Source organism: Massilia sp. Masssp94, assembly GCF_059491305.1.
Map to the genome: position 1 here is coordinate 5,181,473 of NZ_CP168501.1, position 55,842 is coordinate 5,237,314.

Consider the following 55,842-nt stretch of genomic DNA (forward strand, 5'->3'; position numbering starts at 1 on the left):
TCGCTGTCCAGCAGGGCGCGCGACGACATGAAGCGGTCGCCGCGGCCTTTGTAGATGCGGTTGGCGATGGCGAGGAAGGCCTTGATCTTCGGGATGCCGCCGGCCATCGTGTGCGCGAAGAACACGTTGGCGCCGTCCGGGATCAGCTTGTCGATCTCGGCCATGACTTCCTGGGCCGACTGCGTGAAGCGCTGCACGCCGGCGGTGCGGCAGGCTTCGATCTTGGTCCAGTCCAGCTTGTCTTCTTGCCAGCTTTTGAGGGTAATACCGGACAGCATCTCGGTCGGATTCTGCTCGCCCGGGGGCGCGTCCATGTCGAAACCGGCCATCAGGGGCACATTGACGATGCGGCCGCCGAGCTTGGCTTCCGCTTCCGCGTGTTCTTCCGGCGTCAGGGCGCGCAGGGTGCCATCGTCGTTGCGGCGGCCGACGGTGATGCCGAGGATCGTCATGCCGGCGGCGCGCGCCTCGTCGATCAGGCCGTTCACATAGCCGCGGCCGAACAGTTCGCCGAACAGGACGAAGACGTCACCTTGGCGGAACAGATTCGCTTGCGGGATGTGCCTCAGGGCTTTGTATTCGGTCATATTAGTCGCTACTACTCTAAAGTAAGTTTATTTTATGGGGTCAGAGCACGATTCTTCTGTTAGGGCTCTGACCTCATCTAATTTTTATGGGGTCAGAGCACGGTTCTTTCGTTGGGGCTCTGACCTCATCTAATTAAACAGCGCATTATACTGCTACCCGCGTGCGGGAATTAATAGTATTCTGGCAAGGTATTTATCTTTCCCTTAACCTATTCCCGTACAGGTGATCCATGAAAGCCGTCCTGCCTTGCGCTGCCTTGTCATTTGTCCTGGCCGGGTGCGCCAGCACGAATGAACCTGCCGCCGCAGACATGCTCGCGCTCGGCGCCGCGTCCACCTCGACGACGGACGCGGCCGCACCGATCACCGGCAGCCGCATCCCGGCCAAACGCACCGAAAAGATGGTCAGCCAGATCGGCGGCAAGGACTATAAAGACAATAAGAGCTCGCTGATGGCGCCGTTGCAGAGCAACTGACGCCACCAGGCCGGGCTCAGCGAATGCGCATGCCCGGCTGCGCGCCGCTCACCGGCTCCAGCAGGTACAGGCCCGGATTCGCTTTTTCATCTTTCGCGGACGCGCACAGCACCATGCCTTCCGACACGCCGAATTTCATCTTGCGCGGCGCCAGGTTGGCCACGAGCACCGTCAGTTTGCCGATCAATTGCTCCGGCTGGTAGGCCGACTTGATACCCGAGAACACATTACGATAGCGGCCTTCGCCCACGTCCAGCGTGAGGCGGAGCAGCTTGCCCGCACCTTCGACGTGCTCACAATTGACGATCTTCGCCACGCGCAGGTCGATTTTCGTGAAGTCGTCGATCGAGATTTCCGGTGCCAGTTCTTCGATGTCGGAGGCTTCCGGGGCCGGGGGGGCGGCGGTCTCGACGGCAGCAGCGGGCGCAGCAGCGGCCGCAGCCGGCTTGTCGAACAGGTCCTCGACCATCTTGGCATCCACGCGCTGCATCAGGTGGCTGTAGGCGCCGATGGTGCGGCCCAGTAGCGGAGCGTAGACGCGCTCGCCCTGGGTGTCTTCCCACGAGTACGCGTCCTCGCCGAGGAATTCGCGCACGCGCGCGGCCACGTGCGGCAGCACCGGCGACAGCATGATCGTCAGCTGGCGGAACAGGATCAGCGCGGTCGTGCAGACGTCGTGCAGTTCGGCGGTCCTGGTCTCGTCCTTGGCCAGGATCCACGGCTTGTTCTCGTCGACGTAGCGGTTGGCGACGTCGGCCACTTCCATGATTTCGCGCAGCGCCTTGCCGAACTCGCGCGCTTCGAAGTTTGCCGCGATGGCGGCCTGGCGCTCGCCGTTGTCGCCGTTCAGGGCGCGAGCGATCCATTGTTTCGCGTCATCCGACAGCGCCGATGCCAGCTTGCCGTCGAAACGCTTGGCGATGAAGCCGGCGCAGCGGCTGGCGATGTTCACGTACTTGCCGATCAGGTCGCTGTTCACGCGCGCGACGAAGTCCTCGCCCGTGAAGTCCAGGTCTTCGACCCGGGCGTTCAGCTTGAACGCGAGGTAGTAGCGCAGCCATTCCGGATTCATGCCCAGCTGCAGATAGCGCAGCGGCGAAATGCCCGTGCCGCGCGATTTCGACATCTTTTCGTTGTTCACGGTCAGGTGGCCGTGGACATTGACCTTCAGCTTGTCGATGATCGGGTGGCCCGAGAAATTCAGCATCGCCGGCCAGAACAGCAGGTGGAACGACACGATGTCCTTGCCGATGAAGTGCACTTGCTCGGCGGACGGATCGTTCAGGAACGCTTCGTAATCGATGCCCTGTTTTTCGAAATAATTCTTCAGGCTGGCCAGATAGCCGACCGGCGCGTCCAGCCACACGTAGAAGAATTTACCTGGCGCATCCGGGATCGGGATGCCGAAATAGGGCGCGTCGCGCGAGATGTCCCAGTCGGCCAGCTTTTCGCCGTTCTCGCCCAGCCATTCGGAGACCTTGTTGACCATTTCCGGCTGCAGGCGGCCCGGCGTGTTCAGCCACTCCTTCAGGAATTGGAAGCAGCGCGGGTCGGACAGCTTGAAGAAGTACTGTTCGGACGGCTTCAGGATCGGCGTCGAACCCGTGAACACGGAGTACGGGTTGATCAGCTCGGTCGGCTGGTAGGCGGCGCCGCACACTTCGCAGTTGTCGCCGTACTGGTCCTTCGCGTGGCAGACCGGGCACTCGCCCTTGATGTTGCGGTCGGCCAGGAACATGCCCTTGGCCGTGTCGTAGAAGCGGTCGACGGTCTTCGTGGTGATCAGGCCGTTATCGCGCAGGCGGCGGTAGATGCCCTGCGACAGGTCGACGTTTTCCGGCGAGTCCGTGGAGTACCAGTTGTCGAACGCGATGTGGAAGCCGTCCAGGTATTGCGCGCGGCCGGCCGCGATCTTCGCGACGAATTCCTGCGGCGTGACGCCTTCCTTTTCGGCGGCGATCATGATCGGCGTGCCGTGCGTGTCGTCGGCGCCGACGAAGTGCACGACGCGCTGCGCACCGGCATCGCGCTGCATTCGCTGGAAGCGGACCCAGATGTCGGCCTGGATGTATTCCATCATGTGGCCGATGTGAAAGGCAGCGTTGGCGTAGGGCAGGGCGGTGGTGACGAACAGCTTGCGTGTCATGGTCGAAGGTCGAGGTTGTCGAGGAAAACAGGCATTTTACCAGCGGATGACCCCAAGCGCGCAGGGGGTACTTTGCGCATTTGCCGGCCTGACAACAGGGGGCGCCGCGTTTTGCGCTAAACTTGCGCATCACATCCGGAGAACCCAATGAGCATCACTGTAGATGACGTCAAGGCCGCCCTGGCCGCTGTCGTCGATCCCAACACCCATAAAGATTTCGTCACCTCCAAGGCAGTCAAGAACATCCAGGTCGACGGCGGCAACGTCGCCCTCGACATCGAGCTCGGCTATCCGGCGAAGAGCCAGGTCGCGGGCATCCGCGCGGCCGTCGTCGACGCGCTGCGCAAGCTTCCGGGCGTGGACAACGCCAGCGTCAACGTCACGAGCAAGATCCTGTCGCACGCCGTGCAGCGCGGCCTGAAGGTGATGCCGAACGTGAAGAACATCATCGCCGTCGCGTCCGGCAAGGGCGGCGTCGGCAAGTCGACGACGGCCGTCAACCTCGCGCTGGCGCTGGCCGCCGAGGGTGCGTCGGTGGGCCTGCTGGATGCCGACATCTACGGCCCGTCGCAGCCGATGATGCTGGGCGTGAACGGCCGCCCGCAGAGCCTGGACGGCAAGACGATGGAGCCGCTGGAAAACCACGGCGTGCAGGTGTCGTCGATCGGCTTCATGATCGATCCGGACGAGCCGATGGTGTGGCGCGGCCCGATGGTCACGCAGGCCCTGCAGCAGCTGCTGGAACAGACCAACTGGAAGAACCTCGACTACCTCGTCGTCGACATGCCGCCGGGTACGGGCGACATCCAGCTCACGCTGTCGCAGAAGGTCCCCGTGACGGGCGCCGTGATCGTCACGACGCCGCAGGACATCGCCCTGTTGGACGCGCGCAAGGGCCTCAAGATGTTCGAGAAGGTCGGCATCCCGATCGTCGGCGTGGTGGAAAACATGAGCACCCACGTCTGCTCGAACTGTGGCCACGTCGAGGCGATCTTCGGCGAAGGCGGCGGCCAGAAGATGTGCGAAGATTTCCACGTGGACTTCCTCGGCAAGCTGCCGCTGCAGCTGTCCATCCGCGAGCAGACGGATTCGGGTACGCCGACCGTCGTGGCGGAGCCGGACGGTGCCGTCGCCGCGATCTATAAAGAGATTGCGCGCAAGGTCGCGGTGAAGGTGGCGGAGCAGTCGAAGGATATGTCGGCGAAGTTTCCGACGATCGTCGTCAAGAACGATTGACGGCTCCGATACAACCGTCATTCCCGCGAAAGCGGGAATCCATACTGAGCCACTTCGATACGCTCAGCATGGGTTCCCGCGTGCGCGGGAACGACGATTCGACGTCAACATGAGAATCGAAGCAATCCGCACCCGCCTGCGCACGCTGGGCGCCCAGCCCCTGCACGCAGACCGCGTGCTGCGCGACTGGGTCCGCGTGATGGCCCATGACCGCGGCCGCCGCCGTCCCGACGACTTCCTGCCGAAGCCCGTCCGTGAAGCGCTGCCGCAGCTGGATGCCGAGCTGGACGCGCTCGCCCGCGTCCTCAGTACCCATCCCGCCGACGACGGCTCGGCGCGCCTGCTGGTCGGCCTCGCCGATGGCCAGACGGTGGAATCCGTGCTGCTGCCGCGCGACGGCGTGTGCGTGTCGAGCCAGGTCGGGTGCGCGGTCGGCTGCCAGTTCTGCATGACGGGTCAAAGTGGCCTGATCCGGCAGGTGACGAGCGGCGAGATCGTCGCCCAGGTCGTGCTGGCGCGCCGGATGCGGCCCGTCAAGAAAGTCGTGTTCATGGGCATGGGCGAGCCCGCGCACAACCTCGACAACGTGGTGGAAGCCATCGAGCTGCTCGGCATCGAAGGAAATATCGCGCACAAGAACCTCGTGTTCTCGACGGTGGGCGATCCGCGCGTGTTCGAGCGCCTGCCGCAAGGCCGCGTGAAACCGGCGCTGGCTCTGTCGCTGCACACGACGAAGACGGACCTGCGCGCACGCGTGCTGCCGCGCGCACCGCGCTTCACGGCGCGCGAGCTGGTCGAGGAGGGCGAGCGCTACGCGCGCCTGACCGGCTACCCGATCCAGTACCAGTGGACCTTGCTGGACGGCGTCAACGACGGGCCGGACGAACTCGAGGCGCTGGTCGACCTCTTGCGCGGCAAGTATGCCGTGCTGAACATGATCCCCTACAACACGAATCCGGGTTTGCCGTTCCGCCGGCCCGACTGGGACAAGGCGCGGACGATCGCAGCCTGGCTGTTCGAGCGGGGCATCCTGACCAAGCTGCGCGATTCGGCGGGGCAGGACGTCGATGGCGGCTGCGGCCAGTTGCGGGCGCGCGCCGCCGGCGAGCAGACCGTCACGTTGCGTCGGACGGCGGCCGCAGCGTAAATGTCGCGACCGGTTCGACCGCCGCGCTCGACATATACCAGTCGTTGATCACGAGCTCGAGGTTGCTTACCCGCATGGTCCCGAGCGGCACGTCGCGCAGCGCCGCCAGCACTGCGGCCAGTCGCGCCGGATCGGCGGGCGGGGCGATGAAGCGCAGCACCGTCGAGTGCGCGGTGACGAGCCGGTAGCGCTGGTCCAGTGTCCCGTCGAGCCCGCGTGCGCGCAGGGCGTCGCGCAGGCGCGCGCGCAGCCGTTCCAGTGTGCCGTCGCGCGGGAATCCCTTGAACAGCACGGCGCCGCGCGAGATCGTGATGCCTTCGAAGCCGATGTCGAACGCGCGCAGATCATCCGTTGCCGCGCGTGCGGCCGCGGCGTAATCCGCACGCCGGGCCAGGTGCGGTGCGTAATCTTCCGTGACCGTGAACAGCGACAGCACCGTCATGTGCAGGTCGGAAAGGGGTTGCCGATACTGGCGCGGGTCGGCGGCGAGCAAGGCGTCCTGCACGGCTTCGAAACGGGCCGCCAGCGCAGGACCGGGGCGCGCGATCAGCGTGAGGCCGCGGCGCGGATCGAGGCCGCCGGCCAGGTGCGGGTCGCATTCGACCTCGCCGCGGGAGATGTCCGGCCAGGCGCGGTCCCACATGGCGTCGTAGTGGGCGCGCAGATCGGGTAAGGAAGAATCGCTCATCCGGGCGATTCTATGCCACGCGTGCGATACCCGTCTCGACCTGGCGTGCGCGCACCTGGTTGCGGCCGCCCCGCTTGGCGTCGTACATGAGGACGTCCGCGACGGCGATCAGGGATTGCGGCGTGATGGCCTGGTGCGCCGCGAAATCGGCGCCGACGACGCCGAAGCTGGCGGTCGTGGCCAGCGCGGTGTCGCCGTACGGGATGCGTTCGGCGGCGAACGCGGCGCGGACACGTTCGGCCAGTTCGACGGCGCCGTCCAGCCGCGTCTCCGGCAGGATGATCAGGAATTCCTCGCCGCCGTAGCGCACGACCGTGTCGATGGAATCGCGCGTCATCGCCTGCAACAGGTTCGCGAAGCAGCGCAGCAGTTCGTCGCCCGCGTGGTGGCCGTATGTGTCGTTGATGGCCTTGAAGCCGTCCAGGTCGCACATGATCAGCGACAGGCTCAATCGGTAGCGCCGCGCGCGCGCGATCTCGCCGTCGAGCAGGGCCGCGTTCAGGTGGCGCCGGTTGTAGCAGCCGGTCAGCGGGTCGCGTACGGACAAATTCGTCAGCACCTGGCGCGTGCGATATTGCTCGCGCCACAGGCGGGCGTGGCGGTTCGCGGCGACGGCGCCGAAGGCGTTGGCGAACAGGACCAGCATCGTCATCGACACGAGGTGGCGCGTCGTTTCGAGGTGCTGGATCCACGCCAGCGCGACGAACACGAGGCTGGAACCCAGCGCGATGGCGACCGACGTGCGCAGGCGGTTCGGGATGAAGATCAGGATCACGACGGCCATCAGGCCGACGGACGTGCCGTGCAACAGCGTGTCGGCCGGGCGGCGCCAGACGACGAACATATAGGTGAGCATCCCCAGCAATGTGAACGCGCTCGCCACCCGGTACGCGGCCTTGACGGGTGCGGCGGCGCGGCGTGCATGGCGCAGGCCGGCCCAGGCGAGGACCGGCACGAGGGCGCGGGCGAGCAGGGACGGGATGGCGCCCGGCAGGCCCAGCGCCAATACGTCGGCCACGCTGAACATCAGGTAGAACAGCGAGCACACGATCAGCGCGCGGCGCAGGTCGCGCAGGATCGTCGGCGCCTGCTCGTGCAGGAAGCCAAGTTCCGTCGTCGCGCAGACGAATTCGCCGCGCAGGCGCGCAATGGCAGCGGTGCTCGGGTCGCTCGTCATGGGTAGAGTGATATATGCATGAGGTGGGAAAGCCGGACGAGACTGTAGCCAAAACTTTAATTTCTGTAAAGTAATTTTCAGTCATCGTGAGTAACCGTGTTGCAGGATCGCTCGCCCCCCATTGCCGGGCCTCGCGGTAAAATAGCCGCTTCACTAATATTCATGCGTTCCCTTCGCATCCGACCATGACCGTCCGTACCCGTTTCGCTCCCAGCCCGACCGGCTATCTCCACCTCGGCGGCGCGCGCACCGCGCTGTATTCGTGGGCTTATGCCCGCCATTTCGGCGGCACCTTCGTCCTGCGCATCGAAGACACCGACCTGGAGCGTTCGACGCCGGAAGCCGTGCAGGCGATCCTGCAGGGGATGGAATGGCTGGGCCTCGCGCACGACGAAGGCCCGTTCTACCAGATGCAGCGCATGGACCGTTACCGTGAAGTGGTGAAGGGCATGCTGGAAGCCGGCACGGCCTACCTGTGCTACTGCTCGCCGGAAGAAGTGGAAGCGATGCGCGAGCGCATGCGCGCCGCCGGCGACAAGCCGCGCTACGACGGCACGTGGCGCCCGGAACCGGGCAAGACGCTGCCGCCGGTACCGGAAGGCGTCAAGCCCGTGGTGCGCTTCAAGAATCCGCTGGACGGCGAAGTCACGTGGCACGACGTCGTCAAGGGCCCGATCACCATCGCCAACAAGGAACTGGACGACCTCGTGATCGCCCGTCCGGACGGCACGCCGACCTATAACTTCTGCGTCGCCGTCGACGACTGGGACATGAAGATCACGCACGTGCTGCGCGGCGACGACCACGTCAACAACACGCCCCGCCAGATCAATATCCTGCGCGCGCTGGGCGCCGAGCTGCCGCAGTACGGCCACCTGCCGATGATCCTCGGCCCGGACGGCCAGAAGCTGTCGAAGCGCCACGGCGCCGTCAGCGTGATGGAATACCCGGAGCAGGGCTATCTGCCGGAAGCGATGCTGAATTACCTGGCACGCCTGGGCTGGAGCCACGGCGACGACGAGATCTTCTCGATGCAGCAGTTCACCGAGTGGTTCAACCTCGACCACCTGACGGCGTCGGCCGCGCAGTTCAATCCGGAAAAGCTGGGCTGGCTGAACAACCACTATATCAAGCAGGCCGACAACGAGCGCCTGGCCGGCCTCGCGCGTCCGAAGATGGAACGCGAAGGCGCCCGGTTCGACGGCGCGCCGCCGCTGGCCGCCGTGCTGGGCCTGATGAAGGAGCGCACCAACACGATCAACGAGCTGGCCGATGCCGCGATGCTGTTCTACCGCGAGCCGAAGCCGGACGCGGCGCTGCTGACCCAGCACCTGACGGACGCCGTGCGCCCCGCGCTGGCCCAGTTCGCCGAGCGCCTGCGCGACGTGGAATGGACCAAGCCGGCATTGTCCGCGATGATGAAGGAAGTGCTGGCCGCGCACGGCCTCAAGATGCCGCAACTGGCCATGCCGCTGCGCCTGCTCGTCACCGGCCAGCTGCAGACGCCGGCCATCGACGCGGTGCTGGAATTGTTCGGCCGCGACACCGTGCTCAAGCGAGTTGGCAAGGGGCTGTGACTATTTGCGTAATGCAAGTGCGTCCGCTATAATGCTCGCACTTCAGCGCTGCGGGGGTATAGCTCAGCTGGGAGAGCGCTTGCATGGCATGCAAGAGGTCAGCGGTTCGATCCCGCTTACCTCCACCAACTCTGAAGTATGTTGTAGTCCAGGTCCCCATCGTCTAGAGGCCTAGGACATCACCCTTTCACGGTGAGTACCGGGGTTCGAATCCCCGTGGGGACGCCAGATTCGGCAGCGACGTTGAAAAACGACGTAAGCAGTAAATGTAGTGTGTTATAGTGCTGTTTTCCCGTAGGGGGTATAGCTCAGCTGGGAGAGCGCTTGCATGGCATGCAAGAGGTCAGCGGTTCGATCCCGCTTACCTCCACCAAGCAGGGAAAAACAGGGTAACACAGTGCAGTCCAGGGTCCCCATCGTCTAGAGGCCTAGGACATCACCCTTTCACGGTGAGTACCGGGGTTCGAATCCCCGTGGGGACGCCAAGATTTTGATCGGTCTGTCGCAGTAGAGTTGCAAGGAAGCCGCCTTGAGCGGCTTTTGTTTTGGGGGTATAGCTCAGCTGGGAGAGCGCTTGCATGGCATGCAAGAGGTCAGCGGTTCGATCCCGCTTACCTCCACCAAGAATACGTAGTAGCGAAGTTCAGGTCCCCATCGTCTAGAGGCCTAGGACATCACCCTTTCACGGTGAGTACCGGGGTTCGAATCCCCGTGGGGACGCCAGTTTTGATGTAAGATGCCTGCGATCAGGCATAGCGGTAAAAGTTCCAGGGTCCCCATCGTCTAGAGGCCTAGGACATCACCCTTTCACGGTGAGTACCGGGGTTCGAATCCCCGTGGGGACGCCAAGCATACATACGGCAAGCAGTAAAAAAACAGTTTTAGGTCCCCATCGTCTAGAGGCCTAGGACATCACCCTTTCACGGTGAGTACCGGGGTTCGAATCCCCGTGGGGACGCCAGTCAAAGACCGGAGCAGACCACCCGCACATGCGGAAAGGTGCTCCGGTTTTTCTTTGGGTCCGCGACCATGCACAACGATCAACGCTCCACGACTCTCGCCATCTTCTGCAAAGTGGTCGACAACTTCGGCGACATCGGCATCTGCTGGCGCCTCGCGCGGCAGTTCCACCGCGAGCATGGCATCGCGGTGACCCTGTGGGTCGACGACCTCGCCAGTTTCCGCCGCATCTGGCCGGGCGTGTCCGTCGCTGCCGACGAGCAGGTGGTCGACGGCGTGCGCGTGCTGCACTGGCGCGACCAGGACGGCGCCTGCGCGCCGGCCGACGTGGCCGACATCGTCATCGAATTCTTCGGCGTCGACATCCCGCCGGGCTATATCGCCGCGATGGCGCAGTGCGAGCCGCGGCCCGTGTGGATCAATTACGAAGGCCTCAGCGCGGAGGAGTGGGTCGAGGGTTGCCACGCGCTGCCGTCGATGCATCCGCGCCTGAAGCTGACGAAGCATTTCTTCTTCCCGGGTTTTACGAGCAAGACGGGCGGCCTGCTGCGCGAACGCGATCTGCTCGACGCGCGCGACTGCTTCCAGGCCGACGCGGCGGCGCGGGCCGGTTTCCTCGCGCGGCTTGGCGTGACGACGGACGAGGCAAGCGCGCTGACAGTCAGCCTGTTTTGCTATCCGCACGCGCCGGTCGCGGAGATGTTCGCCGCATGGCGCGATGGCGACCGGCCCGTGACCTGTCTCGTGCCGCAAGGCGTCGCGCGCGAGCAGGTGGCGGCGTTCGCCGGCGCCGGCGCGGTGGCGACGCACGGCAATCTCACGGTCCGCACCGTCCCGTTCCTGGCGCAGGACGATTACGATCGCCTGCTGTGGGCGTGCGACGTGAACTTCGTGCGCGGCGAGGATTCCTGGGTGCGTGCGCAATGGGCGGGACGACCATTCATCTGGCACATCTATCCGCAAGATGAAAACTTGCATCATGTTAAACTCCGCGCGTTCCTGCAAAAGTACGCGGCGAACCTGGACAGCCTGATCGATTTTTCCCTGCGCTGGAATGGCGTGGAAGGTAATGCTCCGGCGGATTGGCGCGCGCTGTGGACATCGCTGCAAGCCAGTTTGCCGACGATTCGTGAACGCAATGCCGAATGGCAGGCGCAGATGTTGGCGCATGGCGACCTGGTGAGCAATCTGCTGGATTTCGCCCGGTCGCTGCGGTAGGCGACGGACGAGGAACATGGTATCATGCTTGATTACTGCAACTCATTTTTAGGTTAAAACCCTCCTATGAAACCCGCAAAAGAAATCCGTGTCGGCAACATCATCATGGTTGATGCCAAGCCTTTCATCGTGCTGCGCTCCGACGTCAATGGCTCGAGCCGCACGGGCTTCACGTACAAGTGGAAGATGAAGAATCTTCTCACCAACGCACCGCTGGAAAACGTGTTCCGCGGCGACGACAAGTTCGACGTCGTCGTCCTGGACAAGAAGCCGGTGACCTACTCGTACTTCGCCGACCCGCTGTACGTCTTCATGGATGAAGAATACAACCAGTACGAAATCGAAGAAGAAAACCTGGGCGACGCCATCAACTACCTGAAAGACGGTATGGAATGCGAAGCCGTGTTCTACGACGGCAAGGCCATCTCGGTCGAACTGCCGATCACCATCGCACGCCAGATCATCTACACGGAACCGGCCGTCAAGGGCAACACGTCGGGCAACGTCCTGAAGGAAGCCAAGATCGAGAACGCCATCGAGTCGAAGCAGTTCACCATCCAGGTGCCGCTGTTCGTCAACCAGGACGACGTCATCGAGATCGACACCCGTACCGCCGAGTACAAGAAAGTCGTCCGCAACTAAGCCGACGCGCTCTTACGAAAAACGCTGTCCATCGGGCAGCGTTTTTTTTCGACGGTACGTCCGACACGCGCTCATGTCAAATAAGCAAGATCCTGTTATGCTGGAGCATTCACGAGGAGAGTGCATGGACCGCAGGGATTTCGTTCGACTGGGCCTGGCGGCGAGCGCCGCGGCCGGCGTGACTGCGTCGGCAGCGGGCAAGGAACCCGATGCCGTGCTGGACGCCGGCGTGCGCGAGCAGCAGGCGCTGATGGAAACGGGCAAGCTGACGTCGAAGACGCTCGTGCAGCGCTACCTCGCGCGCATCGCGGCCGTCGACAAGGCCGGGCCGCGCCTGAACGCCGTCATCGAACTGAATCCCGACGCCGCCAGGATCGCCACCGACCTCGACCGCGAGCGCAAGGCCGGCAAGGTGCGCGGCCCGCTGCACGGCATCCCCGTCCTGTTGAAGGACAATATCGCGACGGGCGACAGGATGAGCACGAGCGCCGGCTCGCTCGCGCTGGACGGCGTGCGCGCCACGCGCGATGCGTTCGTCGCGGCGCGCCTGCGCGCGGCCGGCGCCGTCATCCTCGGCAAGACGAACCTGTCCGAATGGGCGAACATGCGCTCGACGCATTCCGTCAGCGGCTGGAGCGGACGCGGCGGCCAGACGCGCAACCCGTACGCGCTCGACCGCAACACGAGCGGTTCCAGCTCCGGCTCGGGCGCCGCGATGGCGGCCGCCCTCGCCACGCTCGCCATCGGCACGGAGACGGACGGGTCGATCGTGTCGCCGGCGTCGATTTGCGGCATCGTCGGCATCAAGCCCACATTGGGCCTCGTCAGCCGCAGCGGCATCATCCCGATCGCGCATTCGCAGGACACGGCCGGCCCCATGACACGCACCGTGGCCGACGCCGCGCTCCTGCTCGCGGCCATCGCGGGCGCCGATGCGGACGATGCCGCCACGGGCACCATGCAGGGCAAGCCGGCCGATTACGCGGCGGCCCTGCGGACCGACGGCCTGCGCGGCCGCCGCATCGGCGTCGCGCGCAATTTTTTCAATAACCCGGCCGTGAACGCGGTGATCGAAGCCGAGCTGGCCATCCTGGGCGCGCAGGGCGCGACGCTCGTCGACGTGCAGGTGCCCAACGTCGACCAGTACGGCGACACGGAACTGGAAGTGCTGCTGTCCGAATTCCGTCCCGACCTGGAGGCGTACCTGGCCGGCTACGCACCGCACGCGTCCGTGAAAACGATGGCCGACGTGATCGCGTTCAACGACAGGCACGCCGCGCAGGAACTCCGCCACTTCGGCCAGGAACACCTGATCGCGGCGGCGGCCCGGCCAGGTCTCGACGCCAGGGCTTACCGCGACGCGCTCGCGAACAACCAGCGCTACAGCCGCGAAGAGGGCATCGACCGGATCCTGCGCGAGGAAAAGCTGGATGCGCTGGTCGCGCCGACGGGCGGCACGGGCTGGCTGACCGACTACATCAACGGCGACCATGATGGCCCCGGCTTTTCGTCGCCCGCGGCCGTGGCCGGTTACCCGCACGTGACGGTCCCGGCCGGCTTCGTGCACGGGCTGCCCGTCGGGCTGTCGTTCGTCGGCGGCGCGTGGAGCGAAGCAGCGTTGATCGCGATGGCCTATGCGTACGAGCAGGCGAGCCAGCGGCGCCGCGCGCCGACGTATCCGGCGTCCGTCAACCCGCGCGCCTGATCCAGGCGAACGCGCAGATCGACGCCGCCAGCGCGCAGGCGGCGCACACGACCATCGCCACGTGGAACGCCGCCAGCAGTGCGCGGCCTTGCGCCGTCAGGACGACGCCCAGCAGCGCCGTCGCGATGAGCCCGCCGCCGCGCGCGACGGCGCTGTTGAAGCCGGACGCGACACCCGTGTGATGGGCGTCCACGGACGACAGCACGGCCGTCGTCAGCGGCGCCGCCACGCACGCCATGCCGACGGCGATGACGAGGATGGCGGGCAGCACGGTCGAGGCATAGCCGCCGTCGCCGATGCGCGTGCCCAGCAGGAATCCGCCCGCGACGATGAGCGCGCCGATCGATAACGGTAGCCGCGCCCCGTGGCTGCCGGCTACCTTGCCCATCAATGGAGAACCGATCGCGAGGACGATGGGAAACGGCAGCAGCGCCGCGCCCGCCTGCTTCGCCGAATACTGCAGCGCCTGGATCAGCACGAACGGCACGAGCAGCATCAGCGCGCCGAGGGCGCCGTAGAGCAGGAACGTCATCAGGTTCAGGCCGGAAAAGCTGCTCGATCCGAACAGTGTCAATGGCAGCATCGCCTTCTCGCCCGCCCGCCGCTCCGCCCACAGGAACCCCAGCAGCACGAGCACGCCGGCCGCCATCGCGCCGCCGGATGCGGCCGTCACGCCCTTGTCGGCCGATGCCGCCGCCAGGCCCCACGTCAAGCAGCCCAGGCCCGCGCTGGCCAGCAGCGCGCCGGCCGGATCGAGCGCAACGGGCTTCTCGCCGCGCGGCACGCGCACGTAGCGCCAGCCGAGGAACATGGCCACTGCCGCGATCGGCAGGTTAATGTAAAACACCGCGCGCCAGCCGACTGTATCGATGAGCCAGCCACCGAGCAGCGGCCCGATCGCACCGGCCGCCGCGCCGGCCGCGGCCCAGATCCCGATGGCCTTGCCGCGCGCCTTGCCGTCGAACGTGGCGCCGAGGATCGCCAGGCTGTTGGGCAGAAGGAAGGCTGCGCCCATGCCTTGCAGCACGCGCCCGCCGACGAGCAGCCACAGCCGTGGTGCCCACGCGCACAGCAGCGAGGCCAGCGCGAACGTCGCGATGCCGGCGAGCAGGATGCGGCGCCGGCCGTAGCGGTCGCCGGCCGCGCCGCCCAGCAACAGTAACGAGCTCAAGGGGAGAAGATAGCCGCTCACGACCCACGACAGGTCCGCGCCCGCGCCGCCCAGGTCGCGGCCGATGGCGGACAGGCCCACGTTGACGACGGAGCCGTCGATGAAGGCGAGGCTGCTGGCCAGGATCGACGTGGCCAGCACCAGGTGCGGGTGGTCGGTGTGGCCGCTCGTCGGCGTACTGTCGGCCAGCGGGCGATCGCAATGGGCCGGCAGCGCGCTCACGTTCTAGTGCGGCGTCGCCGCCTGCTTGGCCTTCGTGAAGACGGGCCCCCACAGCGGATGGCCGTGTTCGCCGGGTGCCAGGTCGAACGACGGGTCGAGGCGCAGCGCGCGGTCGAACGCCTGGCGGCACGGGCCGGGACGCGACGTCACGCAATAGCTGAACGCCATGTATTTCAAGGCCGTGAGGCGCGTGGCGAGCGGGCCGTTGTTCACGTCGCGCGCGGACAGGCGCCGGATCGCGCCGTTGTAGTCGCCGTCGTTGTACAGCCGGATGCCTTCCTGCAGGCCTGCGCTGGGCGTGGACACGTCGTCGCGGTCGCGCGGTTTTTCCTTCGGCCGCGCCGGGGCTTCGCGCACCGCCGGGGTGTCCCGTTCCACGGTCGATGTCGCCTTCGGATGGCTGGGGCTGCGTGCCGGTTTCTTGTCGAAGCCGGGCAGGTCGGCGCAGCCGCCGAGCAGGGCGGCTGTCGCGGCCAGCAGGATGGCGCGGGCGAAGCGGTGGGTCTTCATCGGTCTCCGGTCGTGGGTCATCAGGGTTCCGCCGTGAAGTCGACGGTGATCTGGCCGTCGCTGCTCGCCGTGTCGACCTCGAGCACGCGGTCGTGGAAGTTCGGGTTCGTCACGCGGATCGTGTGGCGGCCGGGCGCCAGCACGAGGCGCTTGACGGGCGGACTCACGCCGCGGTCGACGTCGTCCACGTAGACGACGCCCCACGGCTGGATCTGCAGCTTGTAGACGTTGCCGTTCGGCGTGACGACGACACCGGGCAGCCGGGTGTCCGGCGCGGACTGGGCCTGGCCGGCGGCGATGGGCGCGGCCGGGTTGGCGGGCGTTTGCGGTACGGCCGCCGGGCTCGCTGCCGGCGAATCCGGTGCGACATAGCCCTCGCCACTGTCCAGTGCGCCCGCGGCCGCGGCGCCGGTCGCGACGGACGGTTTATCGGCCTGCTGGGGCAACGTGAGCACGACGTGGTCGAACGAGCCCGAATCGCGCATTTCCGCGAACATGGCGAGCGCCAGCGCGATGAGGACGGCGCCGCCGCCGGCCGCGACGGCCCAGCGTTGCCAGCGGTTCAGGTTCAGGATTCGGCGGGGGCGCTCGGCGGCCTGCATGAACGCGGGCGGCACGGCTTCGGGTGGTGCGATTGCGGGACCGAGGTCGGGCGCAGGCGCAGGCGCGGGCGCGGGCGCGTCGGGCGGCATCGGTGGCGTCATGTGCGACGCCACCGCGGCCCCGACGGGCGGACCGAGCGGGACGATGCCGAGCAGGTCGCGCAGCTGTTCGATGCTCTGGGGGCGGCGCGCCGGGTCGGGATCCATGCAGCGGTCGACGGCATTCACGAGCGAATCGCTGTAGCCCTCGGCCCGGCCGGCCAGTGGGCCCGTGGGGGCGAGCTCGCGCGTGATGGCGTAATGGATGATGCGTGCCAGGGCGTTCAGGTCATCGGCCTCCTGCGCGTCCGGCGGGCCGAAGTCGGTGGGAATCAGCAGCGGCTCGCCATTCTCGTGGAACACGATCGTGTCGGGCGTGATGGCGCGATGCGGCATGTGCATCGCGTACTGCAGTTCGAGCGACTGCAGGATCTGGCGTAGGATCTTGCGGCACCAGACTTCGTTGACCTGTTCGGGACTGTACTCGACGATGTCCCTGACGGTGCGGCCTTCGAGGTGCTGCTGCTCCGGTCCGATGGTAGTTAGGCTGGTCATTTTGCTAAGGCATGGGCTTGGCAAAATCATGCCAGATTTGTAGCACCGGTGCCCGAGTACAACTCAACCGTGCGCGCCTGTTACAACTGTTACAAGCGCGGCCTGTCGACTATCAGTCGTCGATGAAACGCATCTTGAAGTTACGGCCCTTGATGGTGCCGAATTCCGGTCCCAGCGGATTGCCGCTGTTCAGCCGGTCGAACGCCTGCTGCGCGACCCGGCGGTCGAGCGCGACGTAGCTGACGAATTCGAAGATGGCGATCTTGCCGACCTGTTCTTTCGTGAGGCCCGCGTCGCCGGTGAGGGCACCCAGCAGGTCGCCCGGACGCAGCTTCTCTTTCTTGCCGCCGGATACGCACAGCGTGATCATCGGTGCCGGATCCACCGCGCCGTCGTCGTCGGCCAGTTCGTCGAGCGCATGCCACTCGGCCGTGAAGCCCTGCGCGTCCTCGATCAGCTTGACCCAGCGCTTTTCGTTCGGCGCGCACAGCGACAGCGCGACGCCGTTCGCACCTGCGCGTCCCGTGCGGCCGACGCGGTGCACGTGCACTTCCGGATCCTTGGACACGTCGACGTTGATGACGGCTTCCAGCCCCGCGATGTCGATGCCGCGCGCGGCCACGTCGGTGGCGACGAGCACCGCGCAGCTGCGGTTGGCGAAGCGCACGAGCGTCTCGTCGCGCTCGCGCTGTTCCAGCTCGCCGTACAGCGCGAGCGCGGAAAAGCCTTGTTCGCGCAGGGCGTCCGCGACTTCGCGGCAGCGCGCCTTCGTGTTGCAGAATGCGATCGCGGACGCGGGGCGGTAATGGCGCAGCAGCCGCGCGACGGCATCCACGCGGCCGTCGAAGCCGATCTCGTAGAAACGCTGTTCGATGCGGGCCGGCGCGTGCGCGGTGTCGACGGCGACCTCGAGCGGATCGCGCAGGAAGCGCGCGGTGGCGGCGCGGATGTCGTCAGGATACGTCGCGGAGAACAGCAGGGTCTGGCGATGCGCGGGGCATTCGCGCACGATGGCCGCGATCTCGTCGTAGAACCCCATGTCCGTCATGCGGTCGGCCTCGTCCAGCACGAGGGTGCGCAGGCGTGCAAGGTCGAGCGTGCGGCGCTGCAGGTGGTCGCGGATGCGGCCCGGCGTGCCGACGACGATGTGCGCGCCGAACTGGAGTGACGCGATCTGCGGACGCATCGAGATGCCGCCCGTCAGCACGACGACCTTGACGTTGCCGATGCCCCGCGCCAGGCGGCGGAGCTCGTTCGCCACCTGGTCGGCCAGCTCGCGCGTGGGGCACATGACGAGGCCCTGCACGGCGAACAGGGTCGGGTTCAGCTTCAGCAGCATGCCAATGCCGAACGCGGCCGTCTTGCCGCTGCCCGTCTTGGCCTGCGCGATGAGGTCGCGGCCTGCGAGTGCGAGCGGCAAGGTGGCCGCCTGCACGGGCGTCATGTCCTTGTAGCCGAGCTGGTCGAGATTGGCGAGGAAGGGGGCTGCGAGCTGCAGGGAAGAAAAGGCGGTGTCGGACATGGTGGCGGCGTTTCGTTGGCGCGACGAACCGGCGTTCATGTCGCGTGCTTCAGGGTGCCGGCTTCCAGACAGGCAAGCCGGTAAGGTCCAGATCGGGATCGTGTTTCCAGACCGGCAGGCCGGTCGCATCCGTTTCTGCCAGGTTCATCAGCATCAGCTGTTCCTGTTTCTGTGCCGTGCGGCGCGCCCGGGGACGCTTGGCTGCCGCCGGAACTGCGGACGGAGACGAAGAAAGAGCCGCGGCGTCATCGTCATGTGGCGCCGGCTCGAAGCCGGGCAGGTCGAAGGTCGCGTTGTCTTTCTTGTCTCTCATGCGCTGCGCTGGCCCAGAAAACAAAAGCCCGGCTACGAGAGTCGGGCTTGTTGTTACGGAATTTGGTTGCGGGGACAGGATTTGAACCTGTGACCTTCGGGTTATGAGCCCGACGAGCTGCCAGACTGCTCCACCCCGCGTCTGAGAACGCTATTTTAACCCGATCGGCGCCGGAGCGCAAATCGGGTTGTCGATTCATTAGCTGGCCACCCGCAGGCGCCACAGCGACGTCACCTCGGCCATGCGTGCCGCGGCCAGCGGATCGTCGGGATCGCTGGCCTTCGGGTGCGTGGGGCGGATGTCGTGGCGGCCGGCGACGTCCAGCCCCGCCTCGGCGATCCAGCCGAGCAATTGATCGCGCGACCGCAGGCCCAGGTGCTCGGCCAGGTCGGACAGGATGAGCCAGCCTTCGCCGCCGTCGCGCAGGTGCTCTTTCAATCCCGCGAGGAAACCTTTCAGCATGCGGCTGTCGGGATCGTAGACGGCGTATTCGATGGCGGAGCTCGGCTTGCCCGGCAGCCAGGGCGGATTGCAGACGACGAGGTCGGCGCGGCCCTCGGGATACAGGTCGGCGCGCACGATCTCGACCTGGCCGGCGAGACCCAGGCGCTCGACGTTGGCACGGGCACAACCGAGCGCGCGCTCGTCCACGTCGGTGGCGAGCACGCCCTGCATGCCGCGATGCGCGAGCACGGCCGACAGCACGCCCGTACCGGCACCGATGTCGAACGCGAGTTTCGCGCCGGCAGGCAACGGTGCCTGCGCGACGAGCTCGACATATTCGCCCCGCACGGGCGAGAACACGCCGTACCACGGGTGGATGCGCTCGTCGAGGGCGGGAATGAACACGCCCTTGCGGCGCCACTCGTGCGCGCCGATGACGCCCAGCAGTTCGCGCAGCGAAGCAACGTACGGTTCCGTCGCCCCACCGTAGGCTTCCGTGCATGCTTCGCGGACGTCGGGCGCGCGGCGCAGCGGGATGCCGTGGTCCGCGTCGAACGGCATCAGCAGCATGGCCAGCGTGCGTGCGCGCTGCAGTTGCGCGAGGCGGTGGCGGTGGAATTGTTCGGTGAGCGTCGCCGGCGCCTTGCCGGCCCTGGCGCGTTTGGCGCGCGAACCTTTATGGTCGACGCGGCGCACGAGTGCCTGCAGCAGCTGGCGTGCGTTCTGGAAGTCGCCGCGCCACAGCAGCGCCGTGCCGTCCAGCGCGTGGCGCCAGGCCGCATCGGCGCTCATCGTGTCGTCCGCGAGCACGACCTTCCGCGGCGCCGGCCAGCCGCTTTCCGAGCGCCAGCGCGCCGAGCGTTCCTCGCCGTGTTCGATCCAGTGGATGCGCGCCGCGCCGTCGGGAGTCGTCATCGCCGCGTCCGATCAGTGGTGGTGGTGCCAGTGGAGTTCGTTCGACTCGACGAAGGATTTCACGGCGTCCGGATTGCCGGTCGCGTGGCGCTTGATTTCGCCGCATTCGCAAATGCCCTGGTAGGGCTGGATATGCGAGCAGGCGGACACTTTCTGCAGGGTGACCTTGACCGGCTTGGCGCATTTGGCGCACTTGAAGGTCAGGAAACGGGCGGGTTTGTTCATGATGAAAGTGAGCGATGAATCAATGGAAGGGGCGCATTTTAGCACTGCACGGTCACGGCACTGCTGCCCGCGCCGGCCGGCCGGACGAACACCTTGGTGGCGATGCGTTCCGTCATCTCCTGCACGTGCGAGATGACGCCGACTTTGCGGCCCAGCGACTGCAGCGCGTCCAGCGCATCCATCGCGACGCCCAGCGTATCGCTGTCCAGGCTGCCGAATCCTTCGTCGATGAACAGCGATTCCACCTTGACGCGGTTCGACGACAGCGAGGCGAGGCCCAGCGCGAGTGCCAGCGACACGAGGAACGATTCGCCGCCGGACAGGGAGTTTACGGAGCGCACTTCGCCGCCCATGTCCTGGTCGCGCACCATCAGCGCCAGCGACGGACCGGCCGTGCTGACGACGCGCTCCAGGCGGTAGCGCCGCGCCAGCTGGGCCAGGTGCGTGTTGGCATAGCCGAGCAGCACGTCGAGCGTGAATTGCTGGGCGTAGTTGCGGAATTTCTTGCCGTCCGCGGAGCCGATCAGTTCCGCCAGCTTGGCCCACCGGTCCTCGATGGCGCGCTGGCGCTCGATCTCGGCCATCATCGAGCGCGCACGCTCGCGCCGCTGCTCGTCCTCGCGGATGCGCATGGCGAGGCTGGCCGCCGCTTCGTGTGCGGCGTCCCGTTCGGTCTGGGCGCGGCGCAGGGCGGCGGCGACCGCGTCGGCGTCCTGGGCCTGCGCGGTTGCCTGCGCCTTTGCCTGCGCCGTCGCTTGTTCCATTGCGAGCGCGCCGTCCCCGGCTGGCGCGTCCGGCTGTTCGACGTTTGTCAGCGCCGGCGCCACGTCTTCGCGCAACCGCTCGTGCTGTTCGCGCTGCGCACGGCGTTCGGCCAGCACGGCCGTCGCCTGGCGCAGGGCCGCGTCCAGTTCCTGCAGGGCCGCACGTTCCTGGGCGATCCAGCCCGCGCCGACCTGGAGCAGGGCAGCGAGCTGCTGTTCGTTGGCCACGCTTTCCAGCGCCGGGTCGCTGCCGTCGAATTCCTGGATCCAGTGTGCGAGCCGCTCGCCCGCATCGGCCAGCTCGCCCTGCAGGTCGGTGATGCGGCGCGCGGCCAGCGACTGCGCCTCGCGCACCCGTGTTTCCGCCTGCGCAGCCTGCAGGCTCGCGGCCTGGCAGGTATTCACGGCTTCGCGTGCCGCGTTCACGGCACCCACCAACTGTTGCTCGACATCGCGCGCGGCGCGGCCGTCGAACAGTTCCGCACGTTCGACGCGGCGCGCGGCCAGGTCCGCGTCCAGGCGGGCAAATTCGGCCTCCGCCTCGACGAGGCGCCGGCCGGCATGTTCCACACGCGTGGCCAGCGCGGCGTGCTCGGCGTCGAGGGCCCCGATGGCGCCCTGCAGCCGCGCAAGGCGTGCCGCCTGGTCATTCCATTCGCGCGCCTCGTGGGCGCGAGCCTGGCGCCAGCCGGCAGGGTCGCGCTGCCATTGACCCTGCCAGCCGTCGCCGCACGCTTCCGCCAGCACGGGGTCCAGTTCGGCGAGCAGTTCGCCCAGCGTGGCCGCGGCTGCTTCGCGCCGCGCGGCCAGCGCGGCAATGTCGGCATCCAGGCGCGCCAGCGTGCCTTGCGCCGTCTGCGCCGCGTCGAGCAGGCGCGCGTGTTCGCGGTTGGCCTGGTCCCAGGCTTGCTGGGCGGCGTCGCGCGCGAGTTCGGCGCGGCGCAGGTCGCCGTCGCGTGTTTCGAGTTCCGCGTACGCCTTGCGCAGTGCGGCCTGTTCGGCGGCCAGCCAGCGGCCGCGCGCGTCGGTGCCAGCGTCGCTGTCCGGTGCGTCCGCCGCGAGCGGATTGTCGGCCCATTCCGCATCCAGCTGGACGAGCGCGGCGGCGAGGTTGTCGCGTTCACGCGCCAGCGCCGCCAGCCGTTCGCCGGCGGCATCGTACGCGGCGCGCTGGCCAGCCTGCAGGTCGACGTTGGCGCGCTGTTCGCCGCGCCGCGCGGCCAGTTCGGCGGACAGCTCTTCCAGCACGGCATGCAGCCGGTCGTCCTGGTGCCGGTAGGGGTGTTCCGTGCCGCCGCACACGGGGCAGGCGTCGCCGTCCACGAGCGTGGCGCGCAGCTTTTCGACGCCGTCGGCGCACGCCAGTTGGGCCGTCTTCAGCATGCGCTCGGCCTGGGTGACGGCCGCGTCCAGCGCGCTACCCGCGGCGCGTGCGGCGTCGAGTCCTTCCTGGGCTTTCGCCTGCGCCTGGGTGGCCTGGGTGGCCTGCGCATCGAGGTCGGCCAGGCGGCCGCGCTGCGTGCGCAGTGCCTGCCACGTGTGGTCGAGCGAGGCCAGGTGTTCGCGCCGCTTGTCGAGCGTGCGGCGTTCCGCGCGCAGGGCGTCGGCGTCGATGCCGTCCAGCGCCTCGGCCGCCTGCCGGCGCGCCGCCTCGCGCACCTCCAGCAGTTCGACGGACGCCGACAGCGCGTGCGCCGTGCGCTGCGCCATCGCGGCGGCCTGTTCGGCACCGGCGCGGGCGGCGCTCAAGGCTTGCGCGCTGGTGGCATCCTGGCGCGCGGCCTGCTCGGCCTGGGCCAGGCGCTGGTCCCAGCGCGTCCATTGCGTGCCTAGCAGTTCGCGGGTGCCGTGCGCGGCGAGCCAGACCGTCGTGTCGTGCAGCGCGCGCCGGTTCGCTTCCAGTTCCTCCGTCTTGGTCCGCAGGGCGGCCTGGGCCTGCGTCGACTCCGTGCGCACGCCGTCTTGCGCCGCGCGCGCCTTCGCGTGGGCGGGCGCGAGCGTGTCCAGCGTGGCGTCGAGGGCTTTCGCGCGGTCCAGCTGTGGCGCGGCCGCGCGCTGCGCGTCCTCGGCCGCCTCCAGCTTGCGTTCGGCCTCCATCAGGCCGCGCGCCGCTTGTTGCTGGGCATCGAGGGCACGTGCCAGTTCGTGTTCGCTGCCGGCCAGTTGGGCCTGCACCTGGCGCTGTTCGCCGGCCAGGCGGTTCAGGTCGGCGACGAGGGCGCGTGCAGGTTGCACGGCGTCCAGCGTGGCCAGCCGGCGCCGGCGGTCGGCAGCGGCGTCGGTCTCGGCCCGGGCCCGGGCCAGCGCGCCGTCCGCCTGGGTTTCGGCCGCGCGCAGCCGGTCCAGTTCCTGGTACCAGCGCAGGTGACGTTCCAGCGCGGCGCGGCGCGTCTCGGCCGCCGTCAGCGCGGCCTGGGCGGCGGCATGGTCGGCGTCGAGGCCGGCGCGCGCGTCCGGGCCGAGCGGCGCCTGGTCCTGCAGGCGCGCCGTCAGGCGGCGCATGGCTTCCTGCTCCACGCGCCAGCGTTCGAAGGCGCGGCGCGAGATATCGCTGTAGACGGCGCTGCCCGTCAGCGTTTCCAGCAGTTCGCCACGCTCGTTCTCGTCGGTACGGAGGAAGGCGGAAAACTCGTTCTGCGCCAGCAGCACGGAGCGCGTGAACTGTTCGAACGAGAGGCCGATGCGGCGTTCGACTTCGGCCAGCACCTCCGTCTTCGTGCCGCCCAGAGGTTGCAGGCCGGGCAGTTGTTGCAGGCTCATCGTGGACGGCTGCAGGGCGCCGGCAGCGCGATTGCGCGAGCGCCGCACGCTCCAGCGCGCCCGGTAGCGCTGCTCGTCGTTGCCGACGAAATCCACTTCGGCGAACGCGTCCGCGGTCCCGCGCCGCATCAGCGTGCGGCGGTCGGCGACGGACAGCGTTTCGTCGCCCACGTCGGGCAGGTAGTTGCCCACGCGCGGTCCCTTGATGAGGCGCGGCGTGGCGTCGTACAGCGCGAGGCACAAGGCGTCCAGCAGGGTACTCTTGCCGGCGCCGGTGGGGCCGCTGATCGCGAACAGGCCGGACGAGACCAGCGGTTCGCTCTCGAAATCGACTTCGAATTCGCCGGCCAGCGAGGCCAGGTTCTTGCCGCCGATGCGCAGGATCTTCATGCGGCCTCCCGGTTCCTGGCGGTGCCATCCGTCGGCAGCAGCAGTTCCGTGAACGCGGCCAGCTGGTCGTCCGGCGCGTCCTCGCCGAAGCGCTGCTGCCACAGGCGGCGGAAGATGTCGTCCGGCTGCAGCTGGGCGAGCTGGTCGAGGCTCAGCGCGGGTTCCACGCCGGCCGTCGTGACCACGCGGCGCGTCGGTTCGATCTTCGCCAGGCGCACCGGCTTGCCTTCCAGTGCCGCCTCGACCTGCGCGCGCAGGCCCGGCTCGGGCGCGTCGAGCAGCACGCGCACTTCCACGTAGGGCCACACGTCGCGCGGCAGGTCCGGCAGGTCGAGGGCGACCAGTTCCGCGATCGCCTGCTTGACGGGCGCCGGGCTCGCCGGCACGCGCAGCAGTTCGACCGCGCGCGGCACGTGCAGAGGTTCGATGGCGGCGGCGCGCGGGCCGTCCAGGTCGATGCGCAGCACCTGGTGCCTGTAGCCGACCTCGGCAAACGACAGGGGGAGGGGACTGCCGGAGTAGCGCAGGTGCTCCTGCTGGCCGACCCGCTGGGCCAGGTGCAGGTGGCCCAGCGCGGCGTAGGCGACGTCCGGGCCGAACATCGACGCGGGCAGGGCCTCGGTGCCGCCGATGACGATGCGCCGTTCGGAATCGGGTGACGCATCCCCGCCGACCATGTGGCAATGGCCCATCGCGAGGATCGCCTGGCCCCCGGTGGCCCGGGCGCGGGCCAGGTCGTACGCCTGCTGGTAGAGCAGCCGGATACCGGCCAGGTAGGCGTCGAACGCGTCGTCGCCCGGCGCCGCGCCGGCCACGGCGGCCACGCGCGGCACGTCGCCCGGCCGCAGGAACGGGATCGCGACGCACCAGGCTTGCACCGCACCGTCCTTGCCGGTCAGCGGCACGATGCAACGCTCCAGGTCGATGCTGCCTGCGGCGTCGCGCACGACGTGCCCCACGACGCGCGTGCCGTGCGCTTCCAGCAGCGGCCCCGGCGCCTCCAGCCGGCCCGGCGAATCGTGGTTGCCGGCGATGATGACGATGTCCAGCTGCGGCGCCCGTGCCCGCGCCTGCTGCAGGAAGCGGTACAGCTGGCGCTGCGCTACGGCGGACGGGTTCGAGGTGTCGAACACGTCGCCCGCGATCAAGAGGGCGTCCGCTTCCTCTGCGACGATCGTGTCGAGCAGCCAGTCGAGGAAGCACTGGTGTTCGTAGGTCCGGTCGAAATTGTGCAGGGTCTGGCCGAGGTGCCAGTCCGATGTGTGCAGCAGCCGCATGGTCGTTAAGAAATCCGCAACAGGGGTTGAGCCAGGGCGCCAACTATATCGCATGCGACGAGATACTGTAAAAAAAACCAGTACTTTTTCGCGGCGACCTGTACAAATGTTGATGAGATGTCATTAGAATGCCGGGATGAATGAACCAATTTTGACGCCTGCTGTCGCTCGAAACCTGCACCTTGCGGCCCAGGGCATGCTGCAGGCGAAACGCGCCCGTGCCACCAAAGCCGATGTCCTGGCCGCGATTCGCCGCATGGGCGTGTTGCAGATCGACACCATCAGCGTCGTCGCGCGCAGCCCGTATCTCGTGTTGTGGAGCCGCGTGGGCGACTATGACCCGGACTGGCTCGACCAGTTGCTGGCCGAGGGCCGGCTGTTCGAGTACTGGGCCCACGAGGCGTGCTTCATTCCGATCGAGGATTATGGCCTGTACCGGCACCGGATGGTCGATCCCGGCTCGCTCGGCTGGAAATACGCGGGGACGTGGCTGGCGTCGCACCGGGACGAGGTCGAGCGCGTGCTGGCGCATATCCGCGCCAACGGGCCGGCCCGCTCGGCCGACTTCGAGCGCACGGACGGCAAGGCCGGCGGCTGGTGGGCATGGAAGCCGGAAAAGCGCGCGCTGGAAGTCCTGTTCACGACGGGTCGGCTGATGATCGCGCGCCGCCAGCAATTCCACCGCGTGTACGACCTGGCGGAGCGCGTGCTGCCCGGCTGGGACGATGCGCGCATGCCGTCGATCGACGCGACGCGGCGGCGGTTCGTGCTGGACGCCGTGCGCGCGCTGGGCGTGGCGAAGGCGGCCTGGATTCCGGACTATCACCGCACGAAGCCGCCGCACCTCGATCCGGCGCGGCTGGCCGACGAGGGCCTGCTGCTGCGCGCCCGCGTCGAGGGCTGGAAGGAGCCCGTGTACGTCCACCCCGACAATGCGGCGCTGCTCGGGCAGGCCGTCGATGGGGGGCTGCAGGCGACGCTCACCGGCGTGCTGTCGCCGTTCGACCCCATCGTCTGGGACCGCCGCCGCGCCCTCGACCTGTTCGGTTTCGACTACCGGCTGGAGTGCTACACGCCCGCCGAGAAACGGCGCTACGGCTATTTCACGCTCCCCCTGCTGCGGCGCGGGGCGCTCGTCGGCCGGGTGGATGCCAAGGCGCACCGCAAGACCGGCGTGTTCGAGCTGAAATCCCTCGTGCTGGAGCCCGGGGTACGTATCAGCGACCGGTTCGTGCGCGACCTGGCCGCGGCGTTCGCCCGCTGCGCGCGCTGGCACGGCTGTCCGCAGGTCGTGCTGGCGCACGCCGAGCCGGCCGGGCTCGCCACGCCGCTGGCCGCCGCGCTGGGCCAGACGCTGGCGGCCGCGGCCTGATGCCGGGTGGCAGTTTGTGATAGATCAAACGGGTGCCAGCCCGGCCTCCTTACACTAGACCTTCCTTCAGGCCAAAACCAACCAGAGGACGCCTCGCAATCCGAGACTCGCGATTCGAGAGTGCCCCGGGCCTGTCAACAACGCTCCCACGGACCTTGCATAGCGCCGCGCATTCCATGCGGCCGGGGAGCGGATTTGTCGAACTCACTCGTGAGAAAAAGGTGGAGACCGAATGCTGACATCGACTTATACCCTCGTCGCCCTGTCCGTCGAACAGACGACGGTGCGCGCGGCCCTGCAGTCGCTGCTCGACGAGCTGCGCGCGCTGCCGGGCGACTTCAGTACCCTGGCCGCCGGCCGGGCCGCACAATTGTGTACTGCACTGCGCCAGGTGTACGACAACTGTCATTGGCGCAAGCTCGACAAGTTCCTCGTGCCGGCCCTGCGTCGCAGCACCGCGGCGGCCGACAGGTTGCTGGAGGAGCTCGAACGGCTCAGCGGCCAGGCGGCCAGCGCGATGGCCACGGCCGAGGCCAGCGTCGGCGCGGCGGACCGTCCGGTGCCGCGCGATGCGTTCTGCGGCGCCGTCGAGGGCTGCGTCGCGGCCTTGCGCTGCCGGCTGGAGCGCGAGGAACACGAGTTGTTCCCGCTGGCGCGCGCGGCGGTCGGCGGCGATGCGTGGTTCGCGATCGCGAACCAGATGCTCGCGCACGATGCGTACGCACAAGAGCACCGCGCCGATCCGCGCCGCCTGCGTCACGAACTGGTCGGGCATGCCGGCCACGATGTGCATGGGCGACGGCATGCGACGCTGACCGCGGCCCACTGACACTATCGATATTGTTAGTGGGAAATGATGAACAATTGCTCGCACGCGCCAGGCTGGTGTCACGAGGCCATCAGGGTTCTTTGCTATGATGGCGATTTTGGAAGTGCGATTTCATCATGTTCGAGTTCCTATTCAAGCGGCCGGGCGACAAGCCCGGCGACAAGCCGGCCGGGCAGGGAGGACAGGCGGGGGCGCAAGCGGAACCGTCCGCGTCCGCCGCCACGCATTCGTCCAACCATCAACGCGTGGCCCAGGCTGAAAAGCTGGGCCGCATCGGGGATGATGAAGCCGCCGCGGTGGAATTCATCCTCCAGTGCGAATTTTCCGAACTGCGGCTTGCAGCCGCCGAGTTCGTTCACAGCCCGGCGCTGATCGAGCGTGTGCATACCGCGATGCGCAATACCGATCGCCGCGTCGCCAAACTGATGCAGTCGCGCCTCGACGCGCACCGTCACCGCGAAGCCGAGCACCGGCGCGCACAGGCCGCCGTCGAGCAGGCCGAATCCCTCCTCAAGGATGCGTTGCTGACCCCGAACCACGTGGCCGAGCTGGACCGCAGATGGTCCGTGATCTCCGCGCCCGAACTCGATGCCACGTTCCAGACCGCGCGCGCCGCGCTGGCCCGGCGCCTCGAAGCGCAGGTGGCCCTGCAGCGCGCCATGATCGACCGCGTGGCTGCCTTGCGCCAGCTGGGCGGCGCCGGCCTGTCGTCAGCGGAACTGGGGCAGCGTCTGGATGTGCTGGCACAGGAACAGGACGAGGCCCTGCGTTCGCCCGAACACCCGTCGCTGCCGCGTGCCCTCGTCGCCGAATTCGCGGCCGGGATGGAGAAGCTGCGCGCCGGCATGCAGGTGCAGGAAGCCGGCCAGGCCGCGCGCGCCGCGCGCGCCGCATTCATCGACGCCCAGCAGGCGAAACCGGTTGCCGAGCTGAATGCGGAGACGCTGCGACGCGAATGGAAAGCGCTGCCGCATCTGCCCCAGGACGAGCAGGCCGCCGAACTGCAGCGCCGCTTCGACGCTCTGCTGGCCACGGTGCCGCAGGCCGAGCCACGCAAGCCGAAGGAGCCGCGCGAGCCCAGGCCGGCGCAGGAAGGCGCCGTAAAAGCCCCCGCCAGGGAAGGCATGAAGGACAACAGGCCGCGCGGTGCGGACCAGCATTTCATCGATACGATGGATGCGATGGAAGCCGCCCTGCAACAGGGCTCGCTGGGCGCCGCCGCCGACCACGACAAGACGCTGAAGGACGCGCGCGAAAAGGGCATGCGCCTGACGCCCGCGCAATCCGACCGCCTGGCCCACCTGCGGGCCGAGCTCAAGCGCCTGTCCGACTGGGCGCGCTGGGGCGGCAACGTGTCGCGCGAGGAACTCATCAAGACAGTCGAGGCCTTGCCCACGCAAAACCTGGCGATGAGCGAGCTGGCCAAGAAGGTCGGCAGCATGCGCGACCGCTGGAAGGCGCTCGACAGCCTGTCCGGCGCCGCGCCGAAGAGCCTGTGGGAGCGGTTCGACGCCGCCTGCACGACTGCCTATGCGCCGGCCGCTGCCCACTTCCGCCACCTGGCCGACGAGCGCCATGCGAACGCGGCACGCGGCCAGGCGCTCGTCGAGGAAGCGCAAGCCGAGATCGCGCGCCTGCGCGAGGGCAGCGTCGAGTGGAAGCACGTGGCGGGCACGGTGCAGCGGCTGCGTCTCGCGTGGAGCCACCTGGGCGCCATCGACCGCAAGGAAAAGAAGCGCCTGGACGCCTTGTTTGCCGATGCGCTGAACGTGCTGCAGGGGCCGCTCGAAGAGCAGCGCAAGGCCGAGATGGCCGAGCGCGAAGCCATCATCGAGGAAGCCGCCGCCATCGATCCGCACGACCGCCACGCGATCGACACGATGCGCGCCCTGCAGCAGCGCTGGCAGGACCATGCACGCTCGCTGCCGCTCGAACGCAAGAGCGAGCAGGCGCTGTGGCAGCGCTTCCGCGCCGTGTGCGACGACGTGTTCCAGCGCCGCAAGGAAACGATGCACGAGGCCGACATCGAGCGCCGAGCGCACGAGGCCGCCAAGGAAGCCATCAGCGCGCGCCTGGAAGCGGCGGCGGACAGCGTCACGCCGGCCACGGTCGGCAAGCTGCTGCGCGAGGCGCAGGCGGAATGGCAGGCGATCGGCCCCGTGCCGCGCGCGCATGAAGCCCGCGTGGAAAAACGTTATCACGCGGCCGTGGCGCTCGTGCAGCAGCATGCGGACCAGGCTCGCCGCGCCGCCGGCGTCGCCCAGGCGGGCATGCTGCGCGACAAGCTGAGGCTCGTGCAGGAACTGGAGCAGGCCGTCGCGGCGGACAATGCCGGCGACACCGATTGGGAGGCACGCTGGTCCGGCTTGCCGCCCCTGGACGCCGACATGGAACGCACGTTGCGCACCCGTTTCGACGCCGCGCTGGCCGCGCTGCGCGGGAGCGCGGAACAGAGGGCCGCGTATGGCCACAAGCTGGAAGACAATCGCGGCAAGCTCCTGCAGGAACTGCTGCGCCTGGAAATCGGTGCCGGCATCGACAGCGGCCCGGAGTTCGCGCGCGAGCGGTTGAAGCTCCAGGTCGAGGTGTTGCAGTCGTCGTTGAAATCAGGACAAAGCGCAGGACAGGGCAGCGGCCGCGGCGCCCAGGGCGGCGCGACGGCGCAGCTGCGCGACCTGTGCGCGCTGGCGGCGCTCGTCGATGCGCGTACGGCGTCCCGGCTCGAGCAGCTCGCGCTGCGGGTGGCCAAGGAGGGCAAGTGAAGAAGGATGTGACGGAAGTCCGGGTCGAGGCCGCGGATTTCGACGTGAGCGCGGAAATCGCGCGCCTGCGCGCGGGTGATGCGCGCGTTGGGGCCGTCGTCAGTTTCGTCGGCACGGTGCGCGACATGAACGACGGCGACAATGTGGCCGAACTCGAGCTGGAACATTATCCGGGCATGACGGAGCGTGCGCTGCACGACATCGTGGAGCAGGCGCGGGCGCGCTGGCCGCTGTATGGCGTCCTCGTGATCCATCGCATCGGGCCGATGCGGCCGCTGGACCAGATCGTCCTCGTCGCCTGCACGTCCGCGCACCGCGGCGAAGCGTTCGCCGCGTGCGAATTCATCATGGACTATCTCAAGACCGACGCCCCGTTCTGGAAGAAGGAGCAGACGCCGAACGGTGCGCGCTGGGTCGATGCGCGCGTGACGGACGACACGGCCCGGGCCAAGTGGGCCAGCCGCTGAGCTGGATCGCGGTCGCCGTAGGCGCGGCCCTCGGGGCCTGGTTGCGCTGGGGCCTGACCATCTTCCTCGGCCAGCTGCATGCCCACATCCAGCTGGGGACGCTCGTCGCCAACCTCGTCGGCGGCTACCTGATCGGGCTGGCGCTGGGCTTCTTCGACGCCATGCCGGCCCTGTCCCCGGCCTGGCGTTTGTTCGTCATCACGGGCTTCCTCGGGGGCCTGACCACGTTTTCCAGCTTTTCCGCCGAAGCGATGGTGCTGCTGCAGCGGGGCCATTACGCCTGGGCGCTGGCTCATTCGGCGGTGCACCTGCTGGGGTCGATCGGCTGCTGCGTCGCAGGATATGCGACCTGGCGTGCCATCGCATGATACCGGCGCGTCATTCGCTTGCGCGCAAAGTGCTTGGGCTGCAATCTGGCAATGTCTTAGTTTTCATTGACCGGAGAACAGCATGACCAAGCAATCATTTGCACGCCCGAGCCCCGCCTTCGTCGGCGCATCCTGGGGCGCCATGATCGTCGGCATCCTTGCCTACCTCATCGGTTTATGGAATGCCCAGATGCAGCTCAATGAAAAGGGCTATTACCTGACGATCCTGCTGTACGGCTGCTTTGCCGCCGTGTCGCTGCAAAAGACGGTGCGCGACCGCGCCGAGGGCCTGCCGGTGACAGGGATGTACGTCGGCTTGTGCTGGACCTCGTTGATGGCCGCCGTCGTGCTGCTGACGGTCGGCCTGTGGAATGCGACGCTGATGCTCAGCGAAAAGGGTTTTTATGCCATGTCGTTCGTGCTGACCCTGTTCGCCATCATCGCCGTGCAAAAGAACGTGCGCGACCTGGCCGCGGCGGGCGACGTACCCGACGCGCAGCAGGCTTGATCCATCACGACTTGCCGGGCTTGGCGTGGCCGATGCGCTGGGCCCGGTAAATCCCCGTGTGGCCGGAAAACAGATAGGCCAGCACGCACCCGACGGCCGCATACACCCCCACCTCCGCGCCGAACAATTCGATGGCCATCAGGGTCGACGCGATCGGCGTGTTGGCAGCGCCGGCGAACACGGCCACGAAGCCGACACCCGCCAGCAGTGAGAAGGGCAGGTGCAGCAGCGGCGCCAGCGCATTGCCGAGTGTGGCGCCGATGTAGAACAGCGGCGTCACTTCGCCGCCCTTGAAGCCGCTGCCCAGCGACGCGACCGTGAACACCAGCTTGCCGGCGAAGTCCCACGGCGCCAGCGGCTCGGTGAATGCGGCCTGGATGGTCGGGATGCCGAGGCCGATGTAGCGGTCCGCGCCGAACGCCAGCACGACGGCGGCGACGACGCTGCCGCCCAGCAGCGGCCGCAGCGGACCGTAAGGCACGCGCCGCTTCATCCAGCCCGACAGCGCGTGCGTGCAATCCGCGAACAGTTTTCCTGCAAGACCGAACAGCGCCCCCGCGATCGCGACGGCCGCCAGCGGCCACAGGCCCAGTGCCGGTACAGACGCGATGGCGTAATGCGTGTGGTGGATGCCCAGCGCATGGCCCCACAGCAGGCAGACCTGGTCGCCGGCGATGGCGGCCGCCAGGCAGGCGAGCAGGGCGTCGTAGCGCAGGCGGCCGATCGCGAGCACCTCCAGGGCGAAGATCGCGCCCGCCAGCGGCGTGCCGAACACGGAGGCGAAGCCCGCGCTGATGCCGGCCATCAGCACGATCCTCCGGTCTTCCACCTGTAGCTTGAATGCATGGGTGAGCTGGTCGGCGAGCGCGCCGCCCATCTGCACGGCCGTGCCCTCGCGCCCGACCGAGGCGCCGAACAGGTGCGAGATGACGGTGCCGCCCAGCACGAGCGGCGCCATGCGCAGCGGAATCACTTTCTTCGGGTCGTGGATCTCGTCGATGAGCAGGTTATTGCCGGCCTCGACCGAGCTGCCGAAACGCAGGTACAGCCAGCCGACGGCGAAGCCGGCCAGCGGCAGCAGCGCGATCAGCCAGCGGTGGGCGTTGCGCGTCCCGGTCGCCAGTTCGAGCGCGAACAGGAAGAAGGCGGAGGCGGACCCGGACAGCAGCCCGACGGCGAGGGCGAGCAGCAGCCATTTCCCCATGTAGGGCAGCAGGTGGCGTTGCTCCGTCAAGAATGAATGTTCCATGACGGACATTTTATCTCAGCACGATTTGCCGGCCCCAACCGCGTGTTCGCATCTTGAAAAGTCGCTACGGCATCCCTAACTAGATGTCAATCCAAAATCCAACCCACGGGGATCAAAACATGCGACAAGACAAATTGACGACCAAGCTCCAGGAAGCGCTCGCCGACGCGCAGAGCCTGGCGGTCGGCAACGACAATCAGTACATCGAACCCGTCCACCTGCTCGCCGCGCTGCTGGGCCAGAGCGACGGCGGCGCGCGCTCGCTGCTGCAGCGGGCCGGCGTCAACGTCGGCAGCCTGCAGACGGCGCTGCGCTCCGCGTTCGACCGCCTGCCGAAAGTGCACGGCACGGGCGGCGACGTGCAGGTCGGCCGCGAGCTCGTCTCGCTGCTGAACCTGGCAGACCGCGAATCGCAGAAACGCGGCGACCAGTTCCTGTCGAGCGAGATGGTGCTGCTCGCCTTTACGGACGACAAGTCCGAAGCCGGCCGCCTCGCCCGCGAAAACGGCCTCGCCCGCAAGGCGCTCGAATCCGCGATCCAGGCCGTGCGCGGCGGCGAATCCGTCAACTCCCAGGATGCGGAAGGCCAGCGCGAAGCGCTCAGGAAATACACGCTCGACCTGACGGAGCGGGCCCGCAGCGGCAAGCTCGACCCGGTGATCGGCCGCGACGACGAGATCCGCCGTGCCATCCAGGTGCTGCAGCGCCGTACCAAGAACAATCCGGTGCTGATCGGCGAACCCGGCGTCGGCAAGACCGCGATCGTGGAAGGTCTGGCGCAGCGCATCGTCAACGGCGAAGTGCCCGATTCGCTGAAGGGCAAGCGCGTGCTGTCGCTAGACATGGCCGCGCTGCTCGCGGGCGCCAAGTTCCGCGGCGAATTCGAAGAACGCCTGAAATCCGTGCTGAAGGAACTCGCGCAGGACGAGGGCATGACGATCGTCTTCATCGACGAGATCCACACGATGGTCGGCGCCGGCAAGGCCGAAGGCGCGATGGACGCGGGCAATATGCTGAAGCCGGCCCTGGCGCGCGGCGAGCTGCACTGCATCGGCGCGACCACGCTGGACGAGTACCGCAAATACGTCGAGAAGGATGCCGCGCTGGAGCGCCGCTTCCAGAAGATCATCGTCGACGAGCCGAGCGTGGAAGCGACCATCGCCATCCTGCGCGGCCTGCAGGAAAAGTACGAACTGCACCACAAGGTGGAGATCACGGACCCGGCGATCATCGCCGCGGCCGAGCTGTCGCACCGCTACATCACCGACCGCTTCCTGCCGGACAAGGCCATCGACCTGATCGACGAGGCCGCCTCGAAGATCAAGATCGAGATCGACTCGAAGCCGGAAGTGATGGACAAGCTCGACCGTCGCCTGATCCAGCTGAAGATCGAGCGCGAAGCTGTCAAGAAGGAAACGGACGAGGCCTCGCAGCGCCGCCTGGAATTGATCAACGAAGAGATCGTCCGCCTGGAGCGCGAGTACGCCGACTACGAGGAAATCCTCACGTCCGAGAAGGCTGCCGTGCAGGGTACGACGCACATCAAGGAAGAGATCGAGCGCATCCGCCTGCAGATGGATGAAGCGAAGCGCCAGAGCAATTGGCAGAAGGTATCGGAGCTGCAGTACGGCCGCCTGCCGGAGCTCGAGAAACAGTTGAAGGATGCGGAAGCCGCCAGCCATCAACCGGACGGCGCCGACAAGGAAGAGAACACGCGGCCGCGCCTGCTGCGCACGCAGGTCGGTGCCGAGGAAATCGCGGAAGTCGTGTCGCGCGCGACCGGCATCCCCGTCGCCCGCATGATGCAGGGCGAGCGCGACAAGCTGCTGCACATCGAAGAGAAGCTGCATGAGCGCGTCGTGGGCCAGGACGAGGCGATCGAGGCCGTGTCCGATGCGATCCGCCGTTCGCGTGCGGGTCTCGCGGATCCGAACCGGCCGTACGGCTCGTTCATGTTCCTGGGCCCGACGGGCGTCGGCAAGACCGAGCTGTGCAAGGCGCTGGCGAATTTCCTGTTCGATACGGAAGACGCGTTGATCCGCATCGACATGAGCGAGTTCATGGAGAAGCATTCCGTGGCCCGCCTGATCGGCGCGCCGCCGGGTTATGTCGGCTACGAGGAGGGCGGCTACCTGACGGAAGCCGTGCGCCGCAAGCCGTACAGCGTGATCCTGCTGGACGAGATCGAGAAGGCGCATCCGGACGTGTTCAACGTCCTGCTGCAGGTGCTCGACGACGGCCGCATGACGGACGGCCAGGGCCGCACGGTGGACTTCAAGAACACCGTGATCGTGATGACGTCGAACCTGGGTTCGCACAAGATCCAGTCGATGGATTCCGACGATCCGGCCGTCGTGAAGCTGGCGGTGATGGCCGAGGTGCGCGGACACTTCCGCCCCGAGTTCATCAACCGGATCGACGAGATCGTCGTGTTCCATGCGCTCGACGAGAAGAACATCGGCGCGATCGCGAAGATCCAGCTGAAGAACCTGGAACAGCGCCTCGAGAAGATGGAAATGGCGCTCGACATCAGCGAGGAGGCCCTGCAGAAGATCGCGGAAGCGGGCTTCGATCCGGTGTATGGCGCGCGTCCGCTCAAGCGCGCGATCCAGCAGCAGATCGAGAATCCGCTGTCAAAGGAAATCCTGGCGGGCCGCTTCGGACCGAAGGATACGATCCGCGTCGGCGTGCGTGGGGGCCAGTTGGTGTTCGGCGAGGAGCCGGCTGTCGAGCTGGCGAAGTAATCTGTTCGTGGCTATGGAATCGCCCTGTCGGCCAGCGCCGGCAGGGCGTTTTTTACGCGCGCTTGCGGCGCGCCATGAAGCCGAGCAGGCCCAGGCCGCCGAGCATCATCGCGTACGTCTGCGGTTCCGGCACGGCGGAGACCACGAGATGTTCGCCCATCAGGCTGCCGACCTTTTTATCGCCGTCCGTGCCGAACATGGTCACCTTGAGCTGGGGCGACGTCGCGTCGACATTGCCGCCAGAGAAGGTGAACTGGAACACCATGTCGTCCGTCAGGGCGACATGCGCGCCGGCATAGCACAACGACGTGCCGGCATGGCCGCCGCCCGTGCAGCCGTTCGCGTTCAGCTCGTTGCTGGACAGGGTCCAGTTCGACACGCCGCCCGGCGCGGCTGTGAGCAACACGCTGTCGAAGCTGCCGAGGTCCTTCAGCTGCAGGGCGCCGAGCGACGAGGCCCCGGCCCAGCTGCCGGTCGGGTTGGCGGCGTCGACGTCGAGGGTCAGCACGTTGCCGGACCAGGACGAGGTAAAGTCGACGCCCTGGAATTCGATCGTGCCGGCCTGCGCCGACGCGAGCGTGCCCGCGCCCAACAGCGCCGCCAGCAGGGTAGTGCGGATGCGTGATGTCATGTTCTCTCCTTCTCCACAAAATGCAAGGACCCGGCGGCTCGCGTCCTGCGAGACCGACGGGCACATACGGATCAGATCCGTGCCGCAAGGGTAGAAGGGGAGCCGATATGGCTCTGTTAGCCGACTAACTCATCGTTTGTAACAACAACGCCCCGCCGGGCGCTGGACCGGGCGGGGCGTTCGGGAGGAAGGACTACGTTCAGCGCGGGCGGCGGCGCAGCACGAGACCCATCAGGCCCAGGCCACCCAGCAGCAGGGCGATGCTCTCCGGCTCCGGGACGTTCGCCGTGGCGGCGGGGGTGCCGGCCGGCGTTTGCACGACCTCGGGGCCTTCGATGGGCAGCGTCGACGGCAGGTCTTCCTGCGGCGGCAAGTCGGCCGGCGTGCCGGATGGAGAAGCGACGTCGGACGTGCCGGTCGGCGTTGTCGTGTCGGCCGTCGTGTTGGTCTGCGTGCCGGCGGACGTGGTCGGGGTGTCGGGGATTACCGGAACGACCGGCGTGACCGGCGCGGTCGGGGTGGCCGGGGGCGATGCCGGCAGCACCTGCGACAACAGCGAGCCGACCTTGTTGCCCCGGGCATCGACGAACTCGACCTTCACGTGCGGCTCGTTCGTCGCGACGCTGGCGCCGTCGAACGTGAATTTGAACACCATGTCGTCGGCCAGCGCGATCTGCTGGCCGTAGAAGCACATGCGGCTCCCGGCCGCGCCGTTGCTCGTGCCGGAGCAGCCGGACGCTTTCAGCTCGGACGTCGACAGTTTCCATGCATCGGTCCCGCCCGGCCAGCCGCTCACGCTCACGCTGCTGTAAGTGCCCACACCCTTGATCGCCAGCGCAGCCAGGCCCGTCGCGCCGCTCCAGCCGCCGCTGCGCTTCGCGGCGTCGATTTCCAGCGTGAGCACATTGCCGCTCCAGTTCGACGTGAAGGTCACGCCTTCCGTCGTCAGGATACCGGCGTGGGCCGTCATCGTCATTGCGCCCAGCAGGGCGGCCAGCGCGGTCAATCGCAGTGTCATCGGGTGTCTCTTTCGGAAGTGCGGAAAATTGCTTTTAAGAATTTAATGATGGTGTTCGGAATTTATTCTCCCCCGATTTGATGCAAATCGTCAATTTGTGATTCTTTATGATGACGGCGGTGTTGTTTAATCAGGAAAAATTGTCAGATTTGCGGCAGTATTTACGAAATACTTTGTGGAAACAACTCACTATATTTCACATTATGAAAACTTGTTCGTACATGTGAAAAGCGCACAAGAAGCACCTGCCCGGCAGTTTCCATTGTGAGAAATTTGTTCTCGTATCATGAAATAATAAATGTAAGTAGATGATTTTCAAGGAAATAAAAACCGTCATATGTCTTATATAAGAGTATTGGTGCTGCGCACAACCGGCGCTATCATGTGTCTAACGGAATCACTGTCCAACCCCGTCTTTTCAATCAGGAGAACGCCATGGCAACTCGTGAACAGCAAATCGCCGCCCTGCAACAGGATTGGGAGTCCAACCCGCGCTGGAAAGGTATCGTCCGCAATTACACGGCGGAAGATGTCGTACGGCTGCGAGGCTCCGTGCAGATCGAACATACGCTGGCGCGGCGCGGCGCCGAGAAGCTGTGGAACCTGATCAACAACGAGCCGTACGTGAACGCCCTGGGCGCGCTGACGGGCAACCAGGCCATGCAACAGGTCAAGGCCGGGCTGAAAGCCATCTACCTGTCGGGCTGGCAGGTCGCGGGCGACGCCAACCTCGCCGGCGAGATGTATCCGGACCAGTCGTTGTACCCGGCCAATTCGGTGCCGATGGTCGTCAAGCGCATCAACAACACGTTCCAGCGCGCGGACCAGATCCAGTGGTCGGAAGGCAAGGACGACGTCGATTACTTCGCCCCGATCGTGGCCGATGCGGAAGCGGGCTTCGGCGGCGTGCTGAATGCTTTCGAGCTGATGAAATCCATGATCGAAGCGGGCGCGGCCGGCGTGCACTTCGAAGACCAGCTGGCCTCCGTCAAGAAATGCGGCCACATGGGCGGCAAGGTGCTCGTGCCGACGCGCGAAGCCGTGGAAAAGCTGACGGCGGCGCGACTGGCGGCCGACGTGATGGGCACGCCGACGATCCTCGTCGCCCGCACGGACGCCGAAGCGGCCGACTTGCTGACGGCCGACGTCGACGCGAACGACAAGCCGTTCTGCACGGGCGAGCGCACGGTGGAGGGTTTCTTCCGCGTGAAGCCGGGCGTCGACCAGGCGATCGCGCGCGGCCTCGCGTATGCGCCGTACGCCGACCTCGTGTGGTGCGAGACCGGGAAGCCGGACCTGGAATTCGCCAAACGCTTCGCCGACGCCATCCATGCGAAATTCCCGGGCAAGATGCTCGCGTATAACTGCTCGCCGTCGTTCAACTGGAAGAAGAACCTGGACGACGCGACGATCGCCAAGTTCCAGAAAGAGCTGGGCGCGATGGGCTACAAATTCCAGTTCATCACGCTGGCCGGCTTCCATGCGCTGAACTACAGCATGTTCAACCTGGCGCACGGCTATGCGCGCCGCGGCATGTCGGCCTTCGTCGAGTTGCAGGAAGCGGAATTCTCCGCCGCCGACAAGGGCTTCACGGCCGTCAAGCACCAGCGCGAAGTGGGCACCGGCTACTTCGACGCGGTGACCCAGACCATCCAGCAGCACCAGAGCTCGACGACGGCGCTGCACGGCTCGACCGAGGACGAACAATTCTTCGACGAGAAGAAAGTCGCCTGAGCTGAAACGATCCTCCACCCATCCTCGCGATGGTCTGCCGCAGTGGCCACAAGCCGCTGCGGCATTTTTATTTCCCCAAACCGGGGTCAGAAACTTCGGGGTCAGGTCCCATTTCGCTCCGAATTCGGGGTCAGAGCACATTTGCGATCAATGTCCGGATGTGCAAGAAGTTTCGCCATCCCGGCGTGGTGCGCCGACTGTCCCCCTTAAACGCGTAGCCGTCACGAGTAGAAATCCTCTCCCGGAAATTTCACCTAAAAGTGCTCTGACCCCGAATTGTGCCGAAAATGTGCTCTGACCCCGAATTTGGGCTTTTGGGATCGAGACGTATCTGAGGGATAATGGCGGTTGGCCCGCGCGCGATCGCATGGCGGGCGCCGCATCAACCAGATTGGAATCTCTATGTTCAGCTACCGCCACGCCTTCCACGCGGGTAATCACGCCGATGTCCTGAAGCACTTTATTCAGGTTCAGTTGCACAAATACATGAACCAGAAAGACACGGCCTACACCTATATCGACACCCATGCCGGTGCCGGCGTGTACGCGCTCGACAGTGCGCAGGCGGTCAGGAGCGGCGAATACATCGACGGCATCGGGCGCCTGTGGGGGCGCGACGACCTGCCGCCGGCGCTGGCCGAGTACGTGGACCTCGTGGGCAAGTTGAACCCGAGCGGCAAGCTGCGCTGGTATCCCGGTTCGCCGTGGGTCGCGGATGCCGAGGCGCGCCTGGAGGACCGCCTGCGCCTGTTCGAACTGCATCCGGCCGACATCAGGGTGCTGGCGGAGAACGTCCGCAAGCTGGAGGCGCATCACGCGGAGCAGGGCGAACGTGCGCGCGGGCGCCGCATCCTCGTCGAGCACGCGGACGGTTTCCATGGGCTGAAGGCACTGCTGCCGCCGCCGTCGCGGCGGGCGCTGGTGCTCATCGATCCGCCGTACGAAGTCAAGCTCGACTACAAGCACGTGCGCGACGCGCTGGACGAAGCGCTCAAGCGCTTCCCGGCGGGCATGTATGCGGTCTGGTATCCGGTGCTGCAGCGCATGGAATCGCGCCAGTTCGCCGATCGCCTGAAGCGCCTGCCGGCCAAGGAATGGCTGCACGTGACGTTGAGCGTCGCGGGTCCGCGCGCGGACGGCAACGGCCTGCACAGCAGCGGCATGTTCATCCTGAATCCGCCGTACACGCTGGAGGCGACGTTGCGCGAGACGATGCCGTATCTCGTGCAGGTGCTGGGCCAGGATGCCGGTGCAACGTTCCGTATCGAAAAAGGGACGCAGGTCACCGGCACGGTGCCGGCACTGGGCGGTCCCCGCAAGCCGGTGGGCAATGCGCGCCGCGCGAGCCCGCTGTCCGGCGGCGGCAGCCTGCGCCTGCCGGGCCAGCCGTTCGGCGACGATCCACGTGCGCGCAAGGAAGGCGAGGGCACCGAAGGACGTGCGCGCACCCCGCGCACGGAAGCCAAACCGGCTCCGCGCGGCCCCGCCAAGCGTAACGGATCGGGTCGGTCCTGATCCTTTTCGCATCGATCGTTTCTGGCAAGCACATCTATGTTTGAAACGTTTTGATACGATGTCGAAATGTAAAGACTTCCCGTCTGTAGTATAGTCGGACCGGTATTCCGGCCAGACCGGGTCCGGCACGCATGGTGCGTGCCGTCGTTTCAGGAGTTTTTACATGCAAGCGGTAGCAACGGCAGCCACGTCCACGCCGTCCGACGAATTCTTTTTGGCGCGCCAGCCCATCCTCGGGCGCGACCAGAAACTGGTGGCGTTCGAGTTGCTGTTTCGCGCCGCGCCGGAGCATGAGGACGCGCAGCTGACCGATTATGCCGCCGCCACCGCCGCCGTGATCTCCCATGCGTCGCAGCTGGGGATGAAGCAGGTGGTGGGCGAGCAGGTTGCCTTCGTCAATGTCGACGAGGTGGTGCTGATGAGCGATTTCGTCCGATTCCTGCCTCCCGATAAGGTCATTCTGGAAATTCTGGAAACCGTCCGTCCCACCACGGCCTTGCTGGCCCGTGTGCGGGAGTTGAAAGAGCTCGGCTTCAAGTTCGCACTCGACGATGTTATAGGCCATTCCGAGCAGGTAAGCAAGCTGATGAGCCTCGTCGACATCATCAAGATCGACTTGCAGGGCGTCGGGCGCGGCGAGCTCGCCGAACTCGTCCGCACCCTGCGCGGGCCGCATCAGAAGCTGCTGGCGGAAAAGGTCGAGACGATCGAGGAATTCGAGTTATGCCTGGAACTCGGCTTCGAATACTTCCAGGGCTATTATTTTGCGCGTCCTGCGATCCTGTCCGGCAAGAAGATCACGCCGTCCGAGCTCGTGCTGCTGCGCCTGTTCGATCTCATTCATTCGCAAGCCGACAACGATGCGATCGAGGCGGCCGTCAAACGCGACCCGTTGCTGAGCCTGAACCTGCTGCGCCTCGTGAACGGCCATCTGGCCGGCACCGGCGCGCCGCAGGTCGAGTCGATTTCGCAGGCGCTCGTCCAGCTCGGCCGCAGCCAGTTGCAGCGCTGGGTGCAGATCCTGTTGTACAGCGGCCCGGAGGGGCACGTCGAACTGAATTCGCCGTTGCTGCAGATGGCGACGACGCGCGGCCGCCTGCTCGAGCTGATGACGCTGACCCTGCGTCCGGGCGACGTGGCCGGCGCGAATACTGCCTTTACGGTCGGCATCATGTCGCTGATGGATGCGTTGTTCGACGTGCCGATGCGCGAGATCTTCGACAAGGTCGACCTGTCGCGCGAGGTCCGCGCCGCGCTGCTGGAGCGCGACGGCGACTATGGCGCCATGCTGAGCGTGGCGGAAGCGCTGGAGCATGTGGATCCGGACCGCAATCTGGCGGCCGCGCTGGACCGCCTCGGGCTGTCGGTGAAACAGGTGCGCGACATCGAACTGGCCGCGTTCGGCTGGGTGCGCGAACTCGGTGCCGAAGTGCACTGACCTCTACGATTGCGCGAGGAACAGAAAGACGGTCGGCTTCTTGTGGAAATCCGGCGCCTTGCCGGCAGCCAGTTGCGCCTTCCATTTCGCGGCCGTCTGCGTCCGCACGGTTTCCGTCGCCAGCGACAGATCGGTCGCCACGCACACCAGCGTGCCCGGCTGGCAGCTGGCGACGAGGGCTTCCAGCATCGCGCCGTTGCGATATGGCGTCTCGATCAGCAACTGCGTCTGTTTCTCGCTGCGCGAGCGCTGCTCCAGTTGCTGGATGCGCTTGGTGCGCTGGCCGGCGTCCGTCGGCAAATAGCCGTTGAATGCGAAGCTCTGGCCGTTCAGGCCGCTCGCCATCACGGCCAGCAGCAGCGACGACGGCCCCACGAGCGGACGCACGGGCACGCCGTGCTGGTGCGCCAGCCGGACGAGGTCGGCACCCGGGTCCGCGACGGCCGGCACGCCCGCTTCCGACACGAGGCCCGCATCGCGTCCCTCCAGCAGGGGCGCGAGCAGCGCGGCCAGCGCCTGCTGCGGCGTGTTCACATTGAGTTCCGCGATCTGAATCTCTTGCAGCGGGCGTGCGAGCGGATGGTCGATGCCGACCAGTTTCAGGAAGGCGCGCGCCGTCTTGGCGTTCTCGGCGACAAAGTACTCGAGCTTGCTGGCGATGTCCTGCACCTGCTCGGGCAGGATGTGGGACAGCGCGTGCGGTGCGGCCTCGGTGGGGCCGAGGGTGTTCGGGATCAGGTAGAGCGTACCGGGCATGGTTGTTATTGTTGGCGATTAAAAAATGGCATGCCGGCGCGGCGCAGCATGCCGGTCAGGGCGATCAGGGGCAGGCCGGTGAGGGCGGTCGGGTCGCCGCTGTCGATGCGTTCGAGCAGGGCGATGCCGAGTCCTTCGTTCTTGGCGCTGCCGGCGCAGTCGTAAGGCTGCTCGATGTGCAGGTAGGAGTCCAGCTCGGCATCCGGGAGGTCGCGGAACGTCACGAACACCTGGACATTCTCGACCTGCGCCGTGCCGGTTCTCCCGTCCCACAGGCACAGGGCCGTATGGAATATGACGCGGCGGCCGCGCATCATCTGCAATTGGGCGAGGGCGCGCGCGTGGTCGCCCGGCTTGCCGATCTGGATGCCGTCCAGCGTGGCCACCTGGTCCGAGCCGATCACCAGAGCACCGGGGTTCTTGAGGGCGACGGCCGCGGCTTTCTCGCGCGCCAGCCGCAGCGCCGTCGCTTCCGGCGTTTCATCCGGATGCGGGGTCTCGTCGATGTCGGGCGAGATCGTTTCGAACGGCAGGTGCAGGCGACCCAGCAGCTCGCGCCGGTAGGCGGAGCCGGAGGCCAGGATGAGGCGCGGAAGGGTGGAGCTTGGCATCGATTTTCGTAAATAAAACAGGAAGATAGCGCTTTGTGAGGAAGTCTTTGACTGCGCGGGCAGAAGCCTGCTATTATCGCAGGTTTTCCGGGGATGTTTTTCCAAATGAGCGCTTTTGTCATCGACGCCTTTGAATTTTGTCGGAACAACGGCCATCGTGAAGGCGTCACGCCGGTGGCGGAAATGAACCGCCTGGCGGTTGATTGCGCCGACAAGTCCGGCGAGATCGCGTGGTCCATCGACGGCGGCCAGACCCGGCAAGGGTATCCGATGCTGACGTTGTCCGTCTCCGGTACCGTGCAACTGGTCTGCCAGCGCTGCCTGACCCCGTTCGGCTACGAGCTCGATTCGTCGACCGTGCTGGTGCTGGGTAAGGACGACCAGGAAGCGGACGAGATCGAGGAAATCCTCGACGATGAAAGTATCGACGTGATCGTCGGCAGCCATACCTGCGACATCCGCGATCTGCTGGAAGATGAAGCCCTGCTGGCCCTGCCGCAGGCACCGAAACACGAGGTGTGCCCCGATACCAGGCTGCTGGACGCGATCAAGTCCGAGAAGGTATCGCCGTTCGCGGCACTTAAAGGCCTCAAATCTGAATAAAAGAATTGCAGTGGGTGTTACGTACAGGTAGCATTCGCAGCGTCAAAACGTGTCAAGCGCGTGCAGCTCGAGTATTGAGTCATCGTTGTAAGGCAGCGTTAAACATGTCGGCAATGGCAGCCTCAACGTTATTGCTGCTGGGATACTCGATGCGCATGTACTTGCAAGTCGAATGTGTTAGAATTTTAGAACTTAAGTTTAGGAGTCATCATGGCTGTTCAACAGAATAAGAAGTCCCCGTCGAAGCGCGGCATGCACCGTTCGCACGATTTCCTGACCGCCCCGAACCTGGCAGTCGAGCCGACCACCGGCGAAACGCACCTGCGTCACCACATCAGCCCGAACGGTTTCTACCGTGGCCGTAAAGTGCTCAAGACCAAGAACGACGAGTAATCGACGTCTTGCTGTTTTGTTCCATGAAAGCGGTGCAACGTATGTCGAATGCGTGGCGCCGCTTTTTCTTTTGCGGTAACTCCGTCATTTACCATCCCGCTGACTCGGCTCGCAGTGTACCCCGCCGAGACCACGCCGCCGCCGGCCGACCTTGAGCCCGCGGTTCATTCCGACAAATGACAATCAAAATTTCCATCGACTGCATGGGCGGCGACCACGGCCCCGCCGTGACCATCCCGGCAGCCCTCGCATTCCTCAAGCGCGAACCCGACGCCGAGCTGATCCTCGTCGGTCAGGAAGAGCTGGTCCGCGCTGAACTCAAGAAACATCATGCGGGCGACACCCTCCGCCTGACCGTCCGCCACGCCTCCGAAGTGGTCGCGATGGACGATCCCGTCGAAGTCGCCCTGCGCCGCAAGAAAGACTCGTCGATGCGCGTGGCGATCGAGCTCGTCAAGGACGGCAGCGCCGACGTCTGCGTCTCCGCCGGCAATACGGGCGCGCTGATGGCCATCTCGCGGTATGTCCTGAAGACCATGGCCGACGTCGACCGTCCGGCCATCTGCTCGATCCTGCCGAACCAGAAGGGCGGTCCGACGTACATGCTCGACCTGGGTGCCAACGTCGATTGCGAGCCCCATCACCTGCACCAGTTCGCCATCATGGGCGCCGTGCTGTTCGAAGCGATGGAACACCGCCGCCCGAGCATCGGCTTGCTGAACGTCGGCACGGAAGAGATCAAGGGCAATGAAGTGGTCAAGGCCACCGCACCCCTGCTGCGGGCCGACCATGAACGCGGCGTGCTGAATTTCCATGGCAACGTGGAAGGTAACGATATCTTCAAGGGCACCGTCGACGTCGTCGTGTGCGACGGGTTCGTCGGCAACGTGACCCTGAAGGCGATCGAGGGCCTGTCGCGTTTCGTGAAATCGGTGTTCCTCGAAACGACCATGTCGAAGATCGGCGCCCTGTTCGCGCGCAAATCGCTCAAGAAGCTGAACCCCGAAAGTTATAACGGTGCCGGCCTGCTGGGCCTGAAAGGCCTGGTCTTCAAGAGCCATGGCGGCGCCAATGCCTACGCCTACGAGTGGGCACTTCGACGCGCTTTTGACGCGGCGAAATATAATGTGCAAGCGCAACTCTCGACCTTGATCGCCGAAATGTTGCCGCAAGCTCCCAATCCGGAAGCGCCAGGCTCAACTATTCAGCAGGGTTAGCAATGACTTACAGCAAAATCATCGGTACCGGCAGCTACCTGCCCGCGCAGCGTGTCACCAACGACGACCTCGCGGCGCAGCTCGCCACCAAGGGGATCGAAACCTCGGACGAATGGATCGTGTCCCGCAGCGGCATCTCCGCCCGCCACTACGCCGCGCCCGACGAAAACGCGTCGGACCTGGCCGTGAACGCGGCACGCAAGGCGCTCGAAGCGTCCGGCCTCGAAGCGGAGCAGATCGACCTGATCATCGTCGCCACGTCGACGCCGGATTATTTCGGCAGCTTTCCGAGCACGGCGTGCATCGTCCAGAACAAGCTGGGCATGCGCAACAACAGCGCCGCGTTCGACATGGGCGCCGTGTGCTCGGGCTTCGTCTACGCGATGGCGACGGCCGATGCCTTCATCAAGGCCGGCAACGCGAAGAACGTGCTCGTGATCGGCACGGAAGTGTTCTCGCGCATCCTCGACTTCGATGACCGCAGCACCTGCGTGCTGTTCGGCGACGGCGCCGGCGCCGTCGTGCTGGCCGCGTCCGAGGAGCCGGGCCTGCTGGCCGTCAAGCTGCATGCCGACGGCAGCCATGGCCACATCCTGTGCGGTCCCGCGAACCCGTCGAACCAGGCCGCGAACCAGAAATTCCTGTACATGGATGGCCCGGCCGTCTTCAAGCTGGCCGTCTCCGTGCTGGAAAAGGTCGCCAACGAAGCGCTGGCGCATGCGCAGATGCCGGCGGGCGACATCGACTGGCTGATCCCGCACCAGGCCAACCTGCGCATCATGGCGGGCACCGCGAAGAAACTCGGGCTCCCGACCGACAAGATGGTCGTGACCGTCAACGAACACGGCAACACGTCGGCCGCGTCGATCCCGCTGGCGCTCGATGTCGCGGTGCGCGACGGCCGCATCAAGCCGGGCCACAACGTCATGATGGAAGGCGTCGGTGGCGGCTTTACCTGGGGTGCCGTGCTGGCGCGCATGTAATAACAAGACAAAAACACGCTAAGAGGAATCGATGAGCAAATTCGCATTTCTGTTTACCGGCCAGGGCGCGCAAGCCGTCGGCATGCTGAACGGCTTCGCCGGGAACCCGGTCGTCGCACAGACCGTCGCCGAGGCGTCGGAAGCGCTGGGCCAGGACCTCGGCAAACTGATCGCCGAAGGTCCGAAGGAAGACCTCGACCTGACCACGAACACGCAGCCCGTGATGCTGACGGCCGCCGTCGCCGTCTACCGCGCGTGGATCGCCGCGGGCGGCCCCAGGCCGGCCGTCGTCGCCGGCCACAGCCTCGGCGAGTACTCGGCACTCGTCGCCGCCGGCGTGATCGACTTCAAGGATGCCGTGCCGCTCGTGCGCTTCCGTGCGCAAGCCATGCAGGATGCGGTGCCGGTCGGGCAGGGCGGCATGGCCGTGATCCTCGCCCTGTCGGCCGACGACGTGCGTGCCGTGTGCGCGGAGGCTGAGCAGGGTGAAACGGTGGAAGCCGTGAACTTCAACGAGCCGACGCAGATCGTGATCGCGGGCCACACGGCCGCCGTCGAGCGCGCGTGCGACATCGCCAAGGCCAAGGGTGCCAAGCGCGCCATGAAGCTGGCCGTGTCGGCGCCGTTCCACTCGTCGCTGCTGAAGCCGGCGTCGGATCGCCTGCGCGACTACATGGCCACCCTGAACTTTGCCGCCCCGCAGATCGACTTGATCAACAACGTCGACGTGGCTATCCTGAACGATCCCGCCGCGATCAAGGACGCGCTGGTGCGCCAGGCGGCCGGTCCCGTGCGCTGGGTCGAGACCATGCAGAAGATGGCGGCCGACGGCGTGACGCAAGTCATCGAATGCGCGCCGAGCAAGACCCTGATCGGCATGGCCAAGCGGATCGATCCGGTGCTGGTGGGCGAAGCCCTCGTCGACCAGGCATCGCTGGAGCGCGTGCTCGCCGCCGTCCAGGGCTGAGTGCCGCCGCATCCCCCCGTTAGAGAAAAAGAGGACTCAATGAACCTGCAAAACCAAGTCGCCCTCGTCACCGGCGCCTCGCGCGGCATCGGCAAGGCCATCGCACTCGAACTGGCCCGCCAGGGCGCCAGGGTCGTCGGCACCGCCACCACCGAAGCGGGCGCGGAAGCCATCGGCGCCTACCTCGCCGAGTTCGGCGGCAAGGGCGTCGTGCTGAACGTCACCGACGCCGCCCAGTGCGCCGCCGTCATCGACGACATCACGAAGAACGTCGGCCCGATCGGCATCCTCGTCAACAATGCCGGCATCACCCAGGATCAACTGGCGATGCGCATGAAGGACGAAGAGTGGGACAACGTGATCGCCACCAACCTGACGGCCGTCGGCCGCCTGTCGCGCGCCGTGCTGCGCGGGATGATGAAGGCAAAGCAGGGGCGTATCATCAACATCACGTCCGTCGTGGGCGCGGCCGGCAACCCGGGCCAGATGAATTACGCGGCGGCGAAGGCCGGCGTGGCCGGCATGACCCGCGCGCTGGCGCGCGAGATCGGCAGCCGCAACATCACCGTCAACTGCGTGGCGCCCGGCTTCATCGATACCGACATGACCAAGGCACTGGGCGAAGGCCAGCACGAGGCGCTGCTGACGCAGATCCCGCTGGGCCGCCTGGGCGCGCCGGAAGATATCGCGTACGCGGTCGCCTTCCTGGCGGGGCCGCAGGCCGCCTACATCACGGGCACGGAACTGCACGTGAACGGCGGCATGTACATGAACTGATGGGCATCCTTTAATTAGAGATCTCGGCAGTTCGCAGTAGTTTCGACCGTTTTAGCGTCAGACGCTGAAAATAGTTTTTCAACGCGCAAACCCTGATAAAATGCGCGCACTTTCCGCAACACATACCTAATGGAGCCATAACATGTCGGATATCGAACAACGCGTTAAAAAAATCGTCGCTGAGCAACTGGGCGTTGCCGAAGCAGACATCAAAATCGATTCCTCGTTCGTTGACGACCTCGGCGCTGACTCGCTGGACACCGTGGAACTGGTGATGGCCCTGGAAGACGAATTCGAAATGGAAATCCCGGACGAGCAGGCCGAGAAGATCACGACCGTTCGCCAGGCTATCGAGTACGCACAGGCTCACGTCAAGGCCTAAGCTTTCAGGATTTCAGGAGAAGCGCTTGAGTTCACGCAACCGTCGTGTCGTAGTGACCGGCCTGGGTTGCATCTCTCCGATCGGCAACACCATTGCCGACGCGTGGGAGGCAGCACTGGCGGGCAAGTCGGGTATTGCCAACATCACCAAGTTCGACGCAACGCCATTCTCGACCCGCTTTGCGGGCGAGGTGAAGAACTTTAACGTCGAGGATTACCTGCCGGGCAAGGAAGGCCGTCATATGGATACGTTCATCCATTTCGGCATGGCCGCCGGCATCCAGGCGTTACAGGATTCGGGCATTGTCGTCACCGACGACAATCGCGATCGTATCGGCGTGCTCGTGGGTTCCGGCATCGGCGGTCTGCCGATGATCGAAGACACGAAGGCGGAGTACGACAGCCGCGGCCCGCGCCGCATCTCGCCGTTCTTCGTCCCGGCGTCGATCATCAACATGATCTCGGGCGACCTGTCGATCAAGTTCGGCCTGCGTGGTCCGAACCTCGCCATCGTGACCGCCTGCACGACCGGACTGCATTGCATCGGCCAGGCAGCCCGCCTGATCGAGTACGGCGACGCCGACGTGATGATCGCCGGCGGTGCGGAATCGACCGTGTCGCCGCTGGGCCTGGGCGGTTTCGCCTCGGCACGCGCGCTGTCGTCGCGCAATGATGATCCGGCCACGGCCTCGCGTCCGTGGGACCGCGACCGCGACGGCTTCGTGCTGGGCGAGGGCGCGGGCGTGATGGTGCTCGAAGAGTATGAACACGCCAAGGCGCGCGGCGCGAAGATCTATGCGGAAGTCGTCGGCTTCGGCATGAGCGCGGACGCGAACCACATCACGGCACCGCTCGAGGATGGCAGCGGCGCATCGCGCTGCATGGTCGCCGCGATGCAGTACGCGGGCATCAACCCGGACCAGGTGCAGTACGTGAACGCGCACGGCACGTCGACCCCCGTGGGCGACGTGGCGGAAGTGAAGGGCATCAAGCGCACCTTCGGCGACCATGCGAACAAGCTGGTCGTCAACTCCACCAAGTCGATGACGGGCCACCTGCTGGGTGGCGCGGGCGGCCTGGAGTCGGTGTTCACCGTGCTCGCGATTCACAACCAGGTCTCGCCGCCGACGATCAACATCTTCAACCAGGATCTGGAATGCGACCTGGACTTCTGCGCCAACACGGCACGGGACATGAAGATCGATTACGCGGTGAAAAACTCCTTCGGTTTCGGCGGTACCAACGGCACGCTGGTCTTCGCCAAGATCTAACGATCGCGCAATAGCCGAACTTTCGGACGCCCATTCCTGTCCAAGGAATGGGCGTTTGTCATTTCTGGCCTCCTCAAATTCTAATTGGAAACACCCATGTCGATCGCGGTGTCCGCGCTCGTCAGGCCGTCGCGCATCCAGCGGTTCGTATGGGGTGGCTGCGGCCTGGCCCTTCTCGCGTCTGCGCTGGCCATCGGGCTGGCGGCGCCCGGGCACGTCCGCCTCGCGCCTCTCGTCGCGGCGGCGCTGGCGGCCGCCGGCAGCGCCGTGCTGGGCGCGGCGGCCCTTCCTTCTAAGACGCACCGGATTGATATTTCTGGAACCGGCGACTTGCGCGTAACGGTACAACAGGACGTGGGCCTGCCGCCGGAGGGCAATGCGGTCCTGCTGCCCGGAGCGGTCGTCTGGCCGATGCTGATGGTGTTGCGGTACGCCGCGCCGGGCACGGGACCACGCGTCCTGTACGTGTGGCGCGACAGCGTCGACGCCGCGGTGTGGCGCGCGCTGGCCGTCGCGCTGGCAGTGGTCGGCCGGCGCGGACATGCAGACGAAGGATGCGAAGACACGACGAACTCATTGCAGCGGACCAACTCTTAAGGAAACGTGCACACCGTTTCCGTCTAACAGGGACGCCGCCGCAGCCAACGGGGCATTGCAGTGACGACCGAACGCGAATGTGATCAACTGCTGGTTGAGCGCGTCCAGGCGGGCGATCGCGGAGCGTTCGACCTGCTGGTGGCGAAATATCAGCGTCGCCTGATGCGGCTCGTGTCGCGCCTCGTGCACGATCCGGCCGAGGCGGAAGACGTGGTGCAGGAAACCTTTATCAAGGCATTCCGTGCACTGCGCCATTTCCGCGGCGATTCCGCGTTTTATACATGGCTATATCGAATAGGAATTAATACGGCAAAGAATTTCCTGGTAACGCAAGGCAGGCGCGCGCCGACCTCGACGGAAGCCGATGCCGAACGTGCGGAAGGATTTGACGACGCAGATAGCTTGCGAGACATTAATACACCCGAATCAATGTTGGCCAGCAAACAGATCGCCTATACCGTGAATGCGGCCATGGAAGCCTTGCCGCTGGAATTGAGGACCGCGATCGTCCTGCGCGAAATAGAAGGTTTAAGCTACGAGGAAATCTCCGAAGTGATGGCGTGTCCAATCGGGACGGTGCGGAGCCGGATTTTCCGGGCGCGCGAAGTCATCGCCGAGAAATTGCGGCCCTTGCTGGATATCTCGGCGGACAAACGTCGGTAGGTAGCGAGCGATATGAAGACGAAGTTTTACGTACCGGCGTGATGGCTATGGACACGAACAAGAAAAACCGTGAACTCATCTCGGCGCTGAGCGATGGCGAGATCCCGGACGTCGACCGGGAACTGGCGCTCGCCGCCCTCGACACACCGGAGGGCCGGCAGGCCTGGGCGCTCTTCCACCAGATCGGCGACGTCCTGCGCGCGGATCCCGCGACCGACCTGTCGCCCGGTTTCGCGGAACGCATGGCCGCCCGCCTCGAGGCCGAACCGCTGCCGGGCAAGCGCGCGGCCGTCGTCGCCGACGCCGCCGGCCAGGCGACCGTCGCCGCCGACCCCACCTGAGCCGCCCGGCTCGTCACGCCGCACCGCCTGATGCCTGCGCGGGCCGCGCGGTCCGTTCGCCACGGCGGTGCCAACGCGACAACAATGCACTTTTGTCTTACCATACGAACCATCCAAGCCCAGACCTTACCGAACCTATGACAAGCAAAACTGGAAGCGCGATCCTGTCCGCCCTCGTCTTTGCGGGCGCGAGTCTGATGTCCGTCCCGGCGGCCCATGCGGCCGCTCCCGTTGCCGCCCCGACCGTCACCGGCCTGCCCGATTTTGCCGACCTCGTCGACAAGGTCGGCCCGGCCGTCGTCAACATCCGCACCACCGAACGGGTCCGTCTCGACCAGGGCGGCCCGGACGAAGAGATGCAGGAATTCCTGCGCCGCTTCTTCGGCGGCCAGATGGTGCCGCGCGGACGCCGCGGCGGGCCCGCGGAACAGCCGCAGGAAGAACGCGTGCAGCGGGGCGTCGGCTCCGGCTTCATCATTTCGGACGACGGGTATGTGCTGACCAATGCGCACGTCGTGGAAGGCGCGGACGAGGTCGTCGTGACCCTGACCGACCGCCGCGAATTCAAGGCCAAGGTGCTGGGCTCGGATGCCCGCAGCGACGTGGCCCTGCTGAAGGTGGACGCACGCAACCTGCCGAACGTGCGCATCGGCGATTCCAGCAAGATCCGCGTGGGCGAGTGGGTGATCGCCATCGGTTCGCCGTTCAACCTGGAGAACACGGTGACCGCCGGCATCATCTCGGCCAAGGCGCGCGACACGGGCGAATACCTGCCGCTGATCCAGAGCGACGTGGCCGTCAACCCCGGCAACTCGGGCGGCCCGCTGATCAACATGCGTGGCGAGGTCATCGGCATCAACTCGCAGATCGCCACGCTGTCCGGCGCCTATAACGGCATCTCGTTCGCCGTGCCGATCGACGAGGTGATGCGCGTCTCCGAGCAGATTCGCAAGACGGGCAAGGTGACGCGCGGGCGCCTCGGCGTGCAGATCAGCGAGGTCACGACGGACGTCGCGGAATCGCTGGGCCTGGGGCGCGCGCGCGGCGCCGAGGTCGCGATGGTCGAGCCGGGCGGGCCGGCGGACAAGGCCGGCCTGAAGGTCGGCGACATCATCCTGAAATTCAACGGCAAGGACATCGAGCGCAGCTCCGACCTGCCGCGCCTCGTGGGCGGCAGCGCCGTCGGCAGCCGCGCCAACGTCACCGTGTGGCGCCGCGGCAGCCAGATCGACCTGCCGGTGACCATCGTCGAACTGCAGGAAGAAAAATCGCCGACGGCCAAGGCGACGCCCAAGAAGCCGACGCCGGACCAGGCGCCGAACGCACTGGGCCTGCACGTGTCGGATCTCACGGCCGCCCAGAAGCGCGAGCTCAAGACGGAAGCGGGTGTGCTGGTCGAGTTCTCCGAAGGGCGCGCGGCGTCGGCCGGCATCCGCCAGGGCGACGTGATCCTGCAGATGAACAATGTCGAGATCACGGGCGCGGCCCAGTTCAACGGGCTCGTCGCCAAGCTCGACGCGAAGAAACCGGTCGCGCTGCTGGTGCGTAGGGACAATGTCTCGCGCTACCTCGTCATCCGGCCGCGCCAATGAGTCTACGTTTTACGCTGTACTCCAGGTCGTACTGCCACCTGTGCGAGGACATGCTCGCCGCGCTGCAGGCGTTCATGGCCCGCCAGGGGCGGGCGTACGCGGTGGACGTGGTCGACGTGGATGCCGACCCGGCCCTCGTCGCCCGCTACGACGAACTGGTGCCGGTGCTCGCCGCGGAGCCGGCCGGCACCGAGCTGTGCCACTACTTCCTCGACGAGGGTGCGCTGCGGCGTCACCTCGGCCTGGCAGAGGCGGCCGCGTAATCAAAAGGGCAATAGTCACAGCTTTTACAGCTTGTTCCACGGATCGAAAGCGAGCCGACCTGCGATAATCGGCTGCATCGATTCCTGAATGATGCATATGGCTGACGGCCCCGACGCTACGCTCGACCCTGCGGACTGGACGCAACTCCGCGCCCTCGGGCACCAGATCCTGGACGACATGTTCGACCACCTGGAGGATATTCGCGCGCGGCCCGTCTGGCAGCAGATGCCGGACGCCGCACGCGCCAGCCTGCGTGCCCCGCTGCCGCGCGCGCCGGGCTCGCTGGCGGATGCGTACCGCAGCCTGCAGGACAACGTCATTCCCTACACCGTCGGCAACCCGCATCCCGGCTTCATGGGCTGGGTGCATGGCGCCGGCACGCCCGTGGGGATCGTCGCCGAGATGATCGCGGGGGCGCTGAACGCGAACGTCGGCGGCCGCAACCAGGCGCCCGTCGAGGTGGAGCGCCAGGTGTCGCAATGGATGGCGGCGCTGTTCGGCTTCCCCGATACGGCCCGCGGCGTGTTCGTCACGGGCACGTCGATCGCCAACTTCATGGGCGTCGTCGTCGCGCGCACGCAGGCGCTCGGGCGCGACGTGCGCGCACACGGTCTCGCGGCGCATGCGGACCTGCGCGCGTACGCGTCGGCCGAAGCGCACGGCTGCATCGCGAAGGCCATGGACATGGCCGGCTTCGGCACCGATGCGCTGCGCACCGTGCGCGTGGATGCCGCCGGCCGCATGGACGTACCGGATCTCGCCGCGCAGGTCGCTGCGGATCGCCGCAACGGGTTACGGCCATTCCTCGTCGTCGCCAGCGCCGGCACGGTAAACACGGGCGCCATCGATCCGCTCGCGGCACTCGCCGATGTCGCGCGTGAACAGGGCATGTGGCTGCATGTCGACGGCGCGTACGGGGCGCTGGGGATGCTGGCGCCGGACGTCGCGCCGCTTCTCGACGGCATCGCGCGTGCGGACTCGCTCGCCTTCGATTTTCACAAGTGGGGCCAGGTGCCGTACGACGCCGGCTATTTTCTCGCGCGCGACGGTGCGCACATGCTCGACGCTTTCGCCGCACCGGCCGCGTACCTGCAGCGCGCCAGCACCGGGCTCGCCGCGGGGACGGCGTGGCCGTGCGACCTGGGGCCCGACTTGTCGCGCGGCTTCCGGGCACTGAAGACGTGGCTGACGTTCCAGGTCTACGGTGCCGACGCCATCGGCAGCTCGATCTCGGCCACGTGCGCGCTGGCCCGCTACCTCGCCGGGCGCGTCGCGGCCGAGCCGTCACTGGAGCTGGCGGCGCCCGTCGCGTTGAACATCGTCTGCTTCCGCTATGTCTGCGCGGATCCCGAACGTGTGAATCGCGAGATCGTGCTCGCACTGTACGACGAAGGCCGCGTGGCGCCATCCGCGACGACGCTCGAAGGCCGCTACGCGATCCGCGCGGCGATCGTCAACCACCGCACGTGCCGTGCCGACATCGACGCGCTCGTCGAAGCCGTGTTGCGCGCCGGCCGCCGCCTGTCATGATCACGCCCACCATCCTCGGCGCCGCCGCCACGCCGTACGCCCCGCTGATCGGCGCCGCGGCCCTGATGCGCTGCGCCTTTTATCGGGCCGACCTGCGTCCGGTCGGCGAACGCCTGCTGGCGCGTGCCCGGGCGCATCCCGACGATGCGAACGCGTGGCTGGATGCCAGCTTCGTCCTGCAATTGCTGGGCCAGCGCGCGGCGGGCCTGGACGTGCAACACCACGCGCTGGCCATCCGGTCGCTGTACGCGCTGCCGGCGCCAGCCAGGACGCCGGCCTTGAACCTGCTCGTGCTGATGGGGCCCGGCGACTTCATGGCCAACACGCCCGTCGAATTCCTGCTGCAGACCTCGAGCATCGCCGCGACCGTGCAATACGTGACGCCCGACCTGCCGCTGCCGGAGGAGGTGCCCGACCACGACGCGCTGTTCGTGGCGATCGCGCAATCGGACGCCAACGCGCCGCTGCTGCGCGACGTGGCGCGGATGCTCGACGGCTGGCCGCGTCCCGTCATCAACCGGCCGGAGCGGATCGCGCACCTGTCGCGCGACGGCGTCTGCGCGGCGCTCGATGGCGTGTCCGGGACACTGGTGCCGCGGACGGTGCGCCTGGATCGTGCGGCAGCAATGCAACTAACCGACGATGCGTTCCCGCTGATCGTGCGGCCAGTGGATTCGCACGCGGGTACGGACCTGCAAAAGGTGGACGACGGCACCGCGCTGCGCGACTATCTCGGCGGGCATGCTGCGGGCGAGTTCTATCTGGCGCCGTTCGTCGATTATTCCGGTCCGGACGGCCAGTTCCGCAAATACCGTATCGTGCTCATCGACGGCAAGCCATTCCTCTGCCACCTGGCGATCTCGTCGCACTGGATGGTGCATTACCTGAACGCGGGCATGGACGACAGCGCCGCCAAGCGGGCGGAGGAGGCGGCCGGGATGGCTGCGTTCGACGACGGGTTCGCGCGCCGTCACGCGGCGGCGCTGGCCGGGA

General features: G+C 66.5%; 50 protein-coding genes and 9 tRNA genes (2 of these 59 only partly in view). 40 read left to right on the forward strand and 19 right to left on the reverse strand.

Annotation, left to right across the window (positions count from 1 at the left end):
• Nucleotides 1-587, reverse strand: partial view of an enoyl ACP reductase FabMG family protein gene (locus ACEN9G_RS23010; RefSeq protein WP_413339716.1) — the beginning only. The gene continues 730 nt to the left of window position 1, outside the view; 587 of the gene's 1,317 nt are visible here — the first part of the coding sequence; the start codon lies at nucleotides 585-587; its stop codon lies beyond the left edge, outside the window.
• A gap of 230 nt (nucleotides 588-817) precedes the next feature.
• On the opposite strand from ACEN9G_RS23010, the gene ACEN9G_RS23015 reads away from it, so the two are divergent.
• Nucleotides 818-1,063, forward strand: coding sequence for a hypothetical protein (locus tag ACEN9G_RS23015; RefSeq protein ID WP_156404012.1), 246 nt, complete (start codon nucleotides 818-820; stop codon nucleotides 1,061-1,063).
• A 16-nt stretch (nucleotides 1,064-1,079) separates the two neighbouring features.
• Here ACEN9G_RS23015 and metG read toward each other — a convergent pair whose 3' ends face one another.
• A complete protein-coding gene (metG, locus tag ACEN9G_RS23020) occupies nucleotides 1,080-3,209 on the reverse strand; it encodes a methionine--tRNA ligase (RefSeq protein WP_413339718.1) in 2,130 nt (709 codons plus the stop codon).
• A gap of 147 nt (nucleotides 3,210-3,356) precedes the next feature.
• On the opposite strand from metG, the gene apbC reads away from it, so the two are divergent.
• Together apbC and ACEN9G_RS23030 are read left to right on the forward strand one after the other, a co-directional pair.
• Nucleotides 3,357-4,445 (forward strand): iron-sulfur cluster carrier protein ApbC, encoded by a 1,089-nt coding sequence (gene apbC, locus ACEN9G_RS23025; RefSeq protein WP_413339720.1) that lies wholly within the window; start codon nucleotides 3,357-3,359, stop codon nucleotides 4,443-4,445.
• A 109-nt stretch (nucleotides 4,446-4,554) separates the two neighbouring features.
• Nucleotides 4,555-5,592: an RNA methyltransferase gene (locus ACEN9G_RS23030; RefSeq protein ID WP_413339722.1), complete on the forward strand. Its 1,038-nt coding sequence runs from the start codon at nucleotides 4,555-4,557 to the stop codon at nucleotides 5,590-5,592.
• Here ACEN9G_RS23030 and ACEN9G_RS23035 read toward each other — a convergent pair.
• Both ACEN9G_RS23035 and ACEN9G_RS23040 read right to left on the reverse strand, forming a co-directional pair.
• Complete coding sequence (locus ACEN9G_RS23035) at nucleotides 5,561-6,280, reverse strand: 2'-5' RNA ligase family protein (protein ID WP_413339724.1); 720 nt, start codon at nucleotides 6,278-6,280, stop codon at nucleotides 5,561-5,563. The genes ACEN9G_RS23030 and ACEN9G_RS23035 overlap by 32 nt on opposite strands.
• A 10-nt stretch (nucleotides 6,281-6,290) precedes the next feature.
• Complete coding sequence (locus tag ACEN9G_RS23040) at nucleotides 6,291-7,457, reverse strand: GGDEF domain-containing protein (protein ID WP_413339725.1); 1,167 nt, start codon at nucleotides 7,455-7,457, stop codon at nucleotides 6,291-6,293.
• Nucleotides 7,458-7,642: 185 nt separating this feature from the next.
• Here ACEN9G_RS23040 and gltX point away from each other — a divergent pair, with 185 nt between their 5' ends.
• The 12 genes from gltX to ACEN9G_RS23100 all read left to right on the forward strand — a co-directional run bounded on the left by gltX (nucleotide 7,643) and on the right by ACEN9G_RS23100 (nucleotide 13,559).
• On the forward strand, nucleotides 7,643-9,034 hold the full coding sequence (gltX, locus tag ACEN9G_RS23045; RefSeq protein WP_413339727.1) for a glutamate--tRNA ligase: 1,392 nt from the start codon (nucleotides 7,643-7,645) through the stop codon (nucleotides 9,032-9,034).
• A 52-nt stretch (nucleotides 9,035-9,086) separates the two neighbouring features.
• Nucleotides 9,087-9,162 (forward strand) — tRNA-Ala (locus ACEN9G_RS23050).
• Between the two features lie 24 nt (nucleotides 9,163-9,186).
• A tRNA-Glu gene (locus ACEN9G_RS23055) sits at nucleotides 9,187-9,262 on the forward strand.
• Nucleotides 9,263-9,331: 69 nt separating this feature from the next.
• Nucleotides 9,332-9,407: transfer RNA gene (locus ACEN9G_RS23060), tRNA-Ala, on the forward strand.
• 36 nt (nucleotides 9,408-9,443) lie between these two features.
• Nucleotides 9,444-9,519: transfer RNA gene (locus ACEN9G_RS23065), tRNA-Glu, on the forward strand.
• 62 nt (nucleotides 9,520-9,581) lie between these two features.
• Nucleotides 9,582-9,657: transfer RNA gene (locus tag ACEN9G_RS23070), tRNA-Ala, on the forward strand.
• Nucleotides 9,658-9,681: 24 nt separating this feature from the next.
• Nucleotides 9,682-9,757, forward strand: a tRNA-Glu gene (locus ACEN9G_RS23075).
• Nucleotides 9,758-9,806: 49 nt separating this feature from the next.
• A tRNA-Glu gene (locus ACEN9G_RS23080) sits at nucleotides 9,807-9,882 on the forward strand.
• Between the two features lie 37 nt (nucleotides 9,883-9,919).
• A tRNA-Glu gene (locus tag ACEN9G_RS23085) sits at nucleotides 9,920-9,995 on the forward strand.
• 68 nt (nucleotides 9,996-10,063) lie between these two features.
• Complete coding sequence (earP, locus tag ACEN9G_RS23090; protein WP_413345364.1) at nucleotides 10,064-11,212, forward strand: elongation factor P maturation arginine rhamnosyltransferase EarP; 1,149 nt, start codon at nucleotides 10,064-10,066, stop codon at nucleotides 11,210-11,212.
• 66 nt (nucleotides 11,213-11,278) lie between these two features.
• Complete coding sequence (locus ACEN9G_RS23095; protein ID WP_259447543.1) at nucleotides 11,279-11,854, forward strand: elongation factor P; 576 nt, start codon at nucleotides 11,279-11,281, stop codon at nucleotides 11,852-11,854.
• 124 nt (nucleotides 11,855-11,978) lie between these two features.
• Complete coding sequence (locus ACEN9G_RS23100; RefSeq protein ID WP_483127011.1) at nucleotides 11,979-13,559, forward strand: amidase; 1,581 nt, start codon at nucleotides 11,979-11,981, stop codon at nucleotides 13,557-13,559.
• Here ACEN9G_RS23100 and ACEN9G_RS23105 read toward each other — a convergent pair.
• The 10 genes from ACEN9G_RS23105 to ACEN9G_RS23150 form a co-directional block, all read right to left on the reverse strand.
• The gene (locus tag ACEN9G_RS23105; protein WP_483127012.1) at nucleotides 13,543-14,952 is read right to left on the reverse strand and encodes an MFS transporter; all 1,410 of its coding nucleotides are present in this window, start codon (nucleotides 14,950-14,952) and stop codon (nucleotides 13,543-13,545) included. The two genes, ACEN9G_RS23100 and ACEN9G_RS23105, sit on opposite strands and share 17 nt — an antisense overlap.
• Nucleotides 14,953-14,955: 3 nt before the next feature.
• A complete protein-coding gene (locus ACEN9G_RS23110; protein ID WP_413346294.1) occupies nucleotides 14,956-15,462 on the reverse strand; it encodes a TssQ family T6SS-associated lipoprotein in 507 nt (168 codons plus the stop codon).
• A gap of 20 nt (nucleotides 15,463-15,482) precedes the next feature.
• Nucleotides 15,483-16,658, reverse strand: a complete 1,176-nt coding sequence (locus ACEN9G_RS23115) for a serine/threonine-protein kinase (protein WP_483127013.1) — start codon at nucleotides 16,656-16,658, stop codon at nucleotides 15,483-15,485.
• Between the two features lie 112 nt (nucleotides 16,659-16,770).
• Complete coding sequence (gene dbpA / locus ACEN9G_RS23120; protein ID WP_413344110.1) at nucleotides 16,771-18,180, reverse strand: ATP-dependent RNA helicase DbpA; 1,410 nt, start codon at nucleotides 18,178-18,180, stop codon at nucleotides 16,771-16,773.
• 49 nt (nucleotides 18,181-18,229) lie between these two features.
• Nucleotides 18,230-18,493, reverse strand: coding sequence for a hypothetical protein (locus tag ACEN9G_RS23125; RefSeq protein WP_056137253.1), 264 nt, complete (start codon nucleotides 18,491-18,493; stop codon nucleotides 18,230-18,232).
• A 63-nt stretch (nucleotides 18,494-18,556) separates the two neighbouring features.
• Nucleotides 18,557-18,633, reverse strand: a tRNA-Met gene (locus tag ACEN9G_RS23130).
• 58 nt (nucleotides 18,634-18,691) lie between these two features.
• Nucleotides 18,692-19,852, reverse strand: a complete 1,161-nt coding sequence (locus ACEN9G_RS23135; protein ID WP_413344109.1) for a methyltransferase — start codon at nucleotides 19,850-19,852, stop codon at nucleotides 18,692-18,694.
• A 12-nt stretch (nucleotides 19,853-19,864) separates the two neighbouring features.
• The gene (locus ACEN9G_RS23140) at nucleotides 19,865-20,077 is read right to left on the reverse strand and encodes a hypothetical protein (RefSeq protein WP_036240255.1); all 213 of its coding nucleotides are present in this window, start codon (nucleotides 20,075-20,077) and stop codon (nucleotides 19,865-19,867) included.
• Between the two features lie 38 nt (nucleotides 20,078-20,115).
• The gene (locus tag ACEN9G_RS23145) at nucleotides 20,116-23,991 is read right to left on the reverse strand and encodes an AAA family ATPase (protein ID WP_483127014.1); all 3,876 of its coding nucleotides are present in this window, start codon (nucleotides 23,989-23,991) and stop codon (nucleotides 20,116-20,118) included.
• Nucleotides 23,988-25,268 carry an exonuclease SbcCD subunit D C-terminal domain-containing protein gene (locus ACEN9G_RS23150; RefSeq protein WP_483127015.1) on the reverse strand — a complete coding sequence of 427 codons (1,281 nt, stop codon included), beginning with the start codon at nucleotides 25,266-25,268 and terminating at the stop codon, nucleotides 23,988-23,990. The genes ACEN9G_RS23145 and ACEN9G_RS23150 overlap by 4 nt, the downstream gene beginning before the upstream one ends.
• Before the next feature lie 136 nt (nucleotides 25,269-25,404).
• Between ACEN9G_RS23150 and ACEN9G_RS23155 the strand changes: the two genes are divergently transcribed.
• The 6 genes from ACEN9G_RS23155 to yiaA all read left to right on the forward strand — a co-directional run bounded on the left by ACEN9G_RS23155 (nucleotide 25,405) and on the right by yiaA (nucleotide 31,574).
• Complete coding sequence (locus ACEN9G_RS23155) at nucleotides 25,405-26,640, forward strand: winged helix-turn-helix domain-containing protein (protein WP_483127016.1); 1,236 nt, start codon at nucleotides 25,405-25,407, stop codon at nucleotides 26,638-26,640.
• Nucleotides 26,641-26,872: 232 nt separating this feature from the next.
• Entirely contained in the window at nucleotides 26,873-27,469 is a 597-nt protein-coding gene (locus ACEN9G_RS23160) for a hemerythrin domain-containing protein (RefSeq protein ID WP_483127017.1), read from the forward strand.
• Between the two features lie 116 nt (nucleotides 27,470-27,585).
• A complete protein-coding gene (locus ACEN9G_RS23165) occupies nucleotides 27,586-30,231 on the forward strand; it encodes a DUF349 domain-containing protein (RefSeq protein ID WP_483127018.1) in 2,646 nt (881 codons plus the stop codon).
• A gap of 8 nt (nucleotides 30,232-30,239) precedes the next feature.
• Nucleotides 30,240-30,698, forward strand: a complete 459-nt coding sequence (gene moaE, locus ACEN9G_RS23170; protein WP_371763041.1) for a molybdopterin synthase catalytic subunit MoaE — start codon at nucleotides 30,240-30,242, stop codon at nucleotides 30,696-30,698.
• Nucleotides 30,683-31,066, forward strand: coding sequence for a fluoride efflux transporter CrcB (gene crcB, locus ACEN9G_RS23175; RefSeq protein ID WP_371768198.1), 384 nt, complete (start codon nucleotides 30,683-30,685; stop codon nucleotides 31,064-31,066). The genes moaE and crcB overlap by 16 nt, the downstream gene beginning before the upstream one ends.
• 82 nt (nucleotides 31,067-31,148) lie before the next feature.
• Complete coding sequence (gene yiaA, locus ACEN9G_RS23180) at nucleotides 31,149-31,574, forward strand: inner membrane protein YiaA (RefSeq protein ID WP_413341079.1); 426 nt, start codon at nucleotides 31,149-31,151, stop codon at nucleotides 31,572-31,574.
• A gap of 4 nt (nucleotides 31,575-31,578) precedes the next feature.
• Here the strand turns inward: yiaA and ACEN9G_RS23185 are convergent, their stop codons facing one another.
• Nucleotides 31,579-32,823: a voltage-gated chloride channel family protein gene (locus ACEN9G_RS23185; RefSeq protein WP_413341082.1), complete on the reverse strand. Its 1,245-nt coding sequence runs from the start codon at nucleotides 32,821-32,823 to the stop codon at nucleotides 31,579-31,581.
• Between the two features lie 119 nt (nucleotides 32,824-32,942).
• Here ACEN9G_RS23185 and clpB point away from each other — a divergent pair, with 119 nt between their 5' ends.
• A complete protein-coding gene (gene clpB, locus ACEN9G_RS23190; protein ID WP_413341084.1) occupies nucleotides 32,943-35,567 on the forward strand; it encodes an ATP-dependent chaperone ClpB in 2,625 nt (874 codons plus the stop codon).
• Nucleotides 35,568-35,619: 52 nt separating this feature from the next.
• Here the strand turns inward: clpB and ACEN9G_RS23195 are convergent, their stop codons facing one another.
• The gene (locus ACEN9G_RS23195; protein WP_413341086.1) at nucleotides 35,620-36,198 is read right to left on the reverse strand and encodes an FxDxF family PEP-CTERM protein; all 579 of its coding nucleotides are present in this window, start codon (nucleotides 36,196-36,198) and stop codon (nucleotides 35,620-35,622) included.
• Nucleotides 36,199-36,397: 199 nt separating this feature from the next.
• Nucleotides 36,398-37,216, reverse strand: coding sequence for a PEP-CTERM sorting domain-containing protein (locus ACEN9G_RS23200; RefSeq protein WP_483127019.1), 819 nt, complete (start codon nucleotides 37,214-37,216; stop codon nucleotides 36,398-36,400).
• 435 nt (nucleotides 37,217-37,651) lie between these two features.
• Between ACEN9G_RS23200 and aceA the strand changes: the two genes are divergently transcribed.
• The 3 genes from aceA to ACEN9G_RS23215 all read left to right on the forward strand — a co-directional run bounded on the left by aceA (nucleotide 37,652) and on the right by ACEN9G_RS23215 (nucleotide 41,903).
• On the forward strand, nucleotides 37,652-38,950 hold the full coding sequence (gene aceA, locus ACEN9G_RS23205) for an isocitrate lyase (RefSeq protein WP_413341090.1): 1,299 nt from the start codon (nucleotides 37,652-37,654) through the stop codon (nucleotides 38,948-38,950).
• Nucleotides 38,951-39,436: 486 nt separating this feature from the next.
• Entirely contained in the window at nucleotides 39,437-40,465 is a 1,029-nt protein-coding gene (locus tag ACEN9G_RS23210) for a 23S rRNA (adenine(2030)-N(6))-methyltransferase RlmJ (protein ID WP_483127020.1), read from the forward strand.
• 163 nt (nucleotides 40,466-40,628) lie between these two features.
• A complete protein-coding gene (locus ACEN9G_RS23215; RefSeq protein WP_413341391.1) occupies nucleotides 40,629-41,903 on the forward strand; it encodes an EAL and HDOD domain-containing protein in 1,275 nt (424 codons plus the stop codon).
• Between the two features lie 3 nt (nucleotides 41,904-41,906).
• On the opposite strand, the gene ACEN9G_RS23220 is transcribed toward ACEN9G_RS23215, so the two are convergent.
• Nucleotides 41,907-42,659, reverse strand: coding sequence for an SAM-dependent methyltransferase (locus ACEN9G_RS23220; protein WP_413341393.1), 753 nt, complete (start codon nucleotides 42,657-42,659; stop codon nucleotides 41,907-41,909).
• Nucleotides 42,660-42,664: 5 nt separating this feature from the next.
• Nucleotides 42,665-43,270 (reverse strand): Maf-like protein, encoded by a 606-nt coding sequence (locus ACEN9G_RS23225; protein WP_413341395.1) that lies wholly within the window; start codon nucleotides 43,268-43,270, stop codon nucleotides 42,665-42,667.
• A gap of 105 nt (nucleotides 43,271-43,375) precedes the next feature.
• Here ACEN9G_RS23225 and ACEN9G_RS23230 point away from each other — a divergent pair, with 105 nt between their 5' ends.
• From ACEN9G_RS23230 to ACEN9G_RS23300, 15 genes are all read left to right on the forward strand, one after another.
• Nucleotides 43,376-43,873, forward strand: a complete 498-nt coding sequence (locus tag ACEN9G_RS23230) for a YceD family protein (protein WP_413341397.1) — start codon at nucleotides 43,376-43,378, stop codon at nucleotides 43,871-43,873.
• A gap of 210 nt (nucleotides 43,874-44,083) precedes the next feature.
• The gene (gene rpmF, locus ACEN9G_RS23235; RefSeq protein ID WP_005666806.1) at nucleotides 44,084-44,266 is read left to right on the forward strand and encodes a 50S ribosomal protein L32; all 183 of its coding nucleotides are present in this window, start codon (nucleotides 44,084-44,086) and stop codon (nucleotides 44,264-44,266) included.
• A 176-nt stretch (nucleotides 44,267-44,442) separates the two neighbouring features.
• Nucleotides 44,443-45,483: a phosphate acyltransferase PlsX gene (gene plsX, locus ACEN9G_RS23240; protein WP_413341400.1), complete on the forward strand. Its 1,041-nt coding sequence runs from the start codon at nucleotides 44,443-44,445 to the stop codon at nucleotides 45,481-45,483.
• Nucleotides 45,484-45,485: 2 nt separating this feature from the next.
• Entirely contained in the window at nucleotides 45,486-46,466 is a 981-nt protein-coding gene (locus tag ACEN9G_RS23245; RefSeq protein WP_413341401.1) for a beta-ketoacyl-ACP synthase III, read from the forward strand.
• A 31-nt stretch (nucleotides 46,467-46,497) separates the two neighbouring features.
• Nucleotides 46,498-47,433 carry an ACP S-malonyltransferase gene (fabD, locus tag ACEN9G_RS23250; protein ID WP_483127021.1) on the forward strand — a complete coding sequence of 312 codons (936 nt, stop codon included), beginning with the start codon at nucleotides 46,498-46,500 and terminating at the stop codon, nucleotides 47,431-47,433.
• 39 nt (nucleotides 47,434-47,472) lie between these two features.
• Nucleotides 47,473-48,210, forward strand: coding sequence for a 3-oxoacyl-ACP reductase FabG (fabG, locus tag ACEN9G_RS23255; protein ID WP_413341403.1), 738 nt, complete (start codon nucleotides 47,473-47,475; stop codon nucleotides 48,208-48,210).
• Nucleotides 48,211-48,352: 142 nt separating this feature from the next.
• Nucleotides 48,353-48,592 (forward strand): acyl carrier protein, encoded by a 240-nt coding sequence (acpP, locus tag ACEN9G_RS23260; RefSeq protein ID WP_036168404.1) that lies wholly within the window; start codon nucleotides 48,353-48,355, stop codon nucleotides 48,590-48,592.
• A gap of 25 nt (nucleotides 48,593-48,617) precedes the next feature.
• On the forward strand, nucleotides 48,618-49,862 hold the full coding sequence (gene fabF, locus ACEN9G_RS23265; RefSeq protein ID WP_413341405.1) for a beta-ketoacyl-ACP synthase II: 1,245 nt from the start codon (nucleotides 48,618-48,620) through the stop codon (nucleotides 49,860-49,862).
• A gap of 84 nt (nucleotides 49,863-49,946) precedes the next feature.
• Nucleotides 49,947-50,459 (forward strand): hypothetical protein, encoded by a 513-nt coding sequence (locus ACEN9G_RS23270; RefSeq protein WP_483127022.1) that lies wholly within the window; start codon nucleotides 49,947-49,949, stop codon nucleotides 50,457-50,459.
• A 60-nt stretch (nucleotides 50,460-50,519) separates the two neighbouring features.
• Nucleotides 50,520-51,122 carry an RNA polymerase sigma factor RpoE gene (gene rpoE, locus ACEN9G_RS23275; protein ID WP_413346238.1) on the forward strand — a complete coding sequence of 201 codons (603 nt, stop codon included), beginning with the start codon at nucleotides 50,520-50,522 and terminating at the stop codon, nucleotides 51,120-51,122.
• 41 nt (nucleotides 51,123-51,163) lie between these two features.
• Nucleotides 51,164-51,463 carry a sigma-E factor negative regulatory protein gene (locus ACEN9G_RS23280; RefSeq protein ID WP_413385981.1) on the forward strand — a complete coding sequence of 100 codons (300 nt, stop codon included), beginning with the start codon at nucleotides 51,164-51,166 and terminating at the stop codon, nucleotides 51,461-51,463.
• Between the two features lie 137 nt (nucleotides 51,464-51,600).
• A complete protein-coding gene (locus ACEN9G_RS23285; RefSeq protein ID WP_483127023.1) occupies nucleotides 51,601-53,055 on the forward strand; it encodes a DegQ family serine endoprotease in 1,455 nt (484 codons plus the stop codon).
• Nucleotides 53,052-53,318, forward strand: coding sequence for a glutaredoxin family protein (locus tag ACEN9G_RS23290; RefSeq protein WP_413343954.1), 267 nt, complete (start codon nucleotides 53,052-53,054; stop codon nucleotides 53,316-53,318). The genes ACEN9G_RS23285 and ACEN9G_RS23290 overlap by 4 nt, the downstream gene beginning before the upstream one ends.
• 88 nt (nucleotides 53,319-53,406) lie before the next feature.
• A complete protein-coding gene (locus ACEN9G_RS23295) occupies nucleotides 53,407-54,849 on the forward strand; it encodes a pyridoxal phosphate-dependent decarboxylase family protein (protein ID WP_413343953.1) in 1,443 nt (480 codons plus the stop codon).
• Nucleotides 54,846-55,842: the 5' portion of an ATP-grasp domain-containing protein gene (locus ACEN9G_RS23300; protein ID WP_413343952.1), read on the forward strand. The gene runs 209 nt beyond the window's last position; 997 of the gene's 1,206 nt are visible here — the first part of the coding sequence; it begins with the start codon at nucleotides 54,846-54,848; its stop codon lies off the right edge, out of view. Before ACEN9G_RS23295 ends, ACEN9G_RS23300 begins: the two co-directional genes overlap by 4 nt.

What these genes read in the sequence shown, in the direction of transcription:
- ACEN9G_RS23015 (WP_156404012.1), top strand. Translation starts at nt 818, where the DNA reads ATGAAAGCCGTCCTGCCTTGCGCTGCCTTGTCATTTGTCCTGGCCGGG.
- metG (WP_413339718.1), bottom strand. Translation starts at nt 3,209, where the DNA reads ATGACACGCAAGCTGTTCGTCACCACCGCCCTGCCCTACGCCAACGCT.
- apbC (WP_413339720.1), top strand. Translation starts at nt 3,357, where the DNA reads ATGAGCATCACTGTAGATGACGTCAAGGCCGCCCTGGCCGCTGTCGTC.
- ACEN9G_RS23030 (WP_413339722.1), top strand. Translation starts at nt 4,555, where the DNA reads ATGAGAATCGAAGCAATCCGCACCCGCCTGCGCACGCTGGGCGCCCAG.
- ACEN9G_RS23035 (WP_413339724.1), bottom strand. Translation starts at nt 6,280, where the DNA reads ATGAGCGATTCTTCCTTACCCGATCTGCGCGCCCACTACGACGCCATG.
- ACEN9G_RS23040 (WP_413339725.1), bottom strand. Translation starts at nt 7,457, where the DNA reads ATGACGAGCGACCCGAGCACCGCTGCCATTGCGCGCCTGCGCGGCGAA.
- gltX (WP_413339727.1), top strand. Translation starts at nt 7,643, where the DNA reads ATGACCGTCCGTACCCGTTTCGCTCCCAGCCCGACCGGCTATCTCCAC.
- earP (WP_413345364.1), top strand. Translation starts at nt 10,064, where the DNA reads ATGCACAACGATCAACGCTCCACGACTCTCGCCATCTTCTGCAAAGTG.
- ACEN9G_RS23095 (WP_259447543.1), top strand. Translation starts at nt 11,279, where the DNA reads ATGAAACCCGCAAAAGAAATCCGTGTCGGCAACATCATCATGGTTGAT.
- ACEN9G_RS23100 (WP_483127011.1), top strand. Translation starts at nt 11,979, where the DNA reads ATGGACCGCAGGGATTTCGTTCGACTGGGCCTGGCGGCGAGCGCCGCG.
- ACEN9G_RS23110 (WP_413346294.1), bottom strand. Translation starts at nt 15,462, where the DNA reads ATGAAGACCCACCGCTTCGCCCGCGCCATCCTGCTGGCCGCGACAGCC.
- ACEN9G_RS23115 (WP_483127013.1), bottom strand. Translation starts at nt 16,658, where the DNA reads ATGACCAGCCTAACTACCATCGGACCGGAGCAGCAGCACCTCGAAGGC.
- dbpA (WP_413344110.1), bottom strand. Translation starts at nt 18,180, where the DNA reads ATGTCCGACACCGCCTTTTCTTCCCTGCAGCTCGCAGCCCCCTTCCTC.
- ACEN9G_RS23125 (WP_056137253.1), bottom strand. Translation starts at nt 18,493, where the DNA reads ATGAGAGACAAGAAAGACAACGCGACCTTCGACCTGCCCGGCTTCGAG.
- ACEN9G_RS23135 (WP_413344109.1), bottom strand. Translation starts at nt 19,852, where the DNA reads ATGACGACTCCCGACGGCGCGGCGCGCATCCACTGGATCGAACACGGC.
- ACEN9G_RS23140 (WP_036240255.1), bottom strand. Translation starts at nt 20,077, where the DNA reads ATGAACAAACCCGCCCGTTTCCTGACCTTCAAGTGCGCCAAATGCGCC.
- ACEN9G_RS23145 (WP_483127014.1), bottom strand. Translation starts at nt 23,991, where the DNA reads ATGAAGATCCTGCGCATCGGCGGCAAGAACCTGGCCTCGCTGGCCGGC.
- ACEN9G_RS23150 (WP_483127015.1), bottom strand. Translation starts at nt 25,268, where the DNA reads ATGCGGCTGCTGCACACATCGGACTGGCACCTCGGCCAGACCCTGCAC.
- ACEN9G_RS23155 (WP_483127016.1), top strand. Translation starts at nt 25,405, where the DNA reads ATGAATGAACCAATTTTGACGCCTGCTGTCGCTCGAAACCTGCACCTT.
- ACEN9G_RS23160 (WP_483127017.1), top strand. Translation starts at nt 26,873, where the DNA reads ATGCTGACATCGACTTATACCCTCGTCGCCCTGTCCGTCGAACAGACG.
- ACEN9G_RS23165 (WP_483127018.1), top strand. Translation starts at nt 27,586, where the DNA reads ATGTTCGAGTTCCTATTCAAGCGGCCGGGCGACAAGCCCGGCGACAAG.
- yiaA (WP_413341079.1), top strand. Translation starts at nt 31,149, where the DNA reads ATGACCAAGCAATCATTTGCACGCCCGAGCCCCGCCTTCGTCGGCGCA.
- ACEN9G_RS23185 (WP_413341082.1), bottom strand. Translation starts at nt 32,823, where the DNA reads ATGGAACATTCATTCTTGACGGAGCAACGCCACCTGCTGCCCTACATG.
- clpB (WP_413341084.1), top strand. Translation starts at nt 32,943, where the DNA reads ATGCGACAAGACAAATTGACGACCAAGCTCCAGGAAGCGCTCGCCGAC.
- ACEN9G_RS23195 (WP_413341086.1), bottom strand. Translation starts at nt 36,198, where the DNA reads ATGACATCACGCATCCGCACTACCCTGCTGGCGGCGCTGTTGGGCGCG.
- ACEN9G_RS23200 (WP_483127019.1), bottom strand. Translation starts at nt 37,216, where the DNA reads ATGACACTGCGATTGACCGCGCTGGCCGCCCTGCTGGGCGCAATGACG.
- aceA (WP_413341090.1), top strand. Translation starts at nt 37,652, where the DNA reads ATGGCAACTCGTGAACAGCAAATCGCCGCCCTGCAACAGGATTGGGAG.
- ACEN9G_RS23210 (WP_483127020.1), top strand. Translation starts at nt 39,437, where the DNA reads ATGAACCAGAAAGACACGGCCTACACCTATATCGACACCCATGCCGGT.
- ACEN9G_RS23215 (WP_413341391.1), top strand. Translation starts at nt 40,629, where the DNA reads ATGCAAGCGGTAGCAACGGCAGCCACGTCCACGCCGTCCGACGAATTC.
- ACEN9G_RS23220 (WP_413341393.1), bottom strand. Translation starts at nt 42,659, where the DNA reads ATGCCCGGTACGCTCTACCTGATCCCGAACACCCTCGGCCCCACCGAG.
- ACEN9G_RS23225 (WP_413341395.1), bottom strand. Translation starts at nt 43,270, where the DNA reads ATGCCAAGCTCCACCCTTCCGCGCCTCATCCTGGCCTCCGGCTCCGCC.
- ACEN9G_RS23230 (WP_413341397.1), top strand. Translation starts at nt 43,376, where the DNA reads ATGAGCGCTTTTGTCATCGACGCCTTTGAATTTTGTCGGAACAACGGC.
- rpmF (WP_005666806.1), top strand. Translation starts at nt 44,084, where the DNA reads ATGGCTGTTCAACAGAATAAGAAGTCCCCGTCGAAGCGCGGCATGCAC.
- plsX (WP_413341400.1), top strand. Translation starts at nt 44,443, where the DNA reads ATGACAATCAAAATTTCCATCGACTGCATGGGCGGCGACCACGGCCCC.
- ACEN9G_RS23245 (WP_413341401.1), top strand. Translation starts at nt 45,486, where the DNA reads ATGACTTACAGCAAAATCATCGGTACCGGCAGCTACCTGCCCGCGCAG.
- fabD (WP_483127021.1), top strand. Translation starts at nt 46,498, where the DNA reads ATGAGCAAATTCGCATTTCTGTTTACCGGCCAGGGCGCGCAAGCCGTC.
- fabG (WP_413341403.1), top strand. Translation starts at nt 47,473, where the DNA reads ATGAACCTGCAAAACCAAGTCGCCCTCGTCACCGGCGCCTCGCGCGGC.
- acpP (WP_036168404.1), top strand. Translation starts at nt 48,353, where the DNA reads ATGTCGGATATCGAACAACGCGTTAAAAAAATCGTCGCTGAGCAACTG.
- ACEN9G_RS23280 (WP_413385981.1), top strand. Translation starts at nt 51,164, where the DNA reads ATGGCTATGGACACGAACAAGAAAAACCGTGAACTCATCTCGGCGCTG.
- ACEN9G_RS23285 (WP_483127023.1), top strand. Translation starts at nt 51,601, where the DNA reads ATGACAAGCAAAACTGGAAGCGCGATCCTGTCCGCCCTCGTCTTTGCG.
- ACEN9G_RS23290 (WP_413343954.1), top strand. Translation starts at nt 53,052, where the DNA reads ATGAGTCTACGTTTTACGCTGTACTCCAGGTCGTACTGCCACCTGTGC.
- ACEN9G_RS23295 (WP_413343953.1), top strand. Translation starts at nt 53,407, where the DNA reads ATGATGCATATGGCTGACGGCCCCGACGCTACGCTCGACCCTGCGGAC.